The organism is Scytonema hankhaensis NUACC26 (genome assembly GCF_045865695.1).
Classification (GTDB): Bacteria; Cyanobacteriota; Cyanobacteriia; order Cyanobacteriales; family Nostocaceae; genus Scytonema.
This window is the reverse complement of sequence record NZ_BAACAP010000250.1, coordinates 1-57671: the sequence shown is the minus strand read 5'-3', so window position 1 is coordinate 57671 and position 57671 is coordinate 1. Positions and strand designations below refer to the sequence as shown.

Below are 57671 nucleotides of genomic sequence, written 5' to 3'. Positions count from 1 at the left end.
CACCTTGCAATAGGAGAACTATAGGAAACGAGTATTTGCCAGTTTTTAAGTCTTTTGGTTTGGGAAAGTAAATTTCTGCCAAAAAATTACTAGTAGAAATTGTGGTTTTGTAGCTAGCCACATCTTTAAATAGAGGAGCCGGATTGAAAGCTTTAGCCATTACCGTTTTACTTATACCTAACACAGTTAGTACGAGAAATGTGGAAGCTACAAATAAAGTTTTTAGGCGAGCCATACTTAATTATTGCTCCGCGATCGCTATTATGAGTACTACAAGATGCCCGACTTCTTCAAGAAATCGGACATCTGAACAAGCTTACCAATTACTTGTTGGGTTGAGGTGTCATCCGCAAGTAGGGCTTGACTTCTTGATATCCTTTGGGGAATTTCTCCTTGAGGACTTCAGGATCTTTTAATGAAGGAACGATCACGCAATCATCACCATCTTTCCAGTCTGCTGGTGTTGCCACACTGTAGTTATCGGTGAGTTGCAGTGAATCAATCACCCGCAAAATTTCATCAAAGTTACGTCCGGTACTTGGAGGATAAGTTAAGGTTAGACGCAACTTCTTGTTGGGGTCAATGATGAAGACTGTACGCACTGTTAACGAGGCGTTGGCATTGGGGTGAACCATGTCGTAAAGGTCGGATACTTTACGATCGCCATCTGCCAGAATTGGGTAGTTGAGGGATGCGTTTTGGGTTTCTTCAATGTCCCCAATCCATCCTTTATGAGATTCAACGTCGTCAACACTGAGGGCGATGACTTTGACGTTGCGCTTGTCGAATTCAGGCTTCAACTTAGCAACTGTCCCCAGTTCGGTGGTACAAACTGGTGTGTAGTCCGCAGGGTGGGAGAACAGCACGACCCAGCTGTCTCCAGCCCATTGGTAAAAGTCTATGTCGCCTGTTGAGGAGGCTTGAGTGAAGTTAGGTACTGTATCGCCTAGACGGAGAGCCATGTGACATTCCCTATTGTACAAAGAAGCATATGTATTCTATCTTGCATGATGACACAAAACCCGGTTTTCCGATTGGAGTCTAGGGTTTGAAATAAAATTTCAAATTGTGCAATAACAGGCAAGTCTCAGACCTAAGATTCTACAACTTAATCGGACATAATTTGATTGTAGGCAAGAATGGTTTGACGAGCGATCGCATCCCAACTGTAATTTTGCAGTGCATACTCTCTCGCCAATCGTCCTCGTCGTTGGCATTCTGAGGGGTTTTGTAGTGCTGTACGAAGCAATTTAGCAATCTCCGCAACATCCAATGAACTCACCCAGCCCGACTCACTATCACGCACTTCCTGACAAATATGAACTTGGTCTGATATTAAGACGGGCGTTCCTGCTACCATGGCTTCTGCTACAGCAATGCCAAAATTCTCATAGTATGAGGGTAAGACGAATAAATCAGCAGCTTGTAAAAGGGCTGTTTTTAACTGACCCGTGACAAAACCAGTTATTGTTGTATGCGATCGCAATAAAGAGTTTTGCACTTTATATTTTATCTTTTCTACATAATCTGCATCTTGAGGATTTCCTCCAGCCAAAACAAAGTGAAAATTTAAACCCTCAGCTAAAAGTACCTCTAATGCGGGAAACAGCAAATCCAAGCCCTTCTTGCGATCGATACGAGACATAAACAGCAACAAAGGGACACTAGTAGGAATATTGAACTGCTGACGCAGCAGACTCCCCCCCTCTCCCTCCCAATGAGAGGCGATCGCACCCAAAGGAATCGTCAAATCCCGTGTAGCAACGCCAAAACGTTCCGAGACTTTTGCTTCTTGAACGCTAGTAAAATGAATAGCTGCAGAACCCGCTATATTTGGACGTTCTAAAATTGCTGTATAAATTTTTTTCAGGAGCTTTTTCTTCTGTAAATCTGCTGGATCGAGAGTTCCTAAAGGACGTAGGATATATGGAACCTTTTGTTGGCGGCATATTGTTGCAGCCAAACTGCTGACAGGAGAAAATAAAGCGTGAATGTGAGCTAAGTCATATTCCCGAACGTGTTTATTTAACCATCTCAATAAATCCAGAGAGAATTTGTAGCGACGAAACGGGGAACAACGAAAGTAGATAATTTGATAACCATCTTGCTCTATAGGACAATTCAAAGGAACATCTAAAGGCGTTTCTTGACCAGTATCGCCATTACTATCAGTTGTAATCACCGTCACTTTTACCCCTTGCTTTGCCAATGCAGGGGCTAACCCCAAAACCATTTGGCTCGGACCACCATACACTAGGGAAATTGAAGGAACAATTTGTAAGATTTGCATATTTTTTGTTAATGGTTAGTGGTTAGTGGTTAGTGGTTAGTAAAAAAAACGACTAACGACTGTACGGGCGCAATGCCTTGCGCCCCTACTAACCACCAACTAATTCCTTATAAAACTCTAATTGCTGTTTTGCCAAAGCTGTATTTGTGTATTGAGCCATAGCTTTTTGATAGCCCATACCAGCTAGCTTTTCAGTGAATTCTGGATTTTCCATTAATTGAACTATACAATGGGCTAGTGCTTGGGCATCACCTTCAGGAAATATTAATCCAGCCTCACCAATAACATGAGGAATTTCACCCGAATTTGAACCAATGACAGGAACTTGACAAGCCATAGCTTCAATCAGCACGTGACCAAATTGTTCTTTCCACCCAATAGAAGTAAGATTCTTAAGATTGTAATTTGTTTCCGAGGGTAGTACTAAAGTGCTCATTAAATTGATATATTTAGGAACAGCGTCATGAGCAACGCTTTCCACCAAAATAACCCTATCTTTAATATAGTTTTCCTCTGCTTTGCTCAGAAGTTCTGATTGTAAGGATCCCCGCCCAATAAGCAATAATTTCCAAGGTCTATCTTTTAATCTAATTAAAGCTTCTAGAAGAGTAAACAATCCCTTCTCTCGAACAAAACGTCCAACAAATCCCACAACAAAATCATTTTGCTTTATACCCAACTGACTTACTAGTTCTGCTTGAGGTGCAGGTACAAACAAATTTTCATCTACACCTAGCTGAGGCATGACTTTAATAGATCCTTTGTACCCCTGTTGCCGTAGAACTTCTGCACCATCTTGATTTCCTGAAATAATACCGTGACTGTTATTAAGGTTATATTTTTCTAACAAGGAAATTGGAAACTTGAGATTGTATGGTAAATTCCACCAAGTAAAAAATAAGTTTTTTGCCTTTAGTCTTAATAATTTATTTAAGGTAATCATCTCCGCATAAGCAAGACCTCTAGAGCCTTGTTCTACCTGAATGACATTGGGTCGAAACTTTTGTAACAAATATATTAAATCGCCTCCAAAAGTTAGTAGTCCTTGATGATTTTGACTGAAGTTAGAAATGGGAACTATACGAAATTTTCCTTCATCTCGATACTGAGTTTCAATAATTTTGTTTTGAACTCCACCTGGTTTCCATTTTTTAGGAACGACAATTGTTACTTCAACATCTGGTTCTAATTGAGATAAAATGCGTAGTTTTTCACAGTTAAGATCTACAATATAGGTATGACTAGCAACAAGAATTTTCATTATATTAATTGGGATTGTTAATTTTTTGTTTTAAACCGCAGATGAACGCCGATGGACGCTGATAATTTATTTGTTCATCAGCGTTCGTCTGCGTTCATTTGCGGTTAAATAATTTTAGTATGTTCATCCAAGTGAGTATAAATCTGACCGTCATTCCATGCAGATTGAATGACGGTTCCTAGGGCTTTGAAGAAACCTAAAGTATAGAAAACACCACGAGTCAGAATTTTAATGGGAGAACCACTTTTGTAACAAGGAGGATGTCCCAGAACGTGACAGTCAAATAAACGGGCAAAAAGACGTGTGGCTTGAGTGAGAGAGAGATTTTTTAACCCCATTAAAAAGTGGTTGTGATAAAAGGTTAGTTGGTACTGAAGAGAACGCATACTAATGTCATGACAACCGCCCGTTTCTTCTCCTAAATGCACTAAATGAGCTTCGGGAGCGTACCAAATTTTATATCCTGTTTGCCGCAATCTCAGACAAAAATCTGATTCTTCTCTGACGGCACTTCCACGAAATCTTTCATCGAATTTTAACCCGTACTTTGTAAAAATTTCTCGACGGAAGGACATATTACAACCCCTTGCTGTTAGCACTTGTTGGGGTTTCACTGTGTGTACTAAGTCAATATGATACCAAGCAATTCCTGGGTCCATGGCTTGGGGAGGAAGATATTCAATCTGCAAATTTCCCCCAGAGTCGCCCAATTTCATTCTGTCAAAAACTCGTCCAGCAACTGCGCCTACTTCTGGTTGTTCTACATAATTTTTTGCATGGGCTGCTAAAAATCCAGATTGCAGCTGCACGTCGTCGTCAATAAACAAAATAATGTCACCAGTTGCCCTGCGTACAGCGTAATTTCTTGCTCCTGGTAAACTTGCCCACTTCAGACGAAACCACTTAATTTTACCTGCTGTCGATAATTCTTCTAAGTAAGCTTCTATTTCTGGCTTGTGTTCTGATGTCTGATCGACAACTAGAACTTCAAAGTTGGGGTAATCTTGCTTGAGCACATCCGCTATACTATCGCGCAGTGGTTCTTCACGACCATAGGTTGGAATAATGACGGAAATTAAGGGATAAGAATTCACTTTTTGTATATCCTATTGAATATTTGGCTATGCCATATGAAATTTATATTGGGTTTAAGAGGTTTTTAGCGGTTTTTGTTTTTTTCTTTGGTTGTTCTTCCGAATTTTCATTATTCTCTTGTTGCCTTTCTTGTTTGTCTATAACTGGTAATTTCAGGATAACTCCAGCCGCAAACCAGTAATAGACACCCACTGGATCGACATCTAGAGGGTAGTAATAGGTGTTGTAACTAATAAACAATATAAACACCCACAATGCCGAAGCGTAACTGCGGAAATTACGGTTTTTTATTAACCGATTTGATTGGTAACAAGTAACGGTTAGAGTTGTGACCAAAGCTAGGAAAGTCAAAGTTCCCAAGGGACCTATTTCAAAAAGGACTTTAGGGTAATATGTTTCAATGAGCCTTGTCTCACCCATAGCACGGGCAGAGTTGGTAGCACGACCTAATCCATTGCCTAAAATCCCTTTTTGTGATTTCAACGATTCCTCAAATTGTTGTACTATGAACTCTTGAGGTGGTGAAGCTTCCCAGCGATCGCTCAAACTTGATGTTCTCTCTTCTAACAGAGCTGGGTTACTTGCTACGGCAATTCCCAAAATGATAGCAAGCCCAACCACTATTGGGATAAATCGTTTAAGGTTGCGAAGTTGACCTGTAAGCAACAGTAAAGCTACAAAGCAGACGGGGACTAACGCTAAGGCAATTCTTTGACCGGAAACAACAGCGTTCACAAACACCGCTACGATAGAACCTAAGCTAATTATCCTCCAAATAATTGAAGGATCGCTGAAGCCAGAGGCAAAGCTAAAGAAGGTACTTGAAATCAAAAACCATGACCATTGCCAGGGTGCAACAAATGTTCCTGGTAGCCGAATCACTCCTTGTTGGGGACTGTAGAGTAAAGAACCGCCAAAATAACAACGAGCTTCAATAGAGGCTTTAAATAAGGCTGAACCTTCTAAATGTCTTGTACCTTGGCACACCCCTGTTAGAAGTAGCATATACTGGATAATTCCTAATGCACAGCAAACAAGGACAACAACTACTTGCATTCGCGAGAAAAATAAAAAATCTTTTTTATTACGAATCAAATAGTAAGCACAAGTTATCAGAGGGACATAACCTATAAATACTTTCAGACCCAAAATTCCCATTAAAATTGGCTTATTGCCAGGACCGCTTCCCAAACCACTTGTAGGTGGGCTAAATTGCTGCATGCCGTTGACAAATAATATTGTCAGTACACACAAGGCAAGCAAAATAAATAACGGAGTTTTGATAGCTTTGGGAAAAATGAAGGGTAGACGTTTCTTGCTGCAAATTTGCCAAAGAGCAATCAGGGCTGGTATGTAAAAGGAATCTTTAGCAAGTTGAAGTATAGGACTGCTACCGATATAGTAGGTGATAGTGCCGCTAAAGGGCATATATATCATGAAAGCAAAAAGCGCTTGGCGAGGGTATTTGTAAGATAACGCTAGGATAACGACTGCCAAAACACCTGGAACTGCTGCTTTAATCCCTCCTATAAAGGCACAGAGAATGCCAACAAACAGACCAACAGCAACAGAGGAAGACAAAACACTAGAAAATTCTTTTCGTGCTTGTGCGGCTTTTCGCTTCTGCAATAAACGTTCTTGAAGACTGAGAGTTGGAGTTTCCTTGTTCTCCTGCTTCTTCCCTTTTTTGGATTTCTTGCCTTTCAACTTCAATGTCAGCATGATATCGCTGTAAGTATGCCCTTAACAGTTATCAGTTATAAGTAGACAGTTATCAAGAAAACACGGATTGTTAACCATTTACTGATTCGGTCATCTTGAATACATTGTTTCAGTTATAACTGAATTTAGCTCTAATGGGTAGAGATAAAATTCCTCACGCATTGACTGACTTAACAATTTACGGTTAAGAATATTGAAAGTCAATTTTGTAGTTCCGTAGTAAAGATTTTCTCCCGTCGCCACAATATAGATAGCACCCGGAAATGGTAATGGTTTCAGAGGAGTTCCTTGTTGAGCAAGTATTCCTCTAATTTTTTCATGGTCTACGTAGAATTTGTAGTATCCGTAACCCCTATTATATTCTGGATACTCAGGCAAATGATTTAGGTCGTACCTAATGATGTTGCAGGTACCACATATCTTGTAAAAATCTCTTCTTTTGAGAAAGATAAAATCATCGCCGCTCTTATATTTGTAACCTTTATTTATGAACCAGCCATTACAATGAGGATTTTGAGCGACAAACTCTGATAGGTGTTTGCTGATACAATCGTCAGCATCAACTGCCATCGTGTATGTTGGTAAAAATTCTCGAGCCTGGATTAATCCTTTCAAGATTTTCCGTCCTTTGTCTGTATGCCCCGCACAGAAAGGATCTGCTTCATTAGCAGGTGGAAAATCAACTTCAATATACGTAATCTTGGGGTGTTGAAATTCAATACGAGGTCGTTCGTGACAAACAACAATGACTCTGTATTCCTGTGAAGTTTGATTGCAAATCGATCTAACGCATCTTTCAAATAATTTTGTCACAAGCTCCCAAGACTTTGAAGCTTGTGGGCTTTTTAGCGGTACTACAAAGACTAGCATAACCCAAGATGGCGAAACGACTTTTTCTCAACTCAACAGATGCACGAGGTTTTTAAATTTATAAATTGCTACACATACATAAGCACTGTACGGGCAAAGCGATCTTGAAATTCTTATCAAAATTTTAACCCTAAATATACAGAAGTTAACTATAAAAACTTTATCAAAATTTTACAAACTTTTTGGATTTTTAAGTATTACTTCCTTTGGGCTCTAAAATTACCGATCTTTGTAGGGTGGGCACTGCCCACCAACGGTGAATGGTGGGCAGTGCCCACCCTACGTGTTTAGGTAATCTTTTGGCGGGAAGGGACCTATTTGATTTTTGAACTACACGTAGGTAGGGCTATGCCGCACACATAACGCTTTTGATGGGCAATGCCCAACGCCACTCTTAGCAGTCGCGCATAAAGACGCGCACGGAGGGTGGCTCCCCTACAGTACTGAGATTTTTTTCACAAATCATGTAGGATTGCTATGGTTAACCAAATGTTGTTGGACTTGTGCGACTAATTCATTTGTCCAGTAATTTGCAAGTTCAGCGTCTTCAGCTTCTACCATAACTCTGATGACTGGCTCCGTACCAGAAGCCCTAACCAGAATTCTACCAGCGTCACCCATTGCGGCTTCAGCACGTTCTATAGCTTGCTGCACGGGTTGGCATTCTTTCCAATTGACACGCTTTAACCTATCTTCTACTCGCACGTTCCGTAAGAGTTGCGGATAGGTGTGGAAACTGGAATCTACCATTTCAGAGAGAGGAACGCCCGCCTCTTGTACTAAAGCAGCTAAATGTAAGGCTGTCAGCAAACCGTCTCCAGTGATGCCATAATGACGACAGAGGATGTGACCTGATTGTTCGCCTCCTAACATTCCCCCAGTTCGTAGCATTTCCGCTTGGACGTATTGATCGCCTACTGCTGTGCGAATCAATTGACCGCCTGCTTGTTTCCATGCTCTCTCAAAACCTAAGTTAGCCATCACAGTGGAAACAATTAAGTTGTCTGGTAATTGTTGCTTTTGCTGCAAGCCGAGACCCCATATGTAGAGAATGTAATCACCGTTAACTTGGCGTCCGGTATTGTCTACAGCTAAAACACGATCCGCATCACCATCAAAGGCAAAGCCTATATCGGCTTGGTGTTCGCGCACAGCTGCTTGCAAAATGTCTAGGTGGGTAGAGCCGCAATTGACGTTAATGCGATCGCCATCTGCTACGCTGTGAAAGCAGATAACTTCTGCTCCTAGTCCTTCAAAGACTTTTGGTGCTAGCTCGACTGCTGCTCCCCATGCCAAATCTAAAATAATCTTCATGCCCTGAAAATTCACCATGCCATGCAATGGTTCTTTCAAAGCACTTGTATAGTTATTTACTAAATCTAAACGAGAATAGTGCCGTCCGCAATCACTTCTCGTTCCAGAATGCGATGATAGACCGCGCAACCCTGCCTCAATTTCTGCCTGTAATGTTTGGGATAACTTCAACCCATCAGCACCAAAAACTTTAATGCCATTATCTTCAGGTGGATTATGACTTGCAGAAATCATCACTCCACCAATAGCATGGCTGTTTCTGGTTAGAAACGCAACGCAAGGAGTAGGACATAATCCCAAATACCAGACCTCTACCCCAGCTGCTGTTAACCCTGCACTTAAAGCCATTGCTAGCATATCGCTAGAATTACGAGAATCTTGACCGAGGATAACTGGTCCTGGATTGGAAGCACCGCTACGTAAAACAATTCCTGTCCAAAAACCGATTTGTAATGCTAAAGGTGCATTGAGCAAATCCCCCACTTTTCCCCGGATTCCATCGGTACCAAACAAGGGAGTCGTTGGTAGAGACATTAAGTTCAGACCAAAACTCACCCTGTTACTGTCATTCGCTTCAGAAGCCGATGCCCCCGCAATCCCATTCTGACTTCGAGTTATATAGGATACCATATCTTTAGAATTCCACACCGTTACAATGGAGAATAACACTTTAAGCTTTTTTCAACAATTCCCCTCTGATGGCTCTCGATCTGGACATTTTACTAGTTTTTACGTTCTTAAATTTATTCCAATTTGCCTACTTTTTCAGAAAAAATACTTATAAAGATTCTGATTTTTTTGTAAAGATTTGGTAAAATAAGTAATACTACTGAACACTAAACTCGTGGATTATCTACAAATTACTGTATTTACTTATACTCTGATTTCTTCTACCACATAGCTACCTTCTGCCTCCTGCCCTCTGCCTTATGTAAGTAAAAAAACATACATAGCAGAAAAACTTAAAAAATATTAATGGAAATTCTCATCAAATAGTTCTACTGTAACTTTTTAGTGGCTTCATGTAGCCGTTCTAAAATTACAACTCCAGCAGTTGATTTTTTAAAGTTGAGCAATTTAGTATGATCAGTCATTTAGCAACAAAATTGCGTGTAGGAACAAAAAAAGCCCACACGATGGCAGAAAACGTTGGTTTTGTCAAGTGTTTTTTAAAAGGTGTCGTTGAGAAAAATTCCTACCGGAAACTAGTAGCTAACTTCTATTTCATCTACTCAGCAATTGAAGAGGAGATGGAAAAGCACCATAATCATCCAATTCTTTCTAAAATCAATTTTCAAGAGCTTTACCGCAAGCATACTCTAGAGCAAGACCTCAACTACTACTATGGAGCCAACTGGCGGGAGCAAATTCAATTATCTTCAGCTGGTGAAGCCTACGTACAGCGCATCCGAGAATTATCAGCCAATGAACCGGAATTGCTAGTTGCTCACTCATACACCCGTTATCTGGGAGACTTATCAGGCGGACAAATTCTTAAAGGCATTGCCCAAACAGCAATGAACCTTTCTAACGGACAAGGAACTGCCTTTTATGAATTTAAAGATATTCCTGATGAGAAGGCATTTAAAGCCAAATACCGTCAGGCTTTAGATGAACTGCCAATCGATGAAGCAACAGGCGATCGCATTGTTGATGAAGCCAACGCTGCTTTTGGAATGAACATGAAAATGTTCCAAGAGTTAGAAGGCAATCTCATCAAAGCCATTGGTCAAATGCTGTACAACACCCTTACCCGCCGCCGCACACGCGGTAGCACCGAACTAGCAACTGCTGAATAAATGTTTTGGTTAGTGGTTAGTGGTTAGTGGTTAGTAGTTGGTGGTGGAAGACTGTAACTAGCAAGTAAGAATTTCACAACTAATTATTAACCTCTAACCCCTAATCCCTAACCCCTAATCCCTAACCCCTTACCAATGGCAGCAAAAATTCCCGTTACTATCATCACCGGATTTTTAGGAAGTGGTAAAACGACTCTCATTCGCCACCTGTTACAAAATAATCAAGGACGGCGTATTGCTGTATTAGTCAATGAATTTGGTGAACTTGGTATTGATGGCGAATTATTAAGCTCCTGTCAAATATGCCCTGAAACTAGTGTGGAAACGGAAGTTTCAACATCCCCCGCTACCAATATTTTTGAATTAACAAATGGCTGTTTGTGCTGTACGGTGCAGGAAGAATTTTTACCTACAATGCAACAGTTAATTAAGCGACGAGAGAGTATCGATTGTATTTTGATTGAAACCTCCGGTTTAGCATTGCCAAAACCTTTAGTAAAAGCTTTTCGTTGGCAAGAAATTCGTAATGCAGCCACAGTGGATGCTGTCATTACAGTAGTCGATTGTGCAGCAGTTGCAGCAGGAACATTTGCTATCAATCCAGAGGCGGTAGAGGCACAGCGACAAGCAGATGATAGTTTAGAACACGAAACACCACTACAAGAACTTTTTGAAGATCAATTAGCTTGTGCGGATCTGGTAGTGTTGAATAAAACAAATTTAGTTGATAAGCAAGCTAAAGCAAGTGTAGAGCAGTTAGTGAAACAAGAATTACCCAGAGAGGTAAAAATTGTAGAGAGCAATTACGGTCAACTTGACCCATCAGTATTAATGGGATTTCAAGCTGCTGTTGAAAACGATCTAGATAATCGCCCTAGTCACCACGATACAGAAGAAGAGCACGACCACGATGATGAAATTACTTCTACTTACTTGGTTTTAGACCGTACTTTCGAGCCACAACAACTGCTGTATCAGTTACAAACACTAGCACGAGAGCAAGAAATTTACAGGATTAAAGGGTTTGTAGCGGTTCCCAACAAATCTATGCGTTTGGTGATGCAAGGAGTAGGAAATCGATTCGACCAATTTTACGATCGCCCTTGGCAACCAGAAGAAATCAGGCAAACTAGTTTAGTGTTCATTGGTCGCGATTTAAACTCTTCTCAAATAAAATCCCACTTATTGACAGTGACCACCTGACCCTCCGGGTTCGCTAGTTCCCTACGGCGGGTTTCCCGCCTCCAGGACTAGACTCACCAGTGACCACTAATCCTCAGCTACTGTACTGGCGCGGCGGCCTTGCGCCCCTACTAACAACAACAGGCGAGACGCCTGTCCTACATCACTAACAACTAGCTACTAACAACTAACTACTAACCATTTCTATGACAATTACTCAAATTTTTAACGTTGCTAATTTTTTTGTTTTGCCCTTTTGGATTTTAATGATTGTCTTACCCAAGTGGAATATTACAAAAAGAGTTATAGAATCTTACATTCCTTTCGTTCCACTAGCAGCCACATATTTGTATCTGTTTATTATTAGTATCAATCCAGACTCTGCTCAGTCTTTTTCAAACCCTCAATTGTCAGATCTTGCACGATTGTTTGCAGATGAAAAGGTAACTGCTACGGGTTGGATTCATTTTTTAACTTTGGATTTATTTACGGGACGCTATATTTATCTAGAAGCACAGAAAACTGGTATTTGGACGATTCACTCTCTGATACTTTGTTTGTTTGCCGGTCCTTTAGGATTGTTATCTCACGTTTTAACTGATTGGATTACAAAAGCATTTTTCCCCTCAGGTAAGGTTAAGCAGCTTTCTGAGACGACTTCTTAAAATTCAAATATCTAGTTTATAAACAAAGTTCAGCGAATAGAATTCGCGTCTATACAAACAAAGTCCGCCTACGCGGACTAAAATTTGAAACCCACGTAGGTGGGTTTCGTCTGTATAGTAGCGACTTCTAGTCGTCAAGGCTTCTCACCAATCAATTATCAGTTAGAACCATTTCTATAATTAGCATCCACCCAACAACGTGGAAGAGCTTCTCCAGAAGGAAAAACGAGAGTTTTTTTGTTATAAGAATCTGGCTGTTGTTCTTCTTGACCTTCTTGTTCTTGTGCGCGAATAACATCAGTGTTTGGATCGATTAATTCTTGAACATCAAGAACTTTAACCAATTCACCACTTTCTTTAATTTGTAAAAGCATTGAAGAAGCCTCCTTAAGTTTCCATTATAAATTGAAGCGAGATTTAACTCGCCCTTATAAACTCTAGCAGTTAAACAGTTAGCTGTTTAATTAAATCTCTCGTTGATATTTTTCTAAAATATCTACTAAATTCACTTGACATTGTAGGGGCAGTAAATCGATAAGGGGAAGTTCCCTTCTACCACCACCAATTTTAACTGGAATAGATTCTAAAACTTGAATGACATCATCTTCTTCTACGGTTTTTTTAGCAGTAATGAGGGGATAGACTTTTTCTGCTACTACCGTATGCAATCTGGCATTAGATAAATAAAGATGCCACTTGGCAATATCGATGTAAACGTTATCGCCAATTTCTGCAGCTAGGGCTTCTAGTAATTCAGTGGTATTTGCTTTAGCCATAAATGTAACCCTATATAATGAGTGCTACCTCTCATCCTAGATCTTATTATGGATCGTCGATCGCGACTCACTCTACCACCACAAGTTACAATCGCCCTAGCCTCTTCCGTCCATCTTCAGGTGGATGTTGGTGGCGTTTCGGAGTAATTAGCGATCGCAGAAATATATATTAGATGAACTAACAGCACAATGAACCAACCTGTAGTTAACCAAGGTAACCACTCCCAAGTTACTAAATAAAGGTTATGGAAAAACCACAAACCAGAATTACAGACAGCAAAGATTGCAACATGAATGGCAAAATTCATGCGATCGTCTAATTTTCGGTAAGCGGGGTCTTTGCGATCGGGTTTACGAGGCCAACGAGGAGGCATAAATACTTGTTACATAAATATATACATCTAGTTTATTTTAAGATTTTGCGAGTCCTGTTGGTATTTTTTGTTAAAATTTAGTAATTTACGATTAACAAAATTCATTAGTAGGGTAGGCACTGCCCACCATTTAATAAAATTCATTAGTAGGGTGGGCATTGCCCACCATTTAATGTTAATAGGTATTGCCCACTCAACAGATGTTGAAGAATTTCGAGTAATAGTCAGCATTACCCACCCTAAACCGAAGTATCTACCATACATAAAATTCATCAGTCCATTGGATGAGCTGATGAGTACGTTATCTGTAACTCTTTGATAGATGTAGTCAATATATTCACTTGTAAAGATAGAGATGTTCTTTAGCGGTTGATAAAAATGGCTAAGCTTAATCCAATCCAACTACAAAAACACCTCAAAGGTGTTGACTACCCTACTAATAAGGAAGAATTGATTAAACACGCAAAGCAAAATGGTGCTGATGACAATGCAATTTCTGTATTGCAACAAATTCCAGATAAAGAGTATCAAGCACCGACTGATGTTAGCGAAGAAGTAGGCGCTATTGTGTAAGAATCATAAATAATTTGTGAAAATCTCTAATTATTGTAGGGTGGGCATTGCCCACCATTCGAGCTTTGGTATGCAATGCCTTCCCCACTACACTTTATCCTTTTGTGGAATGCGCTCAATTTCAGCATAACCGCTAAAAATTAGCCGTTGACCTTCAGTTTCCAAGCGATTTAGACGCATTTTAACTCCATCAAGGTCAAACCGATCCAAATCAACCATATTATCTAAAATTTCAACTAGTGCTACACTGAGAGTCTTTGAAATTTCCTTTTGAGCTTCCGGTATTTGCTCGAGTTCTACTATAGGGTTTTTAAAAGAAATACGACGACGCCGTTCAACAGCGATAGTCACAACCATAATTAAGGGTATGAGTTCCCCGTTACCTAAATCCGCTTTGGCAGAAATACGCAAGCGATTTTCTGGTAGAAGCTTTACTTGAATTTCCGGAAACGAAACTGGCTTACCCTCAGACAATGCAGTCAACGCTGGTAAGGTAAGGTTCATTAAACGCTTTGTCACCAACTCTGCTTTAAAAGCTTGGTTAATACCTGTTTCTGATAAAACGACTTGAGCAATAGCTTGGGTTGGTTGCTTGAGACGTAATTTGCCACTTAAAACAGAGCTAAAGTCAATGGCGACAGCATCAGTTTCAAAAGACATTTCTTCAACGGCAAAGTCTTTGCGAATAACCAAACCACGACCGCTCATTTTGAAGCTGTCAATGCTGCCTTGTAGCAATTTGCTGGAGGGATAGCAACGGACAAAGACTTCTACTGACTCGCTCTTAGTAAACAGGTGGCGAATCGTTTGGCTGGCGACGGTGTTGAGCATACGCTCACCCCAGTCAGTACCTTTGGGATCTGTTAAACCTGTAAGTCCGCCTAGCATTTGCGTAAGTGTAGGTGAGTTTAAGTCCTAGAAGTTCTTTGTACTTTTGTAACAAATCGTGAAGAATACAGCAAGCATCTGGTGATTGATTATTCTGATGAAAAAACCTAGGATCGTTAATGGCAGAGGATTCTATGACATAAAAATTCTTTTGAATTGACCCCGTTGCCAAAAAAGTCTACAAGCAACGTTACGATCGCTTCATTAGCTATCCTGCATGGCTTGTCATATTATCAAATAGCGTTAAAACGTAATAAATCATGGTCAATCGTAGCAAAACTGTATTCATAGCCATCAGCGCGATGAATTAGTTTAATGTGCTGTCGATCTACAGCAATACGATGACCGCTAATTAGCACTTCTACTCCTTTCTCAGTAGGAGTTTTAACTCTGGCACGATAAATTCCTGATTTGACGTGTTTGCGATCTTTTAGTAAATTGCAAACAACATAATCACCTGCTGTAGCGTGAGTATATTTCTGATTTTTGCTAACTAGCTTGACTTCTTTTTTACCAGTTACGGAATTCTTTTTAACGCTTGCTATAGCCGGAAAACCACTGCCATTAACTCTTTGGGCTTGTCTTGTCCCGTGTCCTTTACAGGTAACTCGTAATGGTTGACATATTCTTAATTTCACAATTTGGTCGGTTGCCACGCATGCTGAGTCAATCCAGTGTTGTTTGGGTAATCCACTTTTAATCCGAATCATCTTAGTGGATGCACCGTCACCTGAGATAACTGGTAGCTCAAATTGGTGTGCCATTTCAAATATTGCTTTACGAGTTGAATTGACAGCAGCTGCATTACTTAATGACTTTTTCTGATGCAATTTAATTTTTTTAAGAATTTCTGGTTGGTTTTTCAGAAATTGCTCTACTGGCTTATTCCCCTTTTTCTGATTACATTTCTCGCAGGATAATGTGAGATTTGAGAAGCGGTCACTACCTCCAAGTGAACGAGCATTGATATGCTCAATTTGTAAAGGAACATTCGTTTTACCACAATAAACACACTCTCTACCCCAATGTTCTAGGAGTGCTTCACGTAGGGTGTAGCCCCATAACGTACCCTGTTGGTATTCAATCCCTTCAAGATCAGCCGTCTCCATTTTTTGGAAATCGAATTTCACAGATTCAATTACAATTGATTTAATTGGTGCCACCTTGAGTAATCGTTGAATCCATGTTTCGGTAGTTAATAATCGATGTCTTAAGGATGGTGCTAGCCAACCATCTGGCTTTTTGCGATCAAACCGTTTCTTGCGATAGCGAAGTCTTCTGGTTCTTCTGGAACGTCGAACACCTGCTCTTTTAATCAATTCCATTTTTATGGCTAATCCTCGGTGTTCTAATTCCATTGCCCATATGACTTCATTTTTATTTAAGTCTACTAAGGAAAATCCAGTTATTTTAGAGCCGGGGTCGATTTTCAGTTCTAGATATGGCTCTACATTTTCATCTACCGACTTCTCTAAAATTAGAGTAAATGGGAATAACTTGAGTTTTTTAGCTTGGTCCTGAGATTGTAGAAGCCTTGCTCTGACAGGTGTTGTTGGTTTTAGTATTTTTCCATTTTTACTCAGAACAAATACAGAGTTCGTAATCATTTGATTAGCTCCCGGCATCGGGGTATGGTTTGCCTTGACACTGCTTTTAAACTTCTCAAAAAGGTTCGGTGTTGCGCTATGGGTAGAGTCGATGGGCGGTATTATCCGCCGCACCTCTCTGTTAAATCTGGGCATGCAAGTTTACCTGCACCCAGCTTCCGACGTTCTTAGCTTACGCTTTTGCTCATGTGCAAGTAATCGTGACAGCTTTCATGAACTGCTGTCAGATTGTTTCTTTTGCTGTTGGCGTGGTTTCCGTCTGCATGATGGAGATGTACTCGCTCATCAGTTAGGAATTTTAGCCCACAGACTGCACAGGTATGGTTTTGCCGTTTTAAGGCAACAGAGGTTTCACCGTCGTAGAGTTTGCTGTTGCGCTGGCTCCAGTAGGTGATATTGCCATCAAAGGGAGATTTAGTTCCTTTGACAAGGATATGCTTGTTTTCGGAGTAAGGAACCGATGGAAACGCTTTGTCTAGTAATTTCTTACTAGAGTGACGTGTTTGGCTAGATTCCTTGTTGAACACCTTGTACGCTCTTTGTTGGATGTGGTACAGGGAAAGCCGTGAACCATCCATCTTACAGTAGCGGTGGTAGTTCCTCCAACCTCTTACTATAGGCGCAAGCTTAAGGGCTTTTGCCTTGGCACCATAATTTGAGTTGTTGACGACGGCTTTTACTTTCTGACGGAACTTTTTGAAGTTGTCCACAGAAGGAACGCATCGAAATTTTCCGTTGGTTTGCACCTTAAAGTGCCAACCGAGGAAGTCAAATCCGTCCGTCGTAGCGGTGAGCTTGGTCTTCTTTTCGCTGATGTTCATTCCTCTTTCAGCCAGGAACTGACTTATCTTCTCAAGTACTTGTTCTGCATTCTCATTAGGTTTAAGTATAATAACCATATCATCGGCATATCTAACCGAGTGGTGTATATCCTCTATCCCGTTGAGCGCAATGTTCGCTAATAGGGGGCTCGCCACTCCCCCTTGGGGGGTTCCTTGTTCTGGAAACTCTGGGTTGACTCCGGCTTTTAAGCATCGGAAGATTCCTTGCTTTATACTCGATGGAGCAATGAGTCTATCCATAATTGCTGAGTGGCTTATCCTATCGAAGCACTTTTCTATGTCAAGCTCGATAACTCGCTTGTTTTTTCCGTTCACTCTTGAGTTGAGGTTGTCGAAGAGGAACTTTTGCGCGTCGTGCGCTCCTCGTCCCGTTCTAAACCCATAGCTTCGAGCGTGGAAGGTGGCTTCGTGTGCTGGTTCTAGGGCATATTTCACAAGGCACTGCCAAGCTCTATCTACCATAGTAGGAACCTTAAGAATCCTAATTTTCCCGTCCTTTTTGGGGATGGGGATTTCGCGCAGTCCTTGGTGTTGCCAGTTTCTGCTGTTGCGTAGTAGTTCCTCGCTCATTTCAAAGCGTTGCTCGAACGTAAGCTTGGCTATGCCATCGATTCCTGGGGTCTTTTTGCCAGCATTTAGCTGTGATACTTGGCGTACAGCCAGCAATCGTGCTGAGGTTGATTTCAGTATCAGCTTTTGGAGGGACTTTGCTTTCCGATGGTCTCCAACACAAACAGCTTTGTAAATTCTTCTTTGCAGGCGGAAGAGGTTTCGGCGGAATTTCTTCCACGGCAACGTCTTCCAGGATTCACTAGTATTTCTACTGTGTCTAATCATGCGCTACTCCAATTCATTTACTCTGAATACCTCGCAGCAATTACGCTGCGTCCTACCCGAACTGAAGGACTTCCGCAACTCGTCCTGCCTACAAGGGGTTCGACCTGTCCCTTGACCCTCAATTCGTTTTTATTCGTTCCCTCGGTTAGATTGATTGGTTCCTTTAGGTGTAGCCACTTCAACCACTGGATTCCCCTGACTCAAGCCACTATCCTTTGCATGATGTGGCGGGAATTATCTCCAGTGAAGTCGGGGGTATTGTGTTGCGCCCCGCTTTAGCTTGGGTTGCTTTTCTAGGCTCTGTTTCACCATAGGAACTCCCCGTTAACGCCAGTGTCATTCCACAACGAACGTCTGATTGCGTCCTGGCTCCAGCTTCGCTCTCCAGAAACCGAGTTTGGTCGGCGTGGACAGGTAGGGAGTCACACTTGAGTCTGGTGGGCAGGATTTACACCTGCATCTCTCCGAGAGTTCAACCCTTATTGACAGTAATCTGCTGTCGGGCTGGTGAGGTTATTTACGGACTTGAAAACCGTGATTCACTCACAACGAATCGCACACAAAGTAGCCATGTTCCTCCCTCGACGCTTGGGACTGGCAAATCCCATTAAGTCATGATTTAAAAGCGGACTTAAACCCAATTAATTGGATAACGTAGAATATACAGTTCTACGCTGAGTCTGGTGAAGTCAGTTAACCGAATTACTCGGTTTCACTACGAATTACTTCGTTTTGCCTACTTCTCATCACAAAGGTGAATATGTTTTCTTGCTACCTCACTTTGATAGGGAGAAGTTACCGCTTTAGCCTGAGGTTTAGACTTATTCTTATATGTGGCAATTTGGCAACAACTCTATTATGGGGTCAAGTATTGTATTCTTCAATCGGTCTTACATAAAGACACGTAGCACAAAAAGCCGTAACTGCTTTTACCCGATTAATTGTCGGGAGCAAACTATATTACACTGTTTATTTGAAACATACAAAATCCTAGGTGGTGAGCCTGGGATTTTGTTTTGGGGTGTGATGGTGTTTCGCCCACTCTAGGCGATCGCTCTTTTGGAAAGAATTTATGATATATCTTCTTGATTCTTCTGTAAACTTTTATAAAGAATTAAGCGAGGGAACTCTTGTTACTACTTGGCAGATTGATAATGGCAAAAATACACTTAGATTGATTACAAATTGGTTAGAAGTAGAAAAATCAGAGGCTTATAGTGATGAAAGCTAAACTTTACGACAAAATAAAAACGTTGGTAAAAGTGCAAGCAGATTTTAGCGCTCGAGTTATTCCTGAAAATACTGTGGGTACTGTTGTAGAGTGCTACGAAAATCCTGAAGGATATGCAGTAGATATCGCCCTCTCTAATCAAGCGTTCGTGGGAGATTTGGAATATTTAAACGTCATTCTCAGTCCCAATCAATTTGTGCTTGTAGATACTGCTACACAACCAGTTAATGCCATTATTCAGTAGTTTTAGCGATCGGTTTGCTCAGATCCCAGACTTTTTAGAAAAGTCGGGGATCTTGCAGCCCCTCATCATTAATGCGATGAACCACTAAAATAGATAGCAAATTATTTTTTTGTATCTATTGTGACAATAGCCGACAGCCCAGGGGTCATTTTAGCCTCATAACCCCGAACGCTTTCTGGCTCAAACAGAATTTTCACGGGAATTCTTTGCTCATTTAAACTTCTTGTTGTATCACCTGTGGTATTTTCTCCTTTTAAAGGAGCAACTTTACCAAAAGCAGTGGGAGATATACTGTTTACCGTACCTCGAAATGTCTTACCGGGAAAAGCGATCATTCTAATATCTGCTTTTTGACCGGTTTGTATTTTTTCTAACTGAGTTTCCTTAAAATTCGCTATAATCCAAGGATTTGGTTCTACGACTGTAATCAGGGTTTGCCCTGCTTGTACTTGCTGCCCTACTTGGACGTTTTTTTGACTAACTTTACCAGCTACTAGGGCAGCTATGTTGGTGTAAGAGAGACGAAGCTGTGCTTGTTTAACCTCGGCTTCTTTTTGTGCGATCGCAGCTACTGCTGTTTTATACTGTTGTTGATTGATATCTCTTCGCCGATTGAGAGCTTGTGGCTGCGATTGGGCGTCACTATTTATAGGTACAGGTAACGGCACATAATTATTATCCGCAATGAGTTTGATATTTTCTTGTGCCAATGCGGCTTGCTGTTTAGCTAATTCTAGAGATGCTTTTGCCTGTATCAAGGATGCTTGATATTCACGGGGATCGATCTTCACCAACACAGTTCCCGGCGATACCATTTGATGAGCGTTAACTGCCACTTGAGTCACGATACCCGATACACGAGATGTAACAGGGTCAACATTGGCACTGACATAAGCATTATCCGTTTGCTGATATTTTTGACCGTACTGCCACCAGCGATATGTAAAAATTCCAGCAGCAACCGCCCCTGCAAATAACAAAGTCCCCAGTAAGACTTTAGGAAGCAGATAACGACGAGAGGGTGATGCGGGTTGAGCATCGCTACTTGAGTCCGCGACAACTAGACTCGTTTGTTCCTCCAAAGCAGTACCGGGCTGAGTTTGTTGAGAAGAATTGGAACTTTCCATAAACGACCCCGATTAAGGCAACGAACTTAGGAATAGTGGTATTTAAGAGAGCAGTCAATACATCAAAAGTAGGAGATTGGTCACTGGTCACTGGTCACTGGTCACTGGTCACTGGTCACTGGTCACTGGTCACTGGTTACTGATTACTGGTCACTGGTCACTGTGGTAGCATATATACCAAAAACCTTTGGCACGAAATATGTTGGGGGAAATATTAGATAGACGTTATCAAATTAAGCAAGTTTTAAGTGCTGGAGGTTTTGGTCAAACTTACCTTGCAGATGATACTAAACTGCCTGGAAATCCTCAGTGTGTTGTCAAGCAGTTAAAACCTAAATCTAATGACCCCAACACTTTGCAAGTCGCAAGACGCTTGTTTGCATCAGAAGCACAAGTGTTACAGCAACTGGGTAATCACGACCAAATTCCTAGACTTCTGGCTTATTTTGAGGAAAATCAAGAATTTTTCTTAGTTCAAGAATTTATTGACGGTCAATCCTTAAGTACAGAATTAACTTCTGGAAACTATTTCAGCGAATTAGATGTTATTAACCTGCTAAAAGGCATCCTCGAACCCCTTGCCTTTGTCCATCAGCGTCGTATTATCCATCGCGATATTAAACCAGCGAATTTAATTCGACGCAGCCAGGATGGCAAAATTGTTCTGATTGACTTTGGTGCAGTCAAAGAAATAGCTGTAACTCAAGTCAATGTTCGCGGACACACAACACCAACAGTCGCTATTGGGACTGCAGGCTATATGCCTAGCGAACAAACCAAAGGAAGCCCCAGATTAAGCAGTGATATTTATGCTGTGGGAATGATAGGTATTCAAGCCTTGACAGGCATTATGCCCCATAAACTGACTGAAGATCCCAATACAGGAGAAATTTCTTGGCGTCATCGCGCACAAGTCAGCCCAGCATTAGCAGATATTTTAGATAAAATGGTGCGTTATGATTTTCGACAGCGCTATCAGTCAGCCGAAGAAGCATTACAAGCACTGCAATATCAACAAAATTTTTCCCAAGATATCTCACCAACTATTATTCCCACGCGAACAACAGGATTACACGAACTCAGTTTGGAGTGGTTTGAAAACGGGCAAATCAGAACTCAAAAAATTCTCGAAAATCAACCCACAAAACAACCTGATGTTTTTCGCATTGGACGCGATCCGGCTGTGTGTGACCTAGTTTTGTCGGAACCAACAGTATCAAGACTGCACGTAGAAATCTTTTTTAAAACTCAGCACAGGTGCTTTTATTTGCGTTCGATGAACCCAAACAATCCACCAGCGATTGATGGACAATTTTTAATAACGGGAGAAGCCCTACTTCATCAAGGTACTATTCTACGATTGGGGCAAATGGAATTCCGAGTATCTACAGTATCCCTCAACCAATATCCACCAGGATATGTACCAAATCCACCTTCATCGCCGTATGTTCCACCACAACAACAAATACCCTCAACACGGCGACCCCCTGCAAGCAATCCTCAAGAACCACAACATTATCCACCACCATCAGTTCCACCTCAATATCGTCAAGAAATTCCTGCTGAACCTCCCCAGGTGCAACAGTCTTATTCTACTTCCATGCAAAATGTACGCCCGCACGTAGGATGGAAGTTTTGGCTGAAGTGGCTGTCTCTCAATCTTGTAGGTTTTATGTTAAGCGTTCCAGTTGGGATATTCATTTTCAAATTATTTTTCAACTCCTTACTCGCCCGCATAGCATTTGGTTTTATGCTGGGATTGTCCCAATGGGTTGCTTTGCAAGGAGTTGTGAATAAAGCTTGGGTATGGGGTTTGTTGACTGGTGGGGCTATTACTTTTTTGGGCAGGGTATTGTTGACGAACAGAGTTCTATTTGATACTTTCTTGGCCTGGTTAATTATTTTACCTTTGAGTGGGGGCATACTACTTTGGAGTTTGCGACGCGCAAATTTGTAACAATTTGCGCCGTAAATTATCTAACGCAGTACACGCACTAACATGACGAATCAAAGCTCGACCTCGCATTGCACCAAAACGATATTCAAAACTTTCTACTTCCTCATTAGGTCCTGCTAATCCGATATAAACCAAACCAACAGGCTTGGTTTCTGTACCGCCTGTCGGTCCTGCAATCCCTGTGATACTTAACCCCCAAGTTGTTGCAAGGTGCGATCGCACTCCCAATGCCATTTGCTCAGCTACAATAGAACTGACCGCTCCAAATTCTGCCAAATCTTTAGAATTTACACCCAAAATCCTCTCTTTAACAGAATTATCGTAAGAAATTACTCCACCCCAAAAGTACTCAGAACTGCCAGAAATCTCTGTTAACATTTGCCCTAACCCACCACCAGTACACGATTCCGCAACAGAAAGAGTTTGTCCAACACTCCGCAATAACTCTCCCACAACCGAAGCAAGGGTATCATTATCAGCACCGTAATAATCCAATCCTGCAATATCCTTAATCTGTTGCTCAACAGGTGCAATAAATTCTCGCGCTTGAACTTCTGAACTAGCCTTAGCAGAAACCCTTAACTTAACCTCTCCCCTAGCAGCATAAGGGGCGACTGTTGGATTTGGTAAATTGAGATAAGCCGCAACTTTTTCTGCCAAAGCTGATTCCGAAATCCCCCAAAACCTTAACATTCGACTGTAAATAATTTCTTTGCCCCAACCCTGACTCTTAAGATAAGCTACAGCAGTTTCTTCCCACATCCGTTGCATTTCACTAAATACACCGGGAAAAGTCAATATAGTTAGTCCCGTGCGGGGTTGCCAAATAATACCCGGTGCTGTCCCCGTAGGATTGAGTAAAATCTCTGCCCCTTGAGGTATCAAGGCTTGCTTGCGATTGCTAGGGGTCATAACTCGTCCGCGTTGAGCGTATTTCCGAGTTATCTCTTCAACGATCTCCGGACGTTCCACCAGAGGAGAATTAAAAAAAGCAGCGATGGTTTCACAGGTTAGATCGTCAGGTGTGGGACCCAAACCTCCCGTGAAAATCAGAATTTGCGCTCTCTGAGTAGCAATTTCTATAACTTGCTTTAACCTCTGTGAGTTATCTCCTACAACTGTTTGATAGAAATGAGGTATGCCCAATTTGGCTAACTGCTGTGCCAAATATTGAGCATTGCTGTTAAGAATATCTCCTAATAGCAGTTCGGTTCCAACACAAATAATTTCTGCGCTCATGCGATTAGGGATTGGGGAACTCGGGGCCCCCTCTGGGGATAAGGGGCAATGGGGATTGGGCATAGGGTATAAGGTATAGTTATTCTACCTTATTCTTCCTAGTCCCCAGCCCCTAGTCGCCAGTCCCCAACTAAGCTTGTCTCGCAATTCTCCATACTCTCCAAGTCGCGTAAATGAGCAACGAGGTAGTAGCACAAGTATAAATAATACCACTGGGGATACCAGCAAAAGCTAATGCTAAACTTCCAACCCACAAGGTTAAAGAGTAAATAAATAAAACTGTTAATCTATGAGATAAACCAGCCCGTAACAATCTATGGTGCAAATGACTCTTATCTGCTGTAAAAGGTGATTTACCACGGCGAAGTCGTGCCAAAATCACTGCTGACATATCTACAATTGGTACAGCTAGAATTAAAAATGGCAGCAATACTGCAGTAGCAGCAGTTTTTACTAGACCAACCACGCTCACTGCTGCTAGGGTGAATCCAATAAAATAAGCCCCGCCATCTCCCATAAAAATTTGTGCGGGGTTGAAGTTATAACGAAGAAATCCTAGTGTTGCACCAGCTATGGCAGCTGCTATTATGGCTGCAGCTGTTTGGTGCATAAACAAAGCAACGACGAGAATTACCAAAGCTGCTATTCCCGATACCCCTGCAGCTAATCCGTCTAAACCGTCAATCCAGTTAATTGCATTAACCATTCCTACCAACCACAGCAGTGTGATGGGTAAACTCAACCAACCAAGTTGAATTATTCCGCCTGTAGGAATGCTCAAAAAATCTATACTTACACCTGCTTTCCATGCACCCGCCGCAACAACCATTTGCATCATCAGCCTTGTCATGGGCGACAGGTTTAATAAATCATCTGCTAAACCAATTGTAAAAAATCCTACGCCGCCTAAAATTACTCCCCAGATTTGCCATTCTTTATCAGTTGATAGATTTCCAAATCCACCTAAAAGCCAGATAATTAGTAAGGAGGCGATCGCACCTGCAAAAATAGAAACTCCTCCCAGTCGTACCATTGGGCACTGATGAACTTTTCGGTCATTTGGTCTATCTAAGCGTCCGCTTTTAATGCCCATGTTTCTAACATCAGGTGTAGTCCAGAGAACGACTACAGCAGCAACAAGGAACGCAATCAGATGATATATCTGAACTTGCATCTGTATTTATTAATAGGTTAGGTTCTACATTTCAAAATCCACTATGGATTTCTTTACATTTATCTACTTCATCAACTGCTTCTTATCGACAGGGGATTTTTGTAAATCAGTGACCACCTGACCTCTCTCGTTCCCAGGCTCAGCCTGAGAATGAGTTCTGCGAGGCTCTGCCTCGCGCAAGTTCTCCAGACGACTTTCAAATAAAAAAGTCTCTAAAAATTTCTTGTGGTACGGGCGTCTCGCCCGTTAGCAACAGGGTAGGCGAGGACGCCTACCCCACAATCCAAGAGAATTTATTTCTTGGACATTCCTAATACTAGAGGCGGAGCCTCCTTAAAGGCATTCCCAGGCTGAGCCTGGGAACGAGGGAACGAGGGAAGGCATTCCCAGTTAGAGGCTCCGGATGGAGGGGGAAGATAATTAGCTCTTAATTTCCCAATCGCCAATCCCTAATCCCCAATTAAGCTAAAGCTGGTACGGGAATTTGTAGGTGCGGATACAAGGGAAAACGATCGCACAATGCTTTGACACGTCGCCGACAGTCTTCTGCAACTGGCTTGGAATCTGGATTTAACAAGCGATCGGCAATAATGTTACCAATCTCTGTAAAGTCTTCGACTCCCAAACCTCGCGTTGTCATAGCAGGAGAACCCAAACGCAAACCACTCGTTACAAATGGTGATTCTGGGTCAAAAGGCACTGTATTTTTATTGGCAGTTATATTGACTTCACTGACCAATTTATCTGCTTGTTTGCCAGTCAAACCAACGGAGCGTAAATCTATTAGTAGCAAATGATTATCAGTACCATCCGATACTAACTTTAATCCCCGTTTTTGTAGTTGATTTGCTAAGGCACGAGCATTTTCAATGACTTGGGCTGAGTATATTTTGAACTCAGGCTTTAAAGCTTCTCCAAACGCTACAGCTTTACCTGCAATTACGTGTTCCAGAGGTCCGCCTTGCGTACCAGGAAACACTGATTTGTCGAACTTCTTACCTAATTCTGCATCGCGAGTTAGGATGAGACCACCACGAGGACCGCGTAGGGTTTTATGAGTCGTTGTTGTTACAACATCGCAATAAGGAATTGGATTGGGATGATGACCAGTAACCACTAAACCAGCGATGTGGGCAATATCCGCTAGTAAATACGCTCCTACTTCATCCGCAATACTACGGAATCTCTCAAAATCAATAATACGAGGGTATGCAGAATAACCGCAAATCAAAAGCTTTGGACGCTCCCTAAGCGCCAGCTCTCGAATTTGGTCGAAGTCTAGTTGTTCTGTTTTTTTGTCAACGCCGTAGTGGTACGCTTGGAACCATTTCCCAGAAACATTCACAGGCGAACCGTGAGTTAGGTGTCCGCCATGAGACAAATCCATGCCCAAAAATTTATCCCCTGGTTCTAGCAGAGTCAAAAATACAGCAAAATTCGCCTGTGCGCCAGAATGAGGTTGTACGTTAGCACTCGCTGCACCAAACAATTGTTTGGCACGATCTATAGCTAGTTGCTCAACCTTGTCCACAAATTCACAACCACCGTAGTAACGTTTACCGGGTAGCCCTTCAGCATACTTGTTCGTTAAAACAGAACCTTGAGCCGCCAGTACAGCAGCTGAAGTAAAGTTTTCACTGGCTATGAGCTCTAAGTGATCCCTTTGGCGCTGTAGTTCGTGGTTAATTAACTCCGCGATCGCAGGATCGGAAGATGTCAGAAAATCTGAGTTAGTGAGAGTCACTTGTTGTCATCCTTAAGATAGAGATGTTGACACTGGAATTTTTTCAGCCACGCAAAGCACGTGTCTTATATCCAGCATATAAAGTCTACGTCAAAAATCACTGGTCACTGGTCACTGGTCACTGGTCACTGGTCACTGGTCACTAGTCAGGTGGTCACTGATTCCAGTTAATTAATGTATTATTTTTTACTACATCGCATAATTCCAGCATACAATAAATTTTTAAATTAGCTTAGTATCCCTCATTAGTCAGAATTTACAGGAGGTATTGGATGCTAATGATTATGATGGAAAACCAAATACTTGCTCCTCAACAAGTTTGTCAGTCCTGTTTGCTAGCTGATGGTAGCGGTCAACCTCGTTGGCGTCAGGGTCAACTTCGTTGCGGTCATGCTATTCGTAATACCAACGAACAGCAACCTGACCGGTACGAGTGTTTAATGGGTTTCCTAGTTGTTCGTGTTGAATAATCTGAGGTTTTACCAGAACCATTGGTGAACTGCGTTATTCTAGGGTCATGTAACTATTAAATTTTAACTATAGGAGAACGCACGATGGCTTGGCGCGGGTCTACCACGGTTTCAGATCGCTTGTTTGCTTGTTTACCTTATTTACTGCCTCTGATTGGTGCACTTGCATTCGGAATCTCTTTGTTTACAGAGTTTCCTGCACTGGCTGTACTGTTTTTGCCCCTACAGCCAGTGTTAACAATCTACGGTATTTTAGGACCATATGGCGAACTTATTATTTTCTTCTTGTTGTTCTTTTTAGTAGTTAGAAACGAAAGAATTGCTCACTTCATTCGTTTCAACACCATGCAAGCGTTACTTTTAGACATTGTTGCTTATTTGTGCGGTATACTTTTGGGACTCGTGGCACTTCCCGGTATCGCTTTTGCAGCACAAACCTTATCGACAACAATCTTTTTAGGCATAGTCGCAGCAGTTGTTTATTCTGTTGTTCAATCTTTGATGGGACGTTACGCAGAAATTCCTGCTATTTCTGATGCCGTTTATATGCAGGTTCGTTAGTTATTGACGGGTTTTGACTGTGTTTTCTAACCGTCCAATCCCCTCAATTTCTACTCGGATGCGATCGCCTGAATGTAATGGACTGACTCCTGGCGGTGTCCCTGTTAGCACGACATCCCCAGGTAGCAAGGTCATTACCTGACTAATGTAAGAGACAACAAAATCAGGGGGAAATACCATCTGGTCTATAGTAGCAGATTGGACGGGTTCCGCTTTCTCGTTCAAAAAAGTCTGTATTCGAGCACCAGGGCTTAACTCACGGACAATCCAAGGTCCAAGGGGACAAAAAGTGTCAAAACCTTTAGCCCGCGCCCACTGATTATCGCGTTTCTGCAAGTCTCTTGCTGTTACGTCATTGGCAATTGTGTAACCCCAAATTTTTGTTTGAGCTTCCTCTGGCGTACATTGAAAAGTCACATCACCAATGATGAGTGCTAATTCTCCCTCATAATCTACCCGTTGCGATTGAGGCGGATAATAGATGTCTTGTGAGGAAGCAATTATAGATGTTGGCGGCTTGAAAAAGAGCAAGGGTTCTTTTGGTACATCCGTTCCCATTTCTGCTGCATGTTCTGCATAGTTCTTCCCTACCGCTATAATTTTTGAGGGCGCACAGGGAGCAAGAATGTGGTAACTATCTGGTTCTAATACCAGATCGGTTGGCTGTCCATCAAGCCAAGGCGGAGCATCAAGTACCTGTACCTTCAAGGAGAGTTGTAACAAGCCGTAGTAAATTTGTCCTTTGGGATTTTGGACTCGCACGTAGCGTTGTGCCATAAAGTTAGTTAGTTCCTTATTCAGCAAATTGAACCGCCACCAGATGAAAAATTATAATGGCGATTTATGAAAGTACTATAATTAAAAACTGGTAAGATTATAAGGCTATAACGGAAGTGCATTCACTCCGCGTGGTTCAATCGGGTCGTTATCCAAATCTAAGGTTGCAGCTATCGAGTCAGAGATAACTTGGTTAGGCTTCATCTCAAAAATTTCCCGATTATAATCAAACAGTATCAATTACACCTTGCTGCTAATGGTGTTAATAAGTGCAGGATATGTTGAAAAACTACCTGTACCAATTCTCATCGGCAGCCATACAGCCCAAAAGGAGTTTAAAACAGTGGCAACAGCTTACGAGACAATGTACATCCTTCGTCCTGACTTGACAGACGAACAAGTAGAGCAAGCGATCGCAAAATACGAAAACTTGCTGCGGGAACAAGGAACTGAAGATATCCAAATTCAGAATCGTGGAAAGCGCCGTCTCGCCTACGAAATCGCAAGGCAAAGAGACGGAGTGTATATTCAAATGAACTACACCGCACCCGGTAATGCGATCGCTATTATGGAACGCGCTATGCGTTTGAGCGAAGAAGTCATTCGCTACTTGACCGTCAAGCAAGAAGTTCAAGAAGCAAAAGCCGAGCCTACAACAACTGCTGCATAGTGGTTAATGGTTAGTTGTTAGTTGTTAGTAGTATACATAGACTATAAAGCTTACGTCCCTACTAACCACTATCCACTAACCACCAACCACTAACAAAAAATCTATTGCCGATTCGTCTGGTAATGCTACATTAACTATTACTTGCCAAAATACGAATACTGTAGTAACAAATAAAGTAAAAAATATTTTTAATGGGAGCTGCAAGCACGGTGAGCCAAACTGATTCCACAATCCAAGCTCTCTCAGCTGAAGTGTCGAAACTGCGTCAAGAATTGCAGCTTCGAGATCAACTCGTGCAACAGCTGTCTCAAGAACTCTTTCGTCTAGTGAAGGGCAACACCAACTTTATGCCCCAAACAGAGGTGTCGGAGCGTCATCTGAGCCAGTTGCATGAATTGCGAGAGCAACTCCAAGCTGTTGAGCAGCAAGTAACGTTTTATCAAGAACAAATATCAACTCGTGATGTCGAGATATATCAATTACGGCAATCAGTACAAGAACTTACCGATCGCAGTCGTATGCTAGAGCAAGTGGTACAAGAATTGCCTCATATATACCGCCGGAAATTTGAAGAACGAATGGCTCCGGTTCGAGAAAAGGTGGCAATGCTTCAACAGGAAAACCGCCAATTACAAGCCGAACTTCAAAGTGTGAGCTATCGTTTAGCTTTAAAAACTCGTACAGCTAGTCATAGCGGTATAGATTTGCCGAATTTTCCACGTGCTGCATCTCCACAAAACAATATTTCACCCCAAAACGCTTGAGTCACCTGACCAGTGACTAGTGACCAGTGACCAGTGAGTTAAGTGATAACTTTTTCCCAGTTGCAGGAGATTATTGTTGTGCCAAACCATTAAGTTTTTGAGATTTGAAGAAGATAGAGTACACCCAGTTTAAAGAAATGTTATAGTTCGCCGAAAACTTTTCGCCTGACGCTAATATTTGTTTGGCATAACATATTACAACAAATGGTAATGGCTAATTGATGAAAGCTTGGAACAAATAGTGGTACTTTCATTGCTAAAGATTTACGCTGTAGACAAAAGTTACTTTAGCAAAGCAGTTTGTGGGAAAAAGTTATGAGGTTAATGAGCGTTAATTAAATCAGTTTGAACTATGAAGTAACCTATCTGTTATGGATTCATTGAGAGAATCTTCAGAATTGGATAGGAAAAATAATCTCCTGCAAAATACAAGCAAGCACCACTAATAATATTTGCGATTGCGTTTTAAATCTTTAGTTTGCTACAGCTAGACTCTTCTCACTAGTATCCATAAAAATGTCTTCGTAAGAGCTAAAAATTTCAAACACAGAATCCAATTGAGTCAGTTCTAGTATCAATCTGACAGGAGGTTGTACGTTACAAATAACTAAGCGACAACCACTTTGACGAGCAACTTTTAATCCTTTAACTAAGGAAACTAGTCCGGAACTATCCATAAAATCAACCTTAGCTAGGTCAATAACCCAGAGTTGGTTACATTGAGCAACCACTGCAGTCATTTTTTCGCTAAGAGCCATTCCTCCTTGCAAATCTATGCGTCCTTCAGGTTTGAACAGGATTACTTGACAGTCTGTTGTGATAGTCATGAATTTCACTGGGTAGTTGAAACATTGTACGAAAACAAAAAACAGACATAGACACCGTTTTATTTTTAACCATTAAAAATGCTGCTTTCTTAACCAATTACTTGGGAAATAGCAGCGATATGGTCAAGACTGATATCTTCAGTATCCATGTCGTATAATTTGTCCTAACTTTCCCCAATATAGGCATAACTATTTGTGGATTTCAGTATCAACCATGTCTTTTACATAATTTTTACATATTTTTCGTCTTTTTGTAAAGTTTTTATTAAAAATTTTTATACCTACGTATAAAATGACATAGATATGGTAGAAAAAAGGAAAAAAATTGTTAGTAGATAATGGCACATTAAACTGAGTAAATTTGTTGACACATGGCATAAAAACGAGTCAACATAAAGGAGAAAGTAAAAAATTGTAAAGACGGCGGTGCTGGATGTCTCTTGAATTCATATCACTAGAAAACATCCAGAAGGTTGCCCACGAGTATGGCTATTGGGCAATTTTTTTGGGAATTTTGTTAGAAAATTTAGGGATACCCCTCCCTGGCGAAACTGTGACCCTAGTGGGTGGTTTTTTAGCTGGAAGTAAGGAACTAAATTACTGGCTAGTTCTCAGCGCCGCTGTAGCAGGTGCTGCTATTGGAGGTACTTGCGGTTACTGGATAGGTAGAATTGGTGGCTGGTCTCTACTTGTCAGGCTAGCTAGCATATTCAGAATTTCAGAAACAAGAATATTGACGATAAAAGACCAGTTTAGTGAAAATGCTGTCAAGGCAGTGTTTTTTGGACGCTTTTTTGCATTGCTAAGAATTTTTGCAGCACCTCTAGCAGGTATAGCAGAAATGCCCTTTGGAAAATTCTTTTTGTGCAATTTAGCAGGAGCACTTGCTTGGGCTAGCGTCATGGTAACACTGGCTTTTTTTGCTGGGAAAATAGTCTCCTTGGAACAACTTGTAGCTTGGGTAAGCCAGTTTGCGATCGCAGCGTTGCTCATTCTAGTAGCTGTAATTGCCATTCCCCTGTGGTTAGAATCGCGGAAAGTGAAGGAAATGAGCAATGAAGAGTAAAAATTAAGCAGATTAAACAGAAAATTCTCTACTTACCTATAATTCTCTAAGCCCTGTCTTATGACAGAAGTAGAATCTCTTGTTTATGCATCAACATATAAGGCATCTCAGCAGTTTGGTACACCTGCATCAATATGCCTCGATATCATGTTCGATCGCTCCCTTTCCACTCTAAAATTCCACTCACTTTGTAGGGTGGGCAGTGTCCACCTTACCTGTTTAGGTAATCATAAGAGCACTCCCAGGGAGTAATAACCGAGCGATATAGTTTGTTCGTAGTAGTGTACTCGTACCTTCGCCGTTATGTGTGCCGTTGGCATTGACAGCTATCGAACAACCTTGTAAGAGGTTCATCCGAACAAGATATTGGGGGAATGTTGATAGGGAAGATCGGACTAACGAGCGATCGTAGTATTATAAAGACGGCAAAGCGTATGCCAAGACGAATTCAAGATTCCATTATCGTAATTACAGGGGCGTCCAGTGGAATTGGACGTGCCACTGCCTTAAAATTTGCTCAACAAGGTGGAACTCTAGTGCTAGCAGCACGACGGGAAGCTGCATTACAAGAGGTAGCAGTTGCTTGCGAACAGATTGGCGGCAAAGCTGTTGTCGTGCCAACTGATGTTACAAACGAAGCCGCAGTTCAAAACTTGGCAAGGCAAACCGTTGAAATGTTTGGACGTTTGGATGTATGGGTAAACAATGCAGCAGTAACACTGTTTGCCCGATTTGAGGAAGCCCCATCTGATGTATTTCGTCGGGTGATTGAGACAAATTTATTCGGTTACATTCATGGGGCTCGTGCTGCCCTACCCCAATTTCGAGAACAAGGAAGCGGCATTTTGATTAATGTAGCATCAATTGTGGGATTGGGAGGTCAACCCTACACAAGTGCCTATGTTATTTCTAAACATGGTATTCGAGCAATGGCAGAGTGTCTTCGCATGGAGTTGCATTTAGATAAAGCATCGGATATTCATGTTTGTACCGTACTTCCTGCAACAATCGACACACCTCTATTTCAACAAGCTGCTAACTATACTGGACGTGCGCCTAAAGCAATGGACCCGGTTTACTCGGCTGAGCAAGTAGCTGAGACTATTACAAATCTAGTACGCCACCCACAGCGAGAAGTCATTGTAGGTGCTATTGGATACGTGATGGGACTTCAAAGTACCCTCACGCCAGATTTATACGAACAGACGATGGCGCAACAGGTAGACCAAAATCACCTCCAGAAAAAGCCAGCTGCCCCTACAGAGGGTAACCTCTTCGAGCCAATGCCAGAGTATACCAATGTAAGTGGCAACTGGAAGCACACAGGGGAGTTAAGCGGCTTGCTGCCTTGGATGTAGTGGTAAGAAATTAGGGTTTTGGCGGAATCCCGCAACAGACGTGCTAATGGCATTGCTAAATGCTAACAACCAATAACTAAAAATAAATTGAATGAAATCCCCTTTCTACAGTCAAGTCTTGAATTCTTTGACTGCTCGATTACGATTTGCTCCTCCATACACGGCAAACTTTGACTCAGCCACTGGGCTACTCCGTGCTACAGCGGCTTACTTGCGTGGAGAGGACTTTCCTGGAGTGGGAATGCAATCTCCGGCGGTAGAACCACTGGCACTGCTAATCAACCAAATGCCGCAATCTGTGCGCGAGTTCCTTTATGCTAGTGGTGCTAATGAGGCAATTGCGCCCGAGCGGTTGTCAGATGTGCGTTCGGAAGCAATCGCGCAATGGATTGTAAATGAATATCCGCAACAACAGTACCCCGCCGTGGCTATCGGCTCTTCTAGCGGAGCACTAGTACATCTATGTGCAGCATTAGGAATGCCGTGGTTGCCTCAGACGACGCTCATTCCGGTACGCCATCCAATGAGTATTCATCCCGACTCTCCTTCCGAAGTGCTGGAGTGGAGCAAGCCATATGCAGATGCACTTTTGGCAGCCAATCCAGATCTGAAGCTCCACCATATGTTCGATCCAAATGCCGATCGCTTGATGGTGCAGTCAATGACCTACTTTCGGGTGAAGTGGTTACGTTTAAGCGAAGCTTATAAGCAATTTTTGGAACAGTCTCTACCACCCGGAGGCACAATCTTTATTATAGAATGTCAGCGCCAAAATCCAACAACGCAAGTGAGCGATCGCCACATCTTCCAGTTTGGCGGCTTGGGTGGCGTGACACCAGAGGAGTTTCTTGAGGGCGGCGAAGTCGTTGCCAAATTTCTGGAGCATTACCAATCGCCTTATCGCCAATGGAAAGCACCATTACCAGATGGAAATCGACCGGAATCCGAATGGGGGTTTGAGCCAGCGCTAGGTCATGATATTGAAAGCTTTGCCAAGATGCGTGGCTACAAGGTTCGGCGCATTGTCTTTCAAGAACCCGAACATCTCAGTCCTTTTGTAGCCCAGTTGTATCACTGGTGGTACAAACAGCGTCAGATCGAGGCAAATCGGCTTTTAGTGGAGTCATTTATTCAGCTAGAACCAATGTGGACATTACGCACTGGCTCTGTGCCTTTCTGGGTGAAATTCAACATGGAACCCTCATTTCAATGGCTGGAACATTATTTGGATAACAACGCTCCCTACGATGAGATCTACATGATGCTGTTTTCAAACGGGGTAGATTCAATTCGCTTGGTACCAATCGAGCGTTGGCAAACTTTATTGAAACGAGCACGCCAACGGGGTAGTTTTATTGGGGTACAACCAGATAAATATCCACGCGACTTTGCCACTATTATTCGTTATTATACAGAGTTACCGCGAACAATTAAGGCACGCTATCCACTCCCTGGAGCGCTGACTTTGGAGCAGTTCGACCGATGGATTCGTGAGGTGGGCGATCGCTTTCCCGTCCATTTTCTTGAATAGCAGCGATTTTCTCCACTTGCATAAAATACATAATCTGTAGCAATCCTATCTGATTTGTGAAAAAATCTAGGTACTGTGGGGTGGGGCGATGCCCACCGTTTGCCGTTGGTGGGCATCGCCCCACCCTACAATCGTAGGTAATCATAAGAGCGAGAAGGGAATAGCTACAACAAATCATTTATAAGTTAAGTTAATCAAAACCTGAACGCGAGTCAATTTAACATGGATATAAAAAATGGTTTTGTGGGTGCTGTAGGAAACACACCACTTATTCGACTGAACAGCTTTTGTGAAGAAACTGGTTGCGAAATCTTGGGTAAAGCAGAATTTCTTAATCCTGGTGGTTCCGTCAAAGATAGAGCCGCATTATACATCATTAAAGATGCTGAAGAAAAAGGATTAATTCAACCTGGTGGTACGGTAGTAGAAGGCACAGCAGGTAATACGGGTATTGGACTAGTACATATTTGTAACGCCAAGGGCTACAAATGCCTCATTATCATTCCTGACACTCAGTCCCAAGAAAAGATGGATGCTTTGCGGGCATTAGGTGCAGAAGTTCGTCCTGTTCCCGCAGTACCCTATAAAGATCCGAACAATTACGTTAAACTTTCTGGCAGAATAGCCTCTGAGATGGAAAATGCTATTTGGGCAAATCAGTTTGACAATTTAGCAAATCGCCGCGCTCATTATGAAACCACAGGTCCAGAAATTTGGTCGCAAACAGACGGCAAAATTGATGCTTGGGTATCCGCAACAGGGACTGGAGGAACCTTTGCTGGGGTGTCAATGTATTTAAAAGAAAAAAATCCAGCCATCAAGTGTGTTGTAGCCGATCCAATGGGAAGTGGATTGTACAGCTATATCAAGACAGGTGAAATCAAGATTGAAGGAAATTCAATTACAGAAGGAATTGGGAACAGTCGCATCACTGCTAACATGGAAGGCGCACCAGCTGATGATGCGATTCAAGTTGACGACAAAGAAGCCCTCAGAGTTGTTTATCAATTGTTGCGAAAAGATGGAATATTTATGGGGGGTTCCACAGGTATTAACGTTGGTGCTGCCGTTGCTTTAGCTAAACAGATGGGACCTGGGCATACTATTGTCACCATTTTATGTGATAGCGGTTCTCGCTACCAATCACGAATTTTTAACCCTGAATGGTTAGAATCTAAGGGGTTAGGGATTGGGGATTAGGGATTAGGGATTGGGGACTGGGGACTGGGGACTGGGGACTAGTACAAATGACAAATGACAAATGACAAATGACAAATGACAAACCAGTAACCCCAGAATCCGATTCTTCCAAAAGTATCCGCGTTTGCCAAAATCGGACTTGTCGCAAGCAGGGTGCTGCAAAAGTCTTAGCCGCCTTTGAAGCACAGTCAGTCCCTGGAGTAACAGTATCGGGTTGTGGCTGTTTGGGACAATGTGGCAATGGACCGATAGTTTTGGTATTGCCTGAAAGAATTTGGTATCGTGGTGTTCGTCCCAACGAAGTACCTCTACTGGTAGAACAGCACCTACAAAGTGTAAAAGAGTGACACCAATGCTCTATTATCGATGTTATCGACGTATTAAGTAGTTAGTGGTTAGTAGGGGCGCAAGGCATTGCACCCGTACAGTAGTTAAAATAACTAGCCGCTAACAACTAGCAGCTAACCACTAACTCCTTTCAATGAATATTCAGCAAATTCGCCAGTCTTTGAGACTCAAGTGGGTGAATTACTACTACAAAAATCGTTCGTGGCTTGTAAAAGTACGAGTGTGGGGAACGTATGACGGATTGCGTCGCCCCTCCTCTAGTTTTATTTTGGCAACTCTGTCTATTTTAGAACCCCAACTCGAGCAACTTCTTCCTTTTCTTGTAGAACTGAATAACGATCCAGATGAAATTGTGTCAGCTTTGGGTCTTAACTTTAACCCTGAAGAGCATTCATATTTATTGAATGGATCTGAAGTATCTCACCAGGTTTCCAATATTTTTTTACAAGAAAATTTGCTCAACGGAATATCTTCAAACTCCAGTACCGCTACTACTGAAGTAGAACGTAAAAATCAATCTGTGACTTCCAGTGAAGTAACGACTGGAACATTATATGAGGATAATTCTTTAACTTCTAATGGAATTGCCATCAAAGAGGAAAGTCAGAACCAGTCTTTATCATTAGGAAATTCTTGTGTTTCTCCTAACGTAGAAAGTGAAAGCGAGACAGTAGAGCCAGTTGCAGTTGCGACTCTTCCTGTCGAAACTAACAATATATCTATTCCATGGTTTTCCTATTTTTCCCAGGAGGTGACGCTTCAAGGCAAATTTTTTCGGTCTCTTGACATCTCCACAGAATTGGAAATTAAAAAAAATTGTACAATTCCTATTGCAGTTGCTACGTCTGAGCGGACAAGCAATAGTACTTATATATCAAATAATGTACTTTTTGATAAAGAAGGGCAAAGAAATTGCGAATCACACTTTGTCATGGATAACAATGCGGAAAGAAAAAGCCCGTTCGTAACAATACCCCAGGAAGATTGTCACAAACAAGAGAATTTATTGCCGAAAAGGCAACTGTGTCATCTAGCCAATTGGGTAGATGATTTTTGCCAAGGCAAGGAATGGAGTGCAGAAGAGCTCAATCCGAAATTGTGAAATGGATGTAAACGTTGCAATTGTTGGTGCAGGTATTTCCGGTTTAAGTGCGGCTTGGGAACTGCACAAATTAGGTATTGAATCTTTAGTTGTATTAGAAGCCAATTCGCGAGTTGGCGGGCGGACTCTCAATTATCCTCTGAAATCAGGAGGTTATGTCGAACAAGGCGGGACTTGGGTGGGACCGACTCAAACAGCTTTACTTGCGTTGGCTGAAGAGATGGGCATAACCACGAAGAGAGGAAAGTTTGAAGGTCAAACACTTTATGGCTTTCGGCAAAAATGGACAATGCTCGAAGCGTCTCCAACATTTGAATCGGAGATTGCTCAACAAGATTTTGCTCGCGCAATGGCAAAGTTTGAAGCTTTATGCTTGACAGTTCCGGTAAAAACCCCTTGGAAGTCTCCTGATGCGGAAGCATTAGATTCGATCGCAATGGGTGCTTGGATTGAGCAAAATACAACAACTGATGAAGCAAAAGCTTGGTTTGAGGGATGCGTGCGCCAAATTTTAAGTGGCGATCCGAATCAAGTTTCCTTTTTGTGGATGCTGCATTTTGTCCATACAGCAGGATTTTACGATCTTCTAGAAACAGCCGAGGAGTTTTGCTTAGTTGGAGGGACGCAACAAATCTCCTTGAATATTGCAGAACGTTTGGGAAACAGGGTTGTGCTTAATGCGCCCGTGACAGAAATATCAGGTTATGATGGTTCTGTTGTTCAACTGATTTCAGAGTATGGAGTTATCCGCGCTCAACAAGTTATTGTGGCAATGATGCCCAAGAGTATAGCCGGTCTTAAATTTCATCCTCCCCTACCTCCTATACACCGCCAACTTATAGAAGGGTGGAAGACAATGAGTTGGATAAAAATCCATGCTGTTTACGAACAACCTTTTTGGCAGGAAAAAATTTCCACTGGTCATTTTCTCAGTATTGATACCAAAATTGAGGCGATTGATATTTCACCAGAAAATGGCAGCAAAGGAGTGATTGTTGGATTGCTAGCTCCCGATTATTCCAAATTACCAGAGTCAGAACGTAAAGAAATTTTCTTGGCATTTCTTAGACAAACTTTTGGTGAGGCTGCACAACAACCTTTAGAATTGGTACAGTTTGATTGGAACGACCAACCTTGGATTGGTGGATGTATTTCGGCGCTACCACCTGGTTTGCTAACTACAGTCGGTTCTGCCCTCAACAGTCCTGCAGGGCGAATTCATTGGGCAGGTACAGAACGTTCTAGTATTTGGGTTAACTATATTGAGGGTGCTATTCGGGCTGGACAAAAAGCTGCTCGTGATGTTGTTGCTTTATTGTAGAAATAACTTTCTTGTGGAAAAAATAACCTTCTTGTGGTAAGAATAACCTTCTTGTGGAAAAAATAACCTTCTTGTGGAAAAAATAACCTTCTTGTGGAAAAAATAACCTTCTTGTGGAACGGGCGTCCCGCCCGTTAGCGAGAGGGCAGGCGAGGACGCCTACCCCACAATCCGGAAGAATTTACTTCTCGTACACATCTGAATCCGGATACTCATAAGAAATAAAAGGCACTTCAACTATTTCACCTTCGACATCTCCTACAAAAACTTTTAACCCTGCACCACCAGCTTTAGTGCGAATGTAACCCAGTCCAAAATGACCATCAAGAGTTTCTGTGTAACTTGTTAGCTTACCAACTTTTTCATCTCCAATAGTAATCGGACTTCCCAATTCAACGGGGGCGGTGAGACGTATACCCCAAAGGTGCTGTTTGACGCCTTTGTAGGTGTTTAAGCGGGTAATGGTTTCTTGTCCTATATAGCAACCTTTGTTCAGAGAAATGGTTTGCCACAATCCTACTTCTAGGGGATTGTAGTCTTCAGTAAGTTCTCGGTCTGGTTCCGGTCGTCCTTGCAATATTCGTAACATATCCCAAGCGCGATCGCTTAACGATACTGCCCCATTTTCAACCAGTTGATTCCAAACTTTTTCTTTTTCAGCAATTGGCAGAGTTAAAGTATAGCCAGGAGAAGCCAAACCACTTCCAACAGCAACTAGAATACTCTTGTCTTCTTGACCAGCAATAGGGATGAGCAGATGAGTTCCGTAAGGTTGACCAATAATAGCCCCAGCTCCTAATTTCTCGATCGCAGGATCGCTCCCCGGTCCAAGGACACTGAAGGTAGCAGTTTCATTAGTTACATCTGTTAATTGCACCTTATCAGCAAAGAAGATGTAGCGATCCAACCATTGCATCAAAAATTCTCGGCGATTTGGTGAAACGAGTAGTAAGACTGCATCATCTTGAATATAAGCTGTTACTAAATCGAGGGTGCGAGCGGTAGAATTTACAAAAACTGTGTCGCATCCTTGACCGGGTTTGAGCTGCTGAATATTGTTAGTGCTTTGATTGTGCAAAAAACGAAGGCGGTCATCATCAGAAATTTTTATGCGTCCCCATGAAGTGCGATCGTACACTACAAGCCCTTCTTGCACGGCTTTGATAGCTGCTGCATCATTGACATCAATTGCAGATGTAGCCATAGTGATGAAAAGTCCCGCTTTCTCACGTTTTTGTCATGAAAATCTTATCAGATCTGAGTTTTCCAGTTCAATAGTCGCAGCGAGCGCCTGATAGATTCGATTGAGCCAACTAGTAAGTAGTGAATATACAATTCTATTAGAAAGGATGGCAGAGTAAGGTCGTTCAGTTTGCGAAAATTCAACCCCTATTGCTAAGCATAAGTAGTTGCAAATTTATAGAGTAGCTCACTACAAATTTATAAAAACTGAATACTATTGAGATTTTTTATATAATAATTTCAAATCATTTGGTCAAAACTTTATTTTAAAAATAAATATATATCAAAAGGTAGATGTAAAAAATAACATCTACCCCGATGAAATACCTTCTTCACTTCAGATAACGCCAAAACACCAACTGTCATTAGCTTGTGGTTAATTATTAAGAAAATTCTTAATCACATTTGCGTAAAAAAAATATAAATTATAAATGTAAACTACTTAATTTCTCAGGAATTTTACATAGTAACCCGTTACGATAGCGCTGAATAGCAATTTAAGACGTAACTGGTTATACAGTATTTTATTTAGTGAAAAAAGAGAAAACTAAAATTTGAATATCTTTATATTAGGGGGCAACAAAATAAGCTTTGTGTCAAGTATCTTAAGGATGGCTTCTATAAATTATCGGTAGAAGTATTACCTAGATGGGTAATAGTAAAGTAAGATTTTACTAATTTCTTTTGGTAAAAAACAAGACATTCTTATCTTATTAACTTAGATAGGAACATAGATAATGAAAAAATAGTCCGTAGCTTAGTGTTCCCAATACAGAAAAGGAAATTTTTTTATTAAGAAAATTTTCTGAATGACTTGTAGTGTCGTTTGTTTAAGTGCCATGTCGCACTCATAACACTCCTATTTAAATTGTCTCACAAAGGTCAAGCAATTTGCAATCAAGCTGAGAACATAGAGGGCAAATCATGAACGGTATCAATAAAAATAGCACCGCTCTTTCACCAGCGAAAAAGACACAAACAAAGCTAGAGTATCAACATAATAATGCAGATTCTAACCCACAACAAACTATTACTAAAAAAACCGATCGAGAATCAGCGCCTCTCTCTTTTAGTCAGCAACGGTTGTGGTTTTTGACTCAGTTGGAGCAGAATCATTCTGCATATCATATTGTGAGAGCATTCCAGTTACATGGAAATCTCAATGTGTCAGTACTGCAACAGACTTTAGATACTATTGTTGGTCACCACGAAGCTTTACGGACTAAGTTCATAGCACAAGATGGTAATCCTCGACAGGTCATTACTGAACCTCGTTCCGTGGAATTCAAGGTTATAGATCTGAAGAACGTTCCAGAAAGAAATGACACAAGCTTTATACAGAATTTGCTCCAGAAAGAGGCGCACCGCCCCTTCAATTTGACATCAGATTTGATGTTACGCGCCTGTTTGATACAACGATCGCCACAAGAACACATCTTGCTATTAGTCATGCATCAGATAGTTGCTGATGATTGGTCAATGAGTGTTCTTTTAGAGCAGTTGGCAAAACTCTACGAAGCCTTCTCGAACAAAAAGCCCAATCCATTATCAGACTTAGCCATCCACTATGTTGATTTTGCGATTTGGCAAAGACAATGGCTTTCAGATGAAGTTCTAGAAAAACAACTGAATTATTGGCAACAGCAGCTAGCAGGTGCAGTCCCTGTATTGGAATTACCTACAGATAGACCGCGACCACCTGTCCAGACATACCAAGGCGCAAGAGAAGCTTTTGTACTTCCCCAGAAATTATCACAAGCACTTGCTAAACTCTCACAACGAGAGGGTGTAACGCTTTTCATGACATTGCTAGCAGCGTTCCAAACTCTGCTGTATCGCTATACTAAACAACACGATATTTTGGTGGGTTCTCCAGTTGCGGGTCGCAATTTACCAGAAATTGAGAATTCAATTGGATGTTTTGTCAATACTTTAGTGTTACGCACCGATATGTCGGGTAACCCTAGTTTTCGAGAACTTTTGCAGAGGGTGCGCTCAGTGGCAATGTCCGCTTATACTAATCAAGATTTGCCCATTGATAAACTTATAGATGAACTTCAACCAGAGCGATCGCTTTCCTATCATCCTCTGTTCCAGGTGATGTTTACCTTACAGAACACATCAAAGCAAACATTGGATTTACCTGGGATTGTCTCAACTCCTTTTGCGTGGGAAAACATAGCCTCTAGATTTGATTTAACTCTCTCCATTGCTGAGACAGAACAGGAATTGAGAGGATTGTGGGAATACAATACAGATCTATTTGAGGCTCCTACAATTCAACGCATGAGCGGACATTTCCAAATGTTGCTAGAGGGAATTGTTGCCAATCCAGAGCAGCCTTTGAGCGAATTGCCACTGCTAACAGCAGCCGAACGCCATCAATTACTTGTTGAATGGAATAATAATCGGGCAGACTACTCTCAAGAACAGTGCATACACAAGTTGTTTGAACAAAGAGTAGAGCAAAACCCAAATGCGCGAGCTCTAGTGTTTGAAAACGAGCAACTCACTTACCAAGAGTTAAATAATCGAGCAAACAAGTTAGCACGCTACTTGAGAACTTTGGGTGTGGGACCAGAGGTATTGGTTAGCATTTATGTGGAACGTTCTCTAGAAATGGTCGTGGGACTGCTAGGAATTTTAAAAGCCGGTGGAGCTTATGTGCCTTTAGACCCTTCATATCCTAAAGAACGTTTGGCTTTCATGCTGGAAAATTCTCAGCCGTTAGTGTTATTGACTCAGGAAAGTTTGAAGACAGAAATAAGCGAATTTACAGAAACAATAGTGTGTTTTGATACTGATTCTTCAGTCATTGCTCAACAATCGGAAGAAAATTTAAACCAAACAGCAGTACCTGTAAACCTAGCCTACGTTATTTATACTTCTGGCTCAACTGGAAAACCAAAGGGCGTCCAAGTCACACACGCCAATTTGTGTCATTATGCACAAGCAATGGGTAACGCACTCTGTATTACAGCAGAAGATGTCTATCTTCATACAGCATCCATTGCGTTTTCTTCTTCTGTTAGACAGTTAATGGTACCTCTAGCTCGAGGTGCAACTGTTAAAATTGCAACACCAGAACAAAGAAAAGACCCAAGAGCGCTTTTTGAGGGAATTAAACAACATGATGTCACAGCGATCGATATAGTTCCCTCTTACTGGCGCAACTGCATTCACGCATTAAATAACCTCAACCCAGAACAACGAGAATTTTTACTGGACAATAAATTACGCCTCATCGTGTCTGCAAGCGAACCCCTACTCTCTGATATTCCTACAGAGTGGAAGTTTGGTTTCCAGCATGGCGCACGATTAATTAATATGTTTGGTCAAACAGAAACCTGTGGGATTGTCGCGACATACCCAATTCCAGAGCAACAGGACGAGCGCGTCAAAATTGTTCCTCTTGGGCGTCCAATTGCCAATACACAAATTTATTTGCTAGACGAACATATGCAACCAGTTCCCATTGGTGTCCCAGGGGAACTGCATATCGGGGGCTTGGGATTAGCGCGAGGCTATCTTAACCGACCAGAACTGACCGAGGAAAAATTTATCCCCGACCCCTTTAGTCAAAAAGAAGGAGCACGTCTTTACAAAACGGGAGATTTAGCGCGTTACTTAGCAGATGGTAATATTGAATTCATTGGACGTCAAGATTACCAAGTAAAAATACGTGGTTTTCGGATAGAATTAGGTGAGGTAGAAGCTGTCTTAAACCAACACCCTAGCGTAGTTCAGACAGCAGTTATGGCATGCGTTGATGCTCTGGGTGATAAACGTTTGGTAGCTTATGTTGTGCCAAATCAAGAACTCGAACCCGTCACAAGTGACTTACGCGGCTTTTTGAAAGAAAAGTTACCCGAGTACATGGTACCGTCAGCTTTTGTGTTACTCGAAGCGCTACCTCTTACTCCTAGTGGAAAAGTTAATCGGGCTGCTCTTCCAGCATACGACTTCTCAAAACTAGATTTAGAAGCAAACTTTGTGGCTCCGCGAGATGAGTTAGAACAACAAATAGCACAAATTTGGGAAGAAGTTTTACACCGCCAACCCATTGGTATTCGAGATAATTTTTTTGATTTGGGAGGGCATTCCTTACTAGCAGTTCACGTATTTGCTCAGATAGAACAGAAATTTGGCAAAAAACTCCCTCTAGCCACTCTCTTTCAATCGGGTACTGTAGAAGCTCTTGCTATTATGCTTCGTTTTCAAGAAGAAAAAGCAGGTGTTACTTCAGAAAATGAAACAGAAACATTTTGGTCATCTCTGGTCAAAATTCAACCTTATGGTTCTAAACCTCCTTTATTCTTAGCCCATGCTCTTGGTGGAGAAACTCTGTGTTATCGAACGTTAGCTATGCATTTAGGAAGGGAGCGACCAGTTTATGGGTTGCAACCACAAGGGCTAGATGAAAAACAACCCCTGTTGACTTCTGTTGAAGACATGGCAGCCCTTTACATCAAAGAAATTCAGACGGTACAGCCCAAAGGTCCGTATTACTTGGGAGGTTATTCCTTTGGAGGTGCGATCGCTTTCGAGATGGCTCAGCAACTTTACAAGCAAGGTGAAACAGTGGCAATTCTTGCTATTCTTGATACCATTCGTCCGGGATGCGATCGCCGATTATCTTTCCGCCACCGCATTCTCGAACATATAGAGAATTTTTCTCAACAGGGAGTGAATTATTTACAATACAAGCTTGTCGGTTGGCGCGAGTGGATCGGGTTCCATATCCAATACCAGTATAAGAAGTTAATGGGCATTCCCGAACCTGTGACTAAGGATGACAAATACTTAGAAATTATGGATACCAACGCTAAAGCTCTCAATCAATATACTTTCCAAACTTATCCCGGTCAAATGACCCTCATGCGGACTTCTGATAAAGATCGAGACGACGCCACGGGTATGCTGTACGATCCGTTGTTTGGTTGGGGTGATTTGGTACGGGGAGGAATCGATGTCCAGCATATTCCTGGTTCTCACTATACCTTGTTGGAAGAACCTCATGTTCGGGTACTAGCAGAGAAATTAAAAAACTGTTTAGAAAATTCATAATTTTTAAAGGGAGTAGGGTGGGCAATGCCCACCATTCGATATTGGTAGGCAATGCCCACCCTACTTCGACTTTTTCATTGTGATTGCCTCACTCTTTCTTACAGGAGGCGGAGCCTCCCGTAAGGCATTCCCAGCCAGAGGCTAGGAACGAGAGAAGTGCTAGTTCCTAGTTCCCAATCGCCAATCGCCAATTGCCAATCGTCAATCCCCATTGCCCCTTATCCCCAGAGGGGGCCCCGAGTTCCCCAATCCCCAATCTACTCCGGTAAACTTGCAAACACCTCTTCAACGACCTGTTTTGTCTTATTTTCTAAAACTTGCCAGTCTACATCACCCGTTTCATCGATTAAACTAGTATCTATCTCAACGTTTTCACTGACTGGTGTGTAGTAGCGAAAACAAACTCGGTAACAGAGTTCCCACAAATCAATACTGACCTGTTGCTCTTGACGCTTTAGGCATAAATGATATCCTGGATGGGGCATGGGTAGAACGGAAAGAGTTTCTCTGATTTCCAAGGCTTGCTCTGGTGTTGCAGCTTCCAGGTCTTGCAGGAGCTTAGTCACTATAGCTTGAGTCTCATCGGTAGTGCCAGTCGGCCAAATCAAGACATCCTGATAAGTTCCTGTCCAAGAAGATACATCAAGCAGCTTGCGAATATTATCGACAACTCGAATAAAAGCTGGTTGCATGAGGATTTCTGCTTGCTGCCATGCTACTGAATCGTTTATTTTAGGTGGCATTGGAATTCACAAAGGTTATTGAAAGAAAAATTAACAACGTGTATTTATTAGAAAACTGCGTTTTACATCCAAATCTTTTCCCAAGATAGCGGATTTTATCCAGGAATATTTGGAGATATTTATTACGCTCTTTTAATCGGGTGTGAACACTGGGGAGTGAAAATGATAGGCAAGTTACTAGATTACCGTTACCAAATCATTAAAGTCCTTGCTACAGGAGGCTTTGGTGAAACATACATTGCTAAAGATACTAAGCGACCGGGCAGCCCCGTCTGCGTTGTCAAGCATTTAAAGCCAGCAAGTTCTGACTCCAAAGTGTTTGACACTGCTAGACGGCTGTTTCATAGCGAAGCTGAAACTTTGGAAAAATTGGGAAATCACGACCAAATACCTCGGCTTTTGGCTTATTTTGATGAAAATCAAGAATTTTACTTGGTACAAGAATTTGTGGAAGGGCATCCCCTTAGCGATGAATTGCATCCGAACCGTCGCTGGAGTGAAGCAAGAGCGATCGCGATGCTTCAGGAAGTTCTCGGTATCTTAAAATTTGTTCACGGTCAAGGCGTTATTCACCGCGATATTAAACCAGATAACATCATCCGTCGCTCTTCAGATGGCAAATTAGTTTTAGTGGATTTTGGGGCAGTCAAGCAATTGCGCGTATCTTCTGGGTACTCTGCCCACACACAATTGTTTACTGTTGCGGGCAATCATTCTGCTACAGTAGCTATTGGGACTCCCGGTTATATGCCCACAGAACAGGGACAAGGCAAACCCCGTCCTAACAGCGATCTGTACTCTTTAGGTATTATTGCTATTCAAGCGCTCACAGGTGTTGCTCCAATGGATTTGCAAGAAGACACCTACACGGGGGAAATCTTATGGCAGCATTTAGTTCCCGTCAGCAATAATTTTGAAGCCGTTTTAAGCAAGATGGTGCGATACCATTTTAAAGATCGCTATCAAAGTGCATCAGAAGCACTCCAAGCGTTACAGTTGTTCGCTCCGACGTCTTCGGTCCCTGTAGAATATGTTAGTCATTCTACAAGCTATCAGGCTCTCAAATATTCATCTCCTGAATCCAGACAGAAAACCATCGCTGTAGCCCCACTCAATCCTGTTGCTCGTTCGCCAATAGAAGCAGCACCTAAATCCACACCAAAAAGTTCTAATGGTAACGGACCAGATTTACTACAGCTATCAATCTTAGCTCTTTTAGCTGGAGGTGCGGCAGCAATTACCCCAACAGTAGTAAAAAATGTTCAAAATGTTGTCTCTAATTTTTCTGATAAAAGTGGTGTAGCATCATCACAAATTTGCTTGGCTGTTATTAAAGAAAATTCCAATATTCGTTCTGAACCCAGTAACCTTTCTGATAGCGTTATAAAAACTATTACAGAAGATAGTAATTTTGAAGTAACAGGTTTGCGAACAAAACGCGGTTGGGTGCAAGTTAAGCTCGATCCTAAAACTTCTGGTTGGGTGCATCCCGAAGTTATTAAAAATAATGAACTTTGGGTTGATTGCTTGCGCGACAAAGGAGTTGCTGTAAAAACAGAGGATGATGAGGATCTCATTACGGCTCGTCCCGTTCCTAAAGCCAAACCAAAACCAGTTGTAAAGCCAAGCCCTTCATCGTCGGAAGATATATTGGATAAGTTACAGGGTAAATCGACTGATGAGTCTGAGATTTTAGAACAAGCCAGAAAGAAATATGAATCTGGAGATTTACAAGGTGCGATCGCATTACTAAAATCTTTGACTTCTAACGCCCCTGCTGTCAAAGAAACAACAGAAATGATAACTCAATGGCAAAAAGATTGGGCTAAAGCAGATGCATTATTTAAAGATATTGATAAAGCACTTGCCGAACGAGAATGGGATAAAGTTTTAGGATATAAAAACGATCCGGAAAAATTACCCGATATTCAGTATTGGCGAGATAAAATTGAGCCACTCTTTAAACAAGCTACTGATAATTTAGACAAACAGGATACTACAACCAATCCTCAAGAATCAAACACTGAGCGTTAATTTTGTTAGTGGTTAGTTGTTGGTTGTTAGTTGTTAATTATTGCTTGTTTGTTATGGATTAATAATTAGAGGTTATTGATTATTAGACTACTAACCACTAACCACTAACTACTAACCATTAACCAATTAAGCTACTTTTTCACTGGTTGAGGTGGAGTTGGTCGTAGTAAACCGGCTGTGAAAAAGTAAACGCGATCGCAATACTCCCCAGAGCTAGAGCAAACAGCTTCAACTGCAACATTGGAAACATTGCTCACATCAAGTGCCAAGGTTGCTGACTGACCTGGAATGACACTTCGACTCTCCGCCTGTTGACCATCCAAGTACACTTTAACGTCAACACTTGTATTCTTTGTGCTGTTGTCGCGCATTCCAAATCCTAAATTTAAAGTTTGAAACACAGGTTGAGGCTGGTTTTCTGGCTTAATATTACAAGTAAGCGAAGCAGAGCGGGAACCCGGTCCTAGATAAAATTGACTAGTATAAACTGCTCTTCCTATAGAAACATCAAGATTTTGCTCGCGAGCAGTGCCAAGCCCACTGTTAACGCATTTGGCGTTTAGCAAAGGTACGGGGCGCTGTGCCTTTTGTGCTTGAGCGATTTCTCCAGTACTAGTGGTGACTAAGGATAAAAGTACACTAGTGGCGATCGCAGGAGCAATTAAACTAGTTTTTTGCATTTTTGTTTAGTTAGTAAATTTGTAGCAGTACGTAAAAACAAAAATAATAATAACTTGGTTTGGTTAGTTGTTAGTTGTCAGTTGTCAGTTGTCTCCTCGTTCCCAGGCTCTGCCTGGGAATGCCTTCACTCTAGGCTCCGCCTTCCGTCTTGAAATTGATACGCTCCGCAGAGCCTCGCACAATGCATTCCCAGCCTCTGGCACCGGAGCGAGAGGTAACTAACGAATGGCACCGGAGCGAGAGGTAACTAACGACTAACAACTAACAACTAACCACTAACACAGTTAATCAACTCTGACACGGAAACGAATGTAGGAGGGGTTACCACTCGAAGCACCAAAAGTGCCAAAGTTAACAATCACTGCACCCCTACTATTTGTCTGACTCAAGCACCTATTATTTGGAGGCAAAGGTGCCAGAGGAGTGAAAAATGTACCTTGGTCTGCACTAGTACCGCTACCAACAACAGCAATCGTACCGTTACTGTAACTTGTGCCTTCTGGAATTAAATCGCAGAATCTGACATCATTGGTATTTTGAGCCAGGAAGTAGATTGTGTATTCGACTTCATCACCACTTTGTAAAGGAGTTTGAAGGTCGCGAACACCACGAACTGGTTGTAACTGGTTGATATTATTGTCATCATCACCAGGTCCGTCATCAAAGGTATTGAAATTGCCACCAATGGACTGATTGTTTCTCAGTACGTTGGTAATCCGCTTGACTAAGCGTAAATTAGGTTCGCCTGCACCGACAGCAGAAGCAGCGAAACCAAAGTCTACTGTGTTCAGATTTTGACCTGCTGCTAGGGTAACGGTTTCTGGTGGAACTAGGGTGGGGGTGAAGTCAGCCGGACGACTGCTCACGGTCACTCTGTAAGTACTTGGTGGTAAGTCGGGGAACAAGTATCTACCATTTTCATCAGTCGTAGCAGAACGATTAATATCGTCAGGCGTACCAAATTGACCGTCGGGTCCTGCACCTGTCAATGTTACGGTAGCGCCACTAATTCCCCTTTCTCCAGAATCTTGAGTGTTATTACGATTTGTATCAATAAAGACAGTATCACCAATAGAACCGAGTTGTGACTGTGTAAAACCAAAATCAGCCGTGTCAAGATTTTGACCTGTGGCTAGAGTGATGGTAGCGGGTGGCGTTTGAGTTGGGTTAGCACCGCCGGGTGGATTGGAGACAACAACTCTGTAGTTTCCGGCAGTCAAATTAGGGAAATTGTATCTACCATTGCTATCAGTTGTGGTAGTACGGCTGATGTCGTCAGGTGTGCCGAACTGACCATCGGGTCCCGCACCTGTTAAAGTAACGGTACGACCACCAAGTCCTGGTTCTCCAGAATCTTGAGTGTTATTACTGTTAGTATCTGTATATACAGTATCGCCAATTGAGCCGAGTGCTTGTTGAGTGAAACCAAAATCAGCTGTATCAAAATTCTGACTGGCTCCCACGGTAATAGTCGTTGGTGGAGTTTGGGTTGGGTTGAAACCAGCCGGTGGGTTGGTAACAGTAACTCTGTAATTTCCCGGTGGTAGATTGGGTATACTGTATCTACCATTAGTATCAGTGGTGGCAGTACGGTTAATGTCGTCAGGCGTACCAAATTGACCGTCGGAACCTGCACCTACTACACTGATGTTGCGATCGCTAATCCCTGGTTCTCCCGGATCTTGAACGCCATTGGCATTAGTGTCAGTGTAAACGGTATCACCAATAGTCCCTTGTGCTAACTGGGTAAAGCCAAAATCAACGGTGTTGATAGTTTGACCTGCCGTTAGGTTAACAAGGTTTGGCTGAGTCAGTGTTGGGTTAAAACCAGCAGGTGGGTTGTTAACAGTGACTCTATAAGTTCCTGGGGGTAAGTTGGTAAAACTGTAATTCCCGTTGTTATTGGTTGTTGTGGTTTGGGACGTATCATCAGGTGTTCCAATTTGACCGTCAGGACCTGCTCCTGTGAGAACGAGGGTGATGTTGGGAAGCCCAGGTTCTCCTGGGTCTTGAACGTTGTTACCGTTAGTATCGGTAAACACTGTGTCCCCGATTGTCCCACCTGCTCCTTGCTGAAAACCAAAATCAACGGTGTTAATTGTTTGACCAGCTGCTAAAGTGACAGGGTTGGGCTGAGTTAAGGTGGGGGTAAAACCTGCTGGGGGGGTGGTAACAGCGACTCGATAAGTCCCTACAGGTAAATTCGTAAAACTATAGATACCAGTGTTATTGGTAGTAGTGGTTTGAGTTGTATCGTCTGCTGTACCCAATTGACCGTCAGTCCCAGCACTCGTTAAAGTGAGGGGGACGTTGGCAATACCTACTTCCCCAGGATCTTGAACGTTGTTACCATTGGCATCGTTGAAAACAGTATCGCCAATTGTACCCGTTGCCCCGGTTGGCGTGCAAATTTGTAATCTTGTAAGACCAATGGTTTCATCTTGTAAGGGATTACCGAATTCTGTTCCCGGTTGATAGGTAATTTGAATTCGATTCACCGGATTGGCGATCGCAACTGAGAGATTACCAAAGGATTCTGTTGTTAAAGCATTCTCATTAATACCTTCTGCAAGGTTGCCAGTCACTCTAACGTATTGACCGGGGGATACCAGGTTGACCCCAACAGCTGTGTTGCCGTTGAATGCGTTGACTGTAACTCTATCTTGATATATGAATTCTCTACCATCAATAGTGTCACGCGCACCATCTCGGTCAATATCTAAAAGGGTCAAGGGTGAAGCTAGCGTAATTGGTTGTGAAAAGTTAATGGTGAGCGTTGCACTACTGCCCACAGGTGCTGGCGAATTGAGTGGAAGACCTATATTAAACCTCAGATTTGGTCCGGGAAGACCACCATAGACATCATTGGTAATTAATGTTTGATTTGGATCGATAACTTGACCGGGAGCGCTTTCGGTAAAGCTAATAGTGGCATTAATTCCATTAATAGTTAGGTTTTGACCAGTAATTCCTGCCAAGTTGTTAGCAGGATTCCAGTTGAGTGTTTGTGCTGTTGTACCAGCCGGACAACTTGTTGCTTGTGCTAATACCTTTCCACCTCCCGAAATACTTCCCAATAAGGGAACTTGTGGCACTGTGAAAAGTAAGGTCAGTAGTGTTTGTTTAAATGTTAAAAACCGAGGGGAAGCTAGTAATTTGTAATTCGTATTTTGTAATTCGTAATTATTACTCCATGGAAGTTTCAGGAGTTTTGAATAAAGTCGCAAAGCTGTTTGTTTCTTTTTCATAACTAAAGTTTGTTGCTCTGTACTTCAAAGAATTAATTAACAATTCATTCGTAATTCATAGTGAAAAATTCAATTACGAATTACGAATTACGAATTACCGATTATTGCGTCGTCGTTCGATTTGTAAATCTTGCTCTTGCTCTTCAATGATGAGTTCGACTCCTCTCACATCTCTGAAGATAATTTCGACTCGACGATCGCGAGCGTAATCAACAACACCTGTACCGCCAGGAACTTTCCTTCGACTTTCACCAAAGGAACGGATGGTCATCCTTTCTGGTTTAATGCCCTTGCGTAATAAATAATTTCTGACAGAGAGCGATCGCCGTCTTCCTAGGGCTTGGTTGTAAGCATCGCTAGCACGGGGATCTGTGTGACCTTGTAATTCAATGACGATGAAAGGATACTGTTGCAGAACTTCTGCCACGCGATCGAGAACTGCTGCACTCTCTTGACTAATAAAGGATTTGTCAAGTGCAAAGTGAACGTTTCTCGGTACTTGTATCCTTATTGGTTCTGGTGGTGGTGGTGGTTCTGGTGGTGGTGGTGGTTCTGGTGGTGCGGGGCGAGATGTACACTGCGGAGGCAGCGCGTTGCGGGGGTTCCCCCCGTTGAAGCGACTGTCGTGAGGTTGAATTCTCTGGGGTTTTGGCTCTGGGGTGGCGTTAGTCGCAGTTCCTCTCTCCCCAATAAATGCCGCAACAGCAGGTTCGGAGGTTCCGTATCTGGGGTCAGTTGCGATCGCGCTGACAATCTCCCCATTTTGTAAATTTTCTACTGTAATACTAAACTTGCCTTTTTCGTCAACTTGTGCATTCCCTAAAGGTTCTCTTAAAGCCCCATAACCGGGTTCGTAGAGTGCTTCCCTACCTGTTTGATAATCGTTCAAACGGTAAATTGTCACGGACGAACCGGGGTCAGCCTTTCCTTGTAAAGTGACGCTATTACCAGTAGGAACAAACGTTCTTGTGGCAAACTCAGGAGCGTTAATTGCCGCATTGCCTGTATCTAATCGGCGATTGGGAGAATTACGTCGGGGATTGGGACCGTCACCTCTTTGAAAATCGCTGACATCCAGATTTCCTTGGGTATTGAGGTCAATGCTCAACCCTTCCAATGCTGCAAATTTGTTGTCAGTAATGACATTGCTCTTAGTATTCGGGAAAGCCGACACCACAACGCCCGGTCCGGTTTGATAGTCAATTTCGTTACCAATTACTTGATGGTTGCTACCCATCAAATAGACTGCTGCTCTTCGCAAACGCCTACCGTTATAAGTGATGCGGTTATTCCTAATTTGAACATCCCCTTCTGGTTTAAACAAATACACACCAGCGCCATCGTTAGCACAAATTAAATTGCCAACAATCTGGGATTTATTCACCACACCTTCAAAACGCAAGGCATCTGGCATTCCTGCTAGTCCGTTACCGACAATAATATTTTCACTAACTACCGTATTTTCAGCACGAACAGAGGTAATAATAGCACTACCTTCATGATAATAAATACGGTTACGACGAATTGTTGCCCCTTGAGAGTTAAAAACATAAACTCCAAAAGCTGAGGTTGTCTCTGGCAATTTTTCATCCAAAGTTAACCCCAACCAGTTGTTTTCGATCGTAACGTTTTTTGGAGGAACGTCTTTTTCGTAAAACGGAAAATCATCATTTGGGGGTTGCTGTTGGCTGGTATTTGGAGGTGGGAGACGATGGGAAATAACTATATCCCCTGGTGGGGTAGTGAGAGTAGCTGGCTTGGGTATGCCATCATATACCAGTAAATTGCCCAGTTGCTGCTTAACGGGGCTAGCGTTAAAACCGTAGATATTTAAACCCCGAATAGCGATGCCATCAGCAACCACTGTTAAACCGCGAAAAATTTCCCGTTCGGGTGCGGGAGTAATCGTCACCACAGGAATGGGGATAGCAATTTCAGCAGTCGCCGAACCCGAAGCATCGTATCCGGGTTGAGTTGTACCATCAATCGCTAATCCAGGAGCAGCTAAATCGGGCAGTTGTTTCTGTAACTGGATGGCAGTAGCGCCCCCAGAAAGATTAAACTCAATGCGAGAACCGCCACCGCTTGCTGGTTGGATTTGCGCTTTTTCTACACTACTCAATTGCTCGGTAGAAAGCGTACCGTTAGCCAGTTCGATAGCTTCCCGTAAAGTTAGCTGCTCGTCAGCCTTAACATCGCCATCTTGATTGCTGTTAACAACAATTCTGAGAGATGCGACAGGACTCGAAGTCCCCTCTGGGGATGGTGGGGCAGTAGGAGAGGGGGCTGTTTGTGAAACATTTCCCCTTGTCCTCTGCCCGTATGCAATACCCGAAGGTAAAAGACAAAGGGCAATGGGTAATAAATAAACCTTACTCTTGAACATCACTTCTCTCCACCACTTAACCTGCGAAAAGCTGATAGCTTTCTGAGGGAATTAATTAGCTTGATTGTGGACTTTTGGAACTCCGTGTTTTGCGGAACCGCTAGTGCTTGAGCTTGTTTCAAACGCTCAATCAGGTTTTTAGAGGGGAGTTGAGAATTTTGCCTCATTCTTCTTCCCCATGCCTGATTCCCCGTTCCCAATCCCCTATTGCTAATTTCCGACTCTTGCTGTTGCTTGGGTACGGGTTTTTGTAATCCAAAGCCACCCAAAAGTTCATTCAGTTTGAGGCTGATATTGACGTAGAAACCTCCTTCAGAGCGGTAACCACTAAAATCACGGTCATAGTCCACACTGCCAAAGCTATAACCCACACCTAAGCGCAGATCGGGTGTTAGGTAATACCCACCTTCTACGGCAACACCAAACTGATTATAATCCGATCCACTGTCAAAGCTTTGACCTATCCAACGTCCTTCTACAGCTAAATCGGTTCGGTAACCGAGTCGGTAAGTGGCTCTAAGCTGTGCTAACTGGGTGTCACTATCGTTGGTCTGGTCGTTTGAGAGATCGCCGCTCGTTGCTAAGCGGAAAGCGTACTTACCATAGAATTCCCACCGCCAGTTAGGAGCATAGATTCCTTCCCCTGAAAGTACGTGAGCGTTTGAGTTACGATCGGTGTTAAATTCTGGGATTGAACCGTAGTTTTGACGCCATTCGTACTTCAGCAATCCATTGAATTTATCGCTGCTTGGATCTCGATAAGCTAGACCTACTCTCAGGTTGATAGCGTCTCCCAAATCGTCCACTCTGCCCACAAATCCAGAAGTGTTAGAGCCAGGGAGATACACCGGAATATTTGCTCCACCTGCTTGTTGAAAGCGCACGAGGGCTGTAAGGGCGGGTGAGAGTTTGCCTGCTGCTGCTGCTGTGATAACGAGGTTATCATCATCATCCCCATCGCGATATTCAAACTTGGCACCAGCTTTAAAGTTGGGATTATCGCTGTAATCCAATCCTACGCTGTAAACGCTACCCGCAAATAGCCCTAGGGAAGCCGTGTTGGAACCCACAACAGAGGTTTGGAATACACCGCCTGCGGCATTGTTATCAAAGATGTTCTTGAAGACGTATTGGTAACCTACGCTCAGTTTCAAGCCAGGAGCAATGCGAGCACCATGATTGATTCCTACAGCACCTTGTCCTTGTAAGCCGTTGAATCCAGATAAAACTGAGTACTGACCGCTCAGGATTGTATCATCTGAAAATTTGTGCTCGACAATCGTGTCTAATGAGGTGATAGAGTTGCCACGTAATACGCTGCTGTCATCGTAAAACTGGTGTGCTAGTCGGAATGTAACTCCTGGATAAGCCTTCCAGTCTAGTGCCAGAGTTGTTCTGTTGGGATAGAGTGGGTCGTTATCGTCCAAATTCAATTCATTTTGCGCTTGGAAGGTCAAAGATTGAGTGAGTGGAAGCTTGAGCCGAGAAACTAATTGGCTAGCATCGCCTTCAAATTGGTCGCCTACACGGTCATCGCGGGAACGGTTGACATATTCCAAACTGAAATCGGAAAGGCGACCAATAAATTTAAATTTTTGTAAAATTCCAGCGCGGATGGTTTCTAGTTCGTTGTTGACTCTAGAACCAAAACTGGCGGCTGGTGGTTCTGGATTGAATACGTCAAAAAACGGTGTAGCACCTAAGGAACGCCCGAAGTTCTCTTCGTAGTCGTATGCGGCTGTCAGGAAGGTGGTATCGGTGACTCTTGCTAAAAGAGAGCCTCCATAGCGTGTTTGTCCTGCTGTATAGCTAAAGGTGGCGTTGTTTGAGAAATCTTCGTCAGAAGAACGATAATAGGCTCTTGCTTGAAGGCGATCGCCAATATTACCAATGGCTTCCAATCTATAAGCATTACCCGTTCCATCTCCTCCACTGAGGAGGCTACCGCTAGAGCGAGCAAATTCCCCAATAATTTGACTGCCATTTCCTAAAGAAACAAGAAAATCCGCTCCATACAGTTCAAAGTCTTGACCATCTTGGTATTCTCGCAAGTAACTACCACCCAGGAACGTTTTATTATCTGTTTCCTGAGAAACGTTGAATTGTACCCGCCCACCAAGAAGAGTAGACCTTTCCCTTCCTTCGTCCGGTTGGTAGGAGATAACAAGCCGCCGCACTTTAGTGGGACCAAAAGGCTGTGTTGCTATGGCCAATCGGGAGTTATAAAGCTTAACTGTTCCTCGGTAATAGTCAATTTCGTAATCGCGAGCGCGAAAGAGTTGTTTGCGGTTTAAGACTGTACCGGGACGGTTAATCTCTTCTTCTTCTAAATAAACGCTTTCACTACCAGGAAGCACCAAACGCCGTGACAAGAAGTAGTCACCACTTGTACCGTCAGGCACGATAATATCTCTGACATAGCCTTCTATGTTATTGGCGTATAAACCTGTTATTTGAACGGGACCAAAGCTGTAGTTTCCCTTGAAGCCGTGTAGTTGGCGGTTTGTAGCCGTATACAGTTGGGAAGTTCTAGCAAATTCTTCAGTGTTGTAGTCCCCCCACATGGCATAGTCAGGATCGGCTCCTGTCACGGGGCTGCTGCGCTCAAAGCGAAGATAAACACTGTCTATTGACGGGGCTGTGGAAGTAACGGTAGAACTGTCACCGTAAACGGGATATTGTTGTTCGCAAAATTGATCTGGTTTGCCAAATAAGCGCACATTGCCTTCGCAATCTTCATTAAGAGGGCGATCGCTGTTATATGCTCCTGTAAACAACCAATCTCCGACTTTACCCGTAGCAAAGACGGCTGCATCTAAATCTACCTCTGTTCCTTCATCCAAATCTTCTGGAACAAATTCGCGAAAACTCCCCCAGTAATTTGTGCCACGAGCGCCTATCCGTAAATTCACTACCCCAGTTGCCAATGAAGGGCGCAAGTAGGTTGTAAATTCTACCTGTGTATATGCTTCAATCGGGGTATTTTTGAACTTTTGAATGACTGAATTGTCTGTTTGTTGGGGAAAATGTGTATCGTTTAAAACACCTCTTTGTCCAAAAAACGGTGAATCTTTGATGACATCCCTGTCTCTTCGGAAGGGATTTTGTGTCCTTATACTTTCTACCGCCGCCCGCACGCGAACTTGTTGAGGTTTGATATCAGATTGCAAAGTGGCTGTAAATTCTCCACCACGTGCTATTACCTGAAACCCCCCTTGGTCTTTATCTTGGTCAGCGCCTATAAATTTACCCGCACTAGATGTCAGGGTAACTACTATATCCTCACGGATAATTTGACCGTTTTCATCAGTCACCTGTCCCGTGAATCTGATAGTAGAACGTCCATCTGCCTGAACTCGCGGATCTCCAACAGGTACAATATCAATTTTTATCTTGTCACCAATGACTTCTGAGGGAGTGGAGATTGGGGCTTGGGGATTGGGGATTGGGGATTGGGGATTGGG

Annotated in this window: 45 protein-coding genes and 1 pseudogene (1 of these 46 running past the window's edge); 20 read left to right on the top strand and 26 right to left on the bottom strand. The window is 42.4% G+C overall.

Annotated elements, in window-relative coordinates:
* The 8 genes from ACKTT2_RS46980 to glmM all read right to left on the bottom strand — a co-directional run.
* A protein-coding gene (locus ACKTT2_RS46980; protein ID WP_407899730.1) for an alpha/beta hydrolase family protein crosses the window boundary here: on the bottom strand, positions 1 to 235 show its 5' end (the start). Its footprint begins 740 nt before the window's first position; 235 of the gene's 975 nt are visible here — the first part of the coding sequence; its start codon is at positions 233 to 235; its stop codon lies off the left edge, out of view.
* A gap of 88 nt (positions 236 to 323) precedes the next feature.
* Complete coding sequence (locus ACKTT2_RS46975) at positions 324 to 962, bottom strand: peroxiredoxin (protein WP_407899728.1); 639 nt, start codon at positions 960 to 962, stop codon at positions 324 to 326.
* 146 nt (positions 963 to 1108) lie between these two features.
* Positions 1109 to 2290, bottom strand: coding sequence for a hormogonium polysaccharide biosynthesis glycosyltransferase HpsP (hpsP, locus tag ACKTT2_RS46970; RefSeq protein ID WP_407899726.1), 1182 nt, complete (start codon positions 2288 to 2290; stop codon positions 1109 to 1111).
* Between the two features lie 88 nt (positions 2291 to 2378).
* The gene (hpsO, locus tag ACKTT2_RS46965) at positions 2379 to 3551 is read right to left on the bottom strand and encodes a hormogonium polysaccharide biosynthesis glycosyltransferase HpsO (RefSeq protein WP_407899724.1); all 1173 of its coding nucleotides are present in this window, start codon (positions 3549 to 3551) and stop codon (positions 2379 to 2381) included.
* 104 nt (positions 3552 to 3655) lie between these two features.
* The gene (gene hpsN / locus ACKTT2_RS46960) at positions 3656 to 4645 is read right to left on the bottom strand and encodes a hormogonium polysaccharide biosynthesis glycosyltransferase HpsN (protein ID WP_407899722.1); all 990 of its coding nucleotides are present in this window, start codon (positions 4643 to 4645) and stop codon (positions 3656 to 3658) included.
* A gap of 43 nt (positions 4646 to 4688) precedes the next feature.
* Positions 4689 to 6368, bottom strand: coding sequence for a hormogonium polysaccharide biosynthesis protein HpsL (gene hpsL, locus ACKTT2_RS46955; RefSeq protein WP_407899720.1), 1680 nt, complete (start codon positions 6366 to 6368; stop codon positions 4689 to 4691).
* Positions 6369 to 6458: 90 nt separating this feature from the next.
* Positions 6459 to 7181 carry a glycosyltransferase family 2 protein gene (locus ACKTT2_RS46950; RefSeq protein WP_407899718.1) on the bottom strand — a complete coding sequence of 241 codons (723 nt, stop codon included), beginning with the start codon at positions 7179 to 7181 and terminating at the stop codon, positions 6459 to 6461.
* A gap of 519 nt (positions 7182 to 7700) precedes the next feature.
* Complete coding sequence (gene glmM / locus ACKTT2_RS46945; RefSeq protein WP_407899716.1) at positions 7701 to 9182, bottom strand: phosphoglucosamine mutase; 1482 nt, start codon at positions 9180 to 9182, stop codon at positions 7701 to 7703.
* A gap of 452 nt (positions 9183 to 9634) precedes the next feature.
* On the opposite strand from glmM, the gene ACKTT2_RS46940 reads away from it, so the two are divergent.
* From ACKTT2_RS46940 to ACKTT2_RS46930, 3 genes are all read left to right on the top strand, one after another.
* The gene (locus tag ACKTT2_RS46940) at positions 9635 to 10351 is read left to right on the top strand and encodes a biliverdin-producing heme oxygenase (RefSeq protein WP_407899714.1); all 717 of its coding nucleotides are present in this window, start codon (positions 9635 to 9637) and stop codon (positions 10349 to 10351) included.
* 135 nt (positions 10352 to 10486) lie between these two features.
* A complete protein-coding gene (gene cobW / locus ACKTT2_RS46935; RefSeq protein ID WP_407899712.1) occupies positions 10487 to 11554 on the top strand; it encodes a cobalamin biosynthesis protein CobW in 1068 nt (355 codons plus the stop codon).
* Positions 11555 to 11739: 185 nt separating this feature from the next.
* Positions 11740 to 12198: an ABA4-like family protein gene (locus tag ACKTT2_RS46930; protein WP_407899710.1), complete on the top strand. Its 459-nt coding sequence runs from the start codon at positions 11740 to 11742 to the stop codon at positions 12196 to 12198.
* Positions 12199 to 12356: 158 nt separating this feature from the next.
* Here the strand turns inward: ACKTT2_RS46930 and ACKTT2_RS46925 are convergent, their stop codons facing one another.
* The 3 genes from ACKTT2_RS46925 to ACKTT2_RS46915 all read right to left on the bottom strand — a co-directional run bounded on the left by ACKTT2_RS46925 (position 12357) and on the right by ACKTT2_RS46915 (position 13348).
* On the bottom strand, positions 12357 to 12572 hold the full coding sequence (locus ACKTT2_RS46925) for an acetyltransferase (RefSeq protein ID WP_407899708.1): 216 nt from the start codon (positions 12570 to 12572) through the stop codon (positions 12357 to 12359).
* A 90-nt stretch (positions 12573 to 12662) separates the two neighbouring features.
* Positions 12663 to 12974 carry a DUF3181 family protein gene (locus tag ACKTT2_RS46920; protein WP_407899706.1) on the bottom strand — a complete coding sequence of 104 codons (312 nt, stop codon included), beginning with the start codon at positions 12972 to 12974 and terminating at the stop codon, positions 12663 to 12665.
* A 116-nt stretch (positions 12975 to 13090) separates the two neighbouring features.
* Positions 13091 to 13348, bottom strand: a complete 258-nt coding sequence (locus ACKTT2_RS46915) for a 2TM domain-containing protein (protein ID WP_407899704.1) — start codon at positions 13346 to 13348, stop codon at positions 13091 to 13093.
* A gap of 378 nt (positions 13349 to 13726) precedes the next feature.
* Here ACKTT2_RS46915 and ACKTT2_RS46910 point away from each other — a divergent pair, with 378 nt between their 5' ends.
* The gene (locus tag ACKTT2_RS46910; protein WP_407899702.1) at positions 13727 to 13921 is read left to right on the top strand and encodes a DUF2795 domain-containing protein; all 195 of its coding nucleotides are present in this window, start codon (positions 13727 to 13729) and stop codon (positions 13919 to 13921) included.
* Between the two features lie 87 nt (positions 13922 to 14008).
* On the opposite strand, the gene ACKTT2_RS46905 is transcribed toward ACKTT2_RS46910, so the two are convergent.
* The 3 genes from ACKTT2_RS46905 to ACKTT2_RS46895 all read right to left on the bottom strand — a co-directional run bounded on the left by ACKTT2_RS46905 (position 14009) and on the right by ACKTT2_RS46895 (position 18095).
* A complete protein-coding gene (locus tag ACKTT2_RS46905; protein ID WP_407899700.1) occupies positions 14009 to 14809 on the bottom strand; it encodes an LmeA family phospholipid-binding protein in 801 nt (266 codons plus the stop codon).
* Positions 14810 to 15042: 233 nt separating this feature from the next.
* The gene (gene iscB / locus ACKTT2_RS46900; RefSeq protein WP_407899698.1) at positions 15043 to 16416 is read right to left on the bottom strand and encodes an RNA-guided endonuclease IscB; all 1374 of its coding nucleotides are present in this window, start codon (positions 16414 to 16416) and stop codon (positions 15043 to 15045) included.
* Between the two features lie 167 nt (positions 16417 to 16583).
* On the bottom strand, positions 16584 to 18095 hold the full coding sequence (locus ACKTT2_RS46895) for a group II intron reverse transcriptase/maturase (protein WP_407899695.1): 1512 nt from the start codon (positions 18093 to 18095) through the stop codon (positions 16584 to 16586).
* A 1072-nt stretch (positions 18096 to 19167) separates the two neighbouring features.
* Here ACKTT2_RS46895 and ACKTT2_RS46890 point away from each other — a divergent pair.
* Together ACKTT2_RS46890 and ACKTT2_RS46885 are read left to right on the top strand one after the other, a co-directional pair.
* Positions 19168 to 19326, top strand: coding sequence for a hypothetical protein (locus ACKTT2_RS46890; RefSeq protein WP_407899693.1), 159 nt, complete (start codon positions 19168 to 19170; stop codon positions 19324 to 19326).
* Entirely contained in the window at positions 19316 to 19570 is a 255-nt protein-coding gene (locus ACKTT2_RS46885; protein WP_407899691.1) for a hypothetical protein, read from the top strand. The genes ACKTT2_RS46890 and ACKTT2_RS46885 overlap by 11 nt, the downstream gene beginning before the upstream one ends.
* Before the next feature lie 101 nt (positions 19571 to 19671).
* On the opposite strand, the gene ACKTT2_RS46880 is transcribed toward ACKTT2_RS46885, so the two are convergent.
* Positions 19672 to 20697, bottom strand: a complete 1026-nt coding sequence (locus ACKTT2_RS46880; protein ID WP_407899689.1) for an HlyD family secretion protein — start codon at positions 20695 to 20697, stop codon at positions 19672 to 19674.
* 187 nt (positions 20698 to 20884) lie between these two features.
* On the opposite strand from ACKTT2_RS46880, the gene ACKTT2_RS46875 reads away from it, so the two are divergent.
* On the top strand, positions 20885 to 22654 hold the full coding sequence (locus tag ACKTT2_RS46875; protein WP_407899687.1) for a protein kinase domain-containing protein: 1770 nt from the start codon (positions 20885 to 20887) through the stop codon (positions 22652 to 22654).
* On the opposite strand, the gene ACKTT2_RS46870 is transcribed toward ACKTT2_RS46875, so the two are convergent.
* The 3 genes from ACKTT2_RS46870 to glyA all read right to left on the bottom strand — a co-directional run bounded on the left by ACKTT2_RS46870 (position 22622) and on the right by glyA (position 26811).
* On the bottom strand, positions 22622 to 23893 hold the full coding sequence (locus ACKTT2_RS46870) for a competence/damage-inducible protein A (protein WP_407899685.1): 1272 nt from the start codon (positions 23891 to 23893) through the stop codon (positions 22622 to 22624). The genes ACKTT2_RS46875 and ACKTT2_RS46870 overlap by 33 nt on opposite strands.
* A 130-nt stretch (positions 23894 to 24023) precedes the next feature.
* On the bottom strand, positions 24024 to 25067 hold the full coding sequence (locus tag ACKTT2_RS46865; protein WP_407899683.1) for a glycosyltransferase family 4 protein: 1044 nt from the start codon (positions 25065 to 25067) through the stop codon (positions 24024 to 24026).
* A gap of 460 nt (positions 25068 to 25527) precedes the next feature.
* Positions 25528 to 26811, bottom strand: a complete 1284-nt coding sequence (gene glyA, locus ACKTT2_RS46860; protein WP_407899681.1) for a serine hydroxymethyltransferase — start codon at positions 26809 to 26811, stop codon at positions 25528 to 25530.
* A 272-nt stretch (positions 26812 to 27083) separates the two neighbouring features.
* On the opposite strand from glyA, the gene ACKTT2_RS46855 reads away from it, so the two are divergent.
* Both ACKTT2_RS46855 and ACKTT2_RS46850 read left to right on the top strand, forming a co-directional pair.
* A complete protein-coding gene (locus ACKTT2_RS46855) occupies positions 27084 to 27281 on the top strand; it encodes a hypothetical protein (RefSeq protein ID WP_407899679.1) in 198 nt (65 codons plus the stop codon).
* An 84-nt stretch (positions 27282 to 27365) separates the two neighbouring features.
* Positions 27366 to 27842, top strand: coding sequence for a Tic20 family protein (locus tag ACKTT2_RS46850; RefSeq protein WP_407899677.1), 477 nt, complete (start codon positions 27366 to 27368; stop codon positions 27840 to 27842).
* On the opposite strand, the gene ACKTT2_RS46845 is transcribed toward ACKTT2_RS46850, so the two are convergent.
* Positions 27843 to 28619: a fumarylacetoacetate hydrolase family protein gene (locus ACKTT2_RS46845; RefSeq protein ID WP_407899675.1), complete on the bottom strand. Its 777-nt coding sequence runs from the start codon at positions 28617 to 28619 to the stop codon at positions 27843 to 27845.
* 343 nt (positions 28620 to 28962) lie between these two features.
* Here ACKTT2_RS46845 and rpsF point away from each other — a divergent pair, with 343 nt between their 5' ends.
* Both rpsF and ACKTT2_RS46835 read left to right on the top strand, forming a co-directional pair.
* Entirely contained in the window at positions 28963 to 29289 is a 327-nt protein-coding gene (rpsF, locus tag ACKTT2_RS46840; protein WP_407899936.1) for a 30S ribosomal protein S6, read from the top strand.
* Positions 29290 to 29498: 209 nt separating this feature from the next.
* Positions 29499 to 30053, top strand: coding sequence for an Npun_F5560 family protein (locus tag ACKTT2_RS46835; protein WP_407899931.1), 555 nt, complete (start codon positions 29499 to 29501; stop codon positions 30051 to 30053).
* A 473-nt stretch (positions 30054 to 30526) separates the two neighbouring features.
* On the opposite strand, the gene ACKTT2_RS46830 is transcribed toward ACKTT2_RS46835, so the two are convergent.
* A complete protein-coding gene (locus ACKTT2_RS46830) occupies positions 30527 to 30880 on the bottom strand; it encodes an STAS domain-containing protein (protein WP_407899673.1) in 354 nt (117 codons plus the stop codon).
* Between the two features lie 433 nt (positions 30881 to 31313).
* Here ACKTT2_RS46830 and ACKTT2_RS46825 point away from each other — a divergent pair, with 433 nt between their 5' ends.
* The 7 genes and pseudogenes from ACKTT2_RS46825 to ACKTT2_RS46795 all read left to right on the top strand — a co-directional run bounded on the left by ACKTT2_RS46825 (position 31314) and on the right by ACKTT2_RS46795 (position 38806).
* Positions 31314 to 31946, top strand: coding sequence for a DedA family protein (locus tag ACKTT2_RS46825; RefSeq protein ID WP_407899671.1), 633 nt, complete (start codon positions 31314 to 31316; stop codon positions 31944 to 31946).
* Between the two features lie 434 nt (positions 31947 to 32380).
* Positions 32381 to 33304, top strand: a complete 924-nt coding sequence (locus ACKTT2_RS46820; protein WP_407899669.1) for an SDR family oxidoreductase — start codon at positions 32381 to 32383, stop codon at positions 33302 to 33304.
* Between the two features lie 91 nt (positions 33305 to 33395).
* Positions 33396 to 34835 (top strand): hypothetical protein, encoded by a 1440-nt coding sequence (locus ACKTT2_RS46815; RefSeq protein WP_407899667.1) that lies wholly within the window; start codon positions 33396 to 33398, stop codon positions 34833 to 34835.
* A gap of 222 nt (positions 34836 to 35057) precedes the next feature.
* The gene (locus ACKTT2_RS46810; protein WP_407899665.1) at positions 35058 to 36035 is read left to right on the top strand and encodes a cysteine synthase A; all 978 of its coding nucleotides are present in this window, start codon (positions 35058 to 35060) and stop codon (positions 36033 to 36035) included.
* A 68-nt stretch (positions 36036 to 36103) separates the two neighbouring features.
* Positions 36104 to 36423: pseudogene (locus ACKTT2_RS46805) on the top strand ((2Fe-2S) ferredoxin domain-containing protein).
* Between the two features lie 93 nt (positions 36424 to 36516).
* Positions 36517 to 37485: a DUF5331 domain-containing protein gene (locus ACKTT2_RS46800; RefSeq protein WP_407899663.1), complete on the top strand. Its 969-nt coding sequence runs from the start codon at positions 36517 to 36519 to the stop codon at positions 37483 to 37485.
* Position 37486: 1 nt separating this feature from the next.
* Complete coding sequence (locus ACKTT2_RS46795) at positions 37487 to 38806, top strand: flavin monoamine oxidase family protein (RefSeq protein ID WP_407899661.1); 1320 nt, start codon at positions 37487 to 37489, stop codon at positions 38804 to 38806.
* Between the two features lie 181 nt (positions 38807 to 38987).
* Here ACKTT2_RS46795 and ygfZ read toward each other — a convergent pair whose 3' ends face one another.
* Positions 38988 to 40010, bottom strand: a complete 1023-nt coding sequence (ygfZ, locus tag ACKTT2_RS46790; protein ID WP_407899659.1) for a CAF17-like 4Fe-4S cluster assembly/insertion protein YgfZ — start codon at positions 40008 to 40010, stop codon at positions 38988 to 38990.
* 962 nt (positions 40011 to 40972) lie between these two features.
* Between ygfZ and ACKTT2_RS46785 the strand changes: the two genes are divergently transcribed.
* Positions 40973 to 45115, top strand: a complete 4143-nt coding sequence (locus ACKTT2_RS46785; protein ID WP_407899657.1) for a non-ribosomal peptide synthetase — start codon at positions 40973 to 40975, stop codon at positions 45113 to 45115.
* A 257-nt stretch (positions 45116 to 45372) separates the two neighbouring features.
* On the opposite strand, the gene ACKTT2_RS46780 is transcribed toward ACKTT2_RS46785, so the two are convergent.
* Positions 45373 to 45858 carry a hypothetical protein gene (locus tag ACKTT2_RS46780; RefSeq protein WP_407899655.1) on the bottom strand — a complete coding sequence of 162 codons (486 nt, stop codon included), beginning with the start codon at positions 45856 to 45858 and terminating at the stop codon, positions 45373 to 45375.
* Positions 45859 to 46020: 162 nt separating this feature from the next.
* Here ACKTT2_RS46780 and ACKTT2_RS46775 point away from each other — a divergent pair, with 162 nt between their 5' ends.
* Positions 46021 to 47892, top strand: coding sequence for a protein kinase domain-containing protein (locus ACKTT2_RS46775; RefSeq protein WP_407899652.1), 1872 nt, complete (start codon positions 46021 to 46023; stop codon positions 47890 to 47892).
* A 131-nt stretch (positions 47893 to 48023) separates the two neighbouring features.
* Here ACKTT2_RS46775 and ACKTT2_RS46770 read toward each other — a convergent pair whose 3' ends face one another.
* The 4 genes from ACKTT2_RS46770 to ACKTT2_RS46755 form a co-directional block, all read right to left on the bottom strand.
* Positions 48024 to 48572, bottom strand: coding sequence for a hypothetical protein (locus ACKTT2_RS46770; RefSeq protein ID WP_407899650.1), 549 nt, complete (start codon positions 48570 to 48572; stop codon positions 48024 to 48026).
* A 285-nt stretch (positions 48573 to 48857) separates the two neighbouring features.
* Entirely contained in the window at positions 48858 to 51821 is a 2964-nt protein-coding gene (locus ACKTT2_RS46765; RefSeq protein WP_407899648.1) for an SdrD B-like domain-containing protein, read from the bottom strand.
* A 94-nt stretch (positions 51822 to 51915) separates the two neighbouring features.
* Positions 51916 to 54207, bottom strand: a complete 2292-nt coding sequence (locus tag ACKTT2_RS46760; RefSeq protein WP_407899646.1) for an OmpA family protein — start codon at positions 54205 to 54207, stop codon at positions 51916 to 51918.
* Positions 54207 to 57671, bottom strand: a 3465-nt coding sequence (locus tag ACKTT2_RS46755; protein ID WP_407899644.1) for a hypothetical protein, incomplete at its 5' end; no start/stop codon positions are given. The genes ACKTT2_RS46755 and ACKTT2_RS46760, both read right to left, overlap by 1 nt.

Bases quoted from the DNA above. Each gene is read 5' to 3' on its own strand.
- glmM (WP_407899716.1), bottom strand. From the start codon at position 9,182: ATGGTATCCTATATAACTCGAAGTCAGAATGGGATTGCGGGGGCATCG.
- ACKTT2_RS46880 (WP_407899689.1), bottom strand. From the start codon at position 20,697: ATGGAAAGTTCCAATTCTTCTCAACAAACTCAGCCCGGTACTGCTTTG.
- ACKTT2_RS46940 (WP_407899714.1), top strand. From the start codon at position 9,635: ATGATCAGTCATTTAGCAACAAAATTGCGTGTAGGAACAAAAAAAGCC.
- ACKTT2_RS46845 (WP_407899675.1), bottom strand. From the start codon at position 28,619: ATGGCACAACGCTACGTGCGAGTCCAAAATCCCAAAGGACAAATTTAC.
- ACKTT2_RS46910 (WP_407899702.1), top strand. From the start codon at position 13,727: ATGGCTAAGCTTAATCCAATCCAACTACAAAAACACCTCAAAGGTGTT.
- ACKTT2_RS46775 (WP_407899652.1), top strand. From the start codon at position 46,021: ATGATAGGCAAGTTACTAGATTACCGTTACCAAATCATTAAAGTCCTT.
- ACKTT2_RS46785 (WP_407899657.1), top strand. From the start codon at position 40,973: ATGAACGGTATCAATAAAAATAGCACCGCTCTTTCACCAGCGAAAAAG.
- ACKTT2_RS46820 (WP_407899669.1), top strand. From the start codon at position 32,381: ATGCCAAGACGAATTCAAGATTCCATTATCGTAATTACAGGGGCGTCC.
- ACKTT2_RS46925 (WP_407899708.1), bottom strand. From the start codon at position 12,572: ATGCTTTTACAAATTAAAGAAAGTGGTGAATTGGTTAAAGTTCTTGAT.
- ACKTT2_RS46825 (WP_407899671.1), top strand. From the start codon at position 31,314: ATGTCTCTTGAATTCATATCACTAGAAAACATCCAGAAGGTTGCCCAC.
- hpsO (WP_407899724.1), bottom strand. From the start codon at position 3,551: ATGAAAATTCTTGTTGCTAGTCATACCTATATTGTAGATCTTAACTGT.
- ACKTT2_RS46870 (WP_407899685.1), bottom strand. From the start codon at position 23,893: ATGAGCGCAGAAATTATTTGTGTTGGAACCGAACTGCTATTAGGAGAT.
- ACKTT2_RS46930 (WP_407899710.1), top strand. From the start codon at position 11,740: ATGACAATTACTCAAATTTTTAACGTTGCTAATTTTTTTGTTTTGCCC.
- ACKTT2_RS46830 (WP_407899673.1), bottom strand. From the start codon at position 30,880: ATGACTATCACAACAGACTGTCAAGTAATCCTGTTCAAACCTGAAGGA.
- ACKTT2_RS46800 (WP_407899663.1), top strand. From the start codon at position 36,517: ATGAATATTCAGCAAATTCGCCAGTCTTTGAGACTCAAGTGGGTGAAT.
- ACKTT2_RS46890 (WP_407899693.1), top strand. From the start codon at position 19,168: ATGATATATCTTCTTGATTCTTCTGTAAACTTTTATAAAGAATTAAGC.
- ACKTT2_RS46975 (WP_407899728.1), bottom strand. From the start codon at position 962: ATGGCTCTCCGTCTAGGCGATACAGTACCTAACTTCACTCAAGCCTCC.
- ACKTT2_RS46855 (WP_407899679.1), top strand. From the start codon at position 27,084: ATGCTAATGATTATGATGGAAAACCAAATACTTGCTCCTCAACAAGTT.
- ACKTT2_RS46770 (WP_407899650.1), bottom strand. From the start codon at position 48,572: ATGCAAAAAACTAGTTTAATTGCTCCTGCGATCGCCACTAGTGTACTT.
- hpsL (WP_407899720.1), bottom strand. From the start codon at position 6,368: ATGCTGACATTGAAGTTGAAAGGCAAGAAATCCAAAAAAGGGAAGAAG.
- ACKTT2_RS46780 (WP_407899655.1), bottom strand. From the start codon at position 45,858: ATGCCACCTAAAATAAACGATTCAGTAGCATGGCAGCAAGCAGAAATC.
- ACKTT2_RS46915 (WP_407899704.1), bottom strand. From the start codon at position 13,348: ATGCCTCCTCGTTGGCCTCGTAAACCCGATCGCAAAGACCCCGCTTAC.
- ACKTT2_RS46765 (WP_407899648.1), bottom strand. From the start codon at position 51,821: ATGAAAAAGAAACAAACAGCTTTGCGACTTTATTCAAAACTCCTGAAA.
- ACKTT2_RS46895 (WP_407899695.1), bottom strand. From the start codon at position 18,095: ATGATTAGACACAGTAGAAATACTAGTGAATCCTGGAAGACGTTGCCG.
- ACKTT2_RS46865 (WP_407899683.1), bottom strand. From the start codon at position 25,067: ATGCAAGTTCAGATATATCATCTGATTGCGTTCCTTGTTGCTGCTGTA.
- ACKTT2_RS46815 (WP_407899667.1), top strand. From the start codon at position 33,396: ATGAAATCCCCTTTCTACAGTCAAGTCTTGAATTCTTTGACTGCTCGA.
- hpsP (WP_407899726.1), bottom strand. From the start codon at position 2,290: ATGCAAATCTTACAAATTGTTCCTTCAATTTCCCTAGTGTATGGTGGT.
- ygfZ (WP_407899659.1), bottom strand. From the start codon at position 40,010: ATGGCTACATCTGCAATTGATGTCAATGATGCAGCAGCTATCAAAGCC.
- ACKTT2_RS46760 (WP_407899646.1), bottom strand. From the start codon at position 54,207: ATGTTCAAGAGTAAGGTTTATTTATTACCCATTGCCCTTTGTCTTTTA.
- ACKTT2_RS46920 (WP_407899706.1), bottom strand. From the start codon at position 12,974: ATGGCTAAAGCAAATACCACTGAATTACTAGAAGCCCTAGCTGCAGAA.
- ACKTT2_RS46810 (WP_407899665.1), top strand. From the start codon at position 35,058: ATGGATATAAAAAATGGTTTTGTGGGTGCTGTAGGAAACACACCACTT.
- ACKTT2_RS46885 (WP_407899691.1), top strand. From the start codon at position 19,316: ATGAAAGCTAAACTTTACGACAAAATAAAAACGTTGGTAAAAGTGCAA.
- iscB (WP_407899698.1), bottom strand. From the start codon at position 16,416: ATGATTACGAACTCTGTATTTGTTCTGAGTAAAAATGGAAAAATACTA.
- ACKTT2_RS46795 (WP_407899661.1), top strand. From the start codon at position 37,487: ATGGATGTAAACGTTGCAATTGTTGGTGCAGGTATTTCCGGTTTAAGT.
- ACKTT2_RS46850 (WP_407899677.1), top strand. From the start codon at position 27,366: ATGGCTTGGCGCGGGTCTACCACGGTTTCAGATCGCTTGTTTGCTTGT.
- ACKTT2_RS46905 (WP_407899700.1), bottom strand. From the start codon at position 14,809: ATGCTAGGCGGACTTACAGGTTTAACAGATCCCAAAGGTACTGACTGG.
- cobW (WP_407899712.1), top strand. From the start codon at position 10,487: ATGGCAGCAAAAATTCCCGTTACTATCATCACCGGATTTTTAGGAAGT.